The sequence below is a fragment of the Thiothrix subterranea genome (assembly GCF_016772315.1).
Lineage (GTDB): Bacteria > Pseudomonadota > Gammaproteobacteria > Thiotrichales > Thiotrichaceae > Thiothrix > Thiothrix subterranea.
In genome coordinates this window covers 3,539,558-3,597,228 of record NZ_CP053482.1, presented here as the reverse complement: position 1 = coordinate 3,597,228, position 57,671 = coordinate 3,539,558, and the positions used below count along the sequence as shown (strand labels likewise).

At 52.5% G+C, this 57,671-nt stretch carries 53 protein-coding genes, 1 tRNA gene and 1 pseudogene (2 of these 55 running past the window's edge); 24 read left to right on the top strand and 31 right to left on the bottom strand.

Annotated elements, in window-relative coordinates; all coding sequences use genetic code 11:
* A protein-coding gene (locus HMY34_RS17760) for a hypothetical protein (RefSeq protein WP_202716757.1) crosses the window boundary here: on the top strand, nucleotides 1–880 show its 3' portion. Its footprint begins 611 nt before the window's first position; only the last 880 of its 1,491 coding nucleotides appear in the window; the start codon falls outside the window, past its left edge; it ends in the stop codon at nucleotides 878–880.
* 60 nt (nucleotides 881–940) lie between these two features.
* The gene (locus tag HMY34_RS17755; RefSeq protein ID WP_202716756.1) at nucleotides 941–3,490 is read left to right on the top strand and encodes a hypothetical protein; all 2,550 of its coding nucleotides are present in this window, start codon (nucleotides 941–943) and stop codon (nucleotides 3,488–3,490) included.
* Here HMY34_RS17755 and HMY34_RS17750 read toward each other — a convergent pair.
* Both HMY34_RS17750 and HMY34_RS17745 read right to left on the bottom strand, forming a co-directional pair.
* Nucleotides 3,459–4,301, bottom strand: a complete 843-nt coding sequence (locus tag HMY34_RS17750) for a methyltransferase domain-containing protein (protein WP_228287906.1) — start codon at nucleotides 4,299–4,301, stop codon at nucleotides 3,459–3,461. The two genes, HMY34_RS17755 and HMY34_RS17750, sit on opposite strands and share 32 nt — an antisense overlap.
* Nucleotides 4,301–5,251, bottom strand: coding sequence for an AEC family transporter (locus tag HMY34_RS17745; RefSeq protein ID WP_202716755.1), 951 nt, complete (start codon nucleotides 5,249–5,251; stop codon nucleotides 4,301–4,303). Before HMY34_RS17745 ends, HMY34_RS17750 begins: the two co-directional genes overlap by 1 nt.
* Before the next feature lie 90 nt (nucleotides 5,252–5,341).
* Between HMY34_RS17745 and HMY34_RS17740 the strand changes: the two genes are divergently transcribed.
* On the top strand, nucleotides 5,342–5,608 hold the full coding sequence (locus tag HMY34_RS17740; protein ID WP_202719240.1) for a Uma2 family endonuclease: 267 nt from the start codon (nucleotides 5,342–5,344) through the stop codon (nucleotides 5,606–5,608).
* A gap of 551 nt (nucleotides 5,609–6,159) precedes the next feature.
* The gene (locus tag HMY34_RS17735; RefSeq protein ID WP_202716754.1) at nucleotides 6,160–6,612 is read left to right on the top strand and encodes a hypothetical protein; all 453 of its coding nucleotides are present in this window, start codon (nucleotides 6,160–6,162) and stop codon (nucleotides 6,610–6,612) included.
* A gap of 108 nt (nucleotides 6,613–6,720) precedes the next feature.
* Here the strand turns inward: HMY34_RS17735 and HMY34_RS17730 are convergent, their stop codons facing one another.
* Together HMY34_RS17730 and HMY34_RS17725 are read right to left on the bottom strand one after the other, a co-directional pair.
* Complete coding sequence (locus HMY34_RS17730; RefSeq protein ID WP_228288064.1) at nucleotides 6,721–7,701, bottom strand: transposase; 981 nt, start codon at nucleotides 7,699–7,701, stop codon at nucleotides 6,721–6,723.
* A 62-nt stretch (nucleotides 7,702–7,763) separates the two neighbouring features.
* On the bottom strand, nucleotides 7,764–8,057 hold the full coding sequence (locus HMY34_RS17725) for a hypothetical protein (protein ID WP_202716752.1): 294 nt from the start codon (nucleotides 8,055–8,057) through the stop codon (nucleotides 7,764–7,766).
* Nucleotides 8,058–8,242: 185 nt separating this feature from the next.
* Between HMY34_RS17725 and HMY34_RS17720 the strand changes: the two genes are divergently transcribed.
* The 4 genes from HMY34_RS17720 (at nucleotide 8,243) to queE (ending at nucleotide 12,298) form a co-directional block, all read left to right on the top strand.
* Entirely contained in the window at nucleotides 8,243–9,766 is a 1,524-nt protein-coding gene (locus tag HMY34_RS17720) for a transposase (protein WP_202716751.1), read from the top strand.
* 317 nt (nucleotides 9,767–10,083) lie between these two features.
* The gene (locus HMY34_RS20295) at nucleotides 10,084–10,359 is read left to right on the top strand and encodes a DUF2283 domain-containing protein (protein WP_228287905.1); all 276 of its coding nucleotides are present in this window, start codon (nucleotides 10,084–10,086) and stop codon (nucleotides 10,357–10,359) included.
* An 87-nt stretch (nucleotides 10,360–10,446) separates the two neighbouring features.
* Complete coding sequence (locus HMY34_RS20410; protein ID WP_202716750.1) at nucleotides 10,447–11,535, top strand: 6-carboxytetrahydropterin synthase; 1,089 nt, start codon at nucleotides 10,447–10,449, stop codon at nucleotides 11,533–11,535.
* Nucleotides 11,536–11,656: 121 nt separating this feature from the next.
* Nucleotides 11,657–12,298 carry a 7-carboxy-7-deazaguanine synthase gene (queE, locus tag HMY34_RS17705; protein WP_202716749.1) on the top strand — a complete coding sequence of 214 codons (642 nt, stop codon included), beginning with the start codon at nucleotides 11,657–11,659 and terminating at the stop codon, nucleotides 12,296–12,298.
* A gap of 106 nt (nucleotides 12,299–12,404) precedes the next feature.
* On the opposite strand, the gene fghA is transcribed toward queE, so the two are convergent.
* Nucleotides 12,405–13,241 (bottom strand): S-formylglutathione hydrolase, encoded by an 837-nt coding sequence (gene fghA / locus HMY34_RS17700; RefSeq protein ID WP_202716748.1) that lies wholly within the window; start codon nucleotides 13,239–13,241, stop codon nucleotides 12,405–12,407.
* Nucleotides 13,242–13,250: 9 nt separating this feature from the next.
* Nucleotides 13,251–14,360 carry an S-(hydroxymethyl)glutathione dehydrogenase/class III alcohol dehydrogenase gene (locus HMY34_RS17695; RefSeq protein WP_202716747.1) on the bottom strand — a complete coding sequence of 370 codons (1,110 nt, stop codon included), beginning with the start codon at nucleotides 14,358–14,360 and terminating at the stop codon, nucleotides 13,251–13,253.
* A gap of 94 nt (nucleotides 14,361–14,454) precedes the next feature.
* Between HMY34_RS17695 and HMY34_RS17690 the strand changes: the two genes are divergently transcribed.
* Nucleotides 14,455–15,051: a TetR/AcrR family transcriptional regulator gene (locus tag HMY34_RS17690; RefSeq protein WP_202716746.1), complete on the top strand. Its 597-nt coding sequence runs from the start codon at nucleotides 14,455–14,457 to the stop codon at nucleotides 15,049–15,051.
* Nucleotides 15,044–17,068: an excinuclease ABC subunit UvrB gene (uvrB, locus tag HMY34_RS17685; RefSeq protein WP_202716745.1), complete on the top strand. Its 2,025-nt coding sequence runs from the start codon at nucleotides 15,044–15,046 to the stop codon at nucleotides 17,066–17,068. The genes HMY34_RS17690 and uvrB overlap by 8 nt, the downstream gene beginning before the upstream one ends.
* 24 nt (nucleotides 17,069–17,092) lie before the next feature.
* On the opposite strand, the gene HMY34_RS17680 is transcribed toward uvrB, so the two are convergent.
* From HMY34_RS17680 to HMY34_RS17645, 8 genes are all read right to left on the bottom strand, one after another.
* Complete coding sequence (locus HMY34_RS17680) at nucleotides 17,093–17,485, bottom strand: hypothetical protein (RefSeq protein ID WP_202716744.1); 393 nt, start codon at nucleotides 17,483–17,485, stop codon at nucleotides 17,093–17,095.
* A 63-nt stretch (nucleotides 17,486–17,548) separates the two neighbouring features.
* Nucleotides 17,549–18,457, bottom strand: coding sequence for a selenium metabolism-associated LysR family transcriptional regulator (locus HMY34_RS17675; RefSeq protein WP_202716743.1), 909 nt, complete (start codon nucleotides 18,455–18,457; stop codon nucleotides 17,549–17,551).
* A gap of 273 nt (nucleotides 18,458–18,730) precedes the next feature.
* Entirely contained in the window at nucleotides 18,731–18,943 is a 213-nt protein-coding gene (gene ccoS / locus HMY34_RS17670) for a cbb3-type cytochrome oxidase assembly protein CcoS (protein WP_202716742.1), read from the bottom strand.
* Between the two features lie 40 nt (nucleotides 18,944–18,983).
* Complete coding sequence (locus HMY34_RS17665; RefSeq protein WP_202716741.1) at nucleotides 18,984–21,416, bottom strand: heavy metal translocating P-type ATPase; 2,433 nt, start codon at nucleotides 21,414–21,416, stop codon at nucleotides 18,984–18,986.
* 6 nt (nucleotides 21,417–21,422) lie between these two features.
* A complete protein-coding gene (locus HMY34_RS17660; RefSeq protein ID WP_202716740.1) occupies nucleotides 21,423–22,244 on the bottom strand; it encodes a FixH family protein in 822 nt (273 codons plus the stop codon).
* Nucleotides 22,245–22,250: 6 nt separating this feature from the next.
* Nucleotides 22,251–23,651: a cytochrome c oxidase accessory protein CcoG gene (gene ccoG / locus HMY34_RS17655; protein ID WP_202716739.1), complete on the bottom strand. Its 1,401-nt coding sequence runs from the start codon at nucleotides 23,649–23,651 to the stop codon at nucleotides 22,251–22,253.
* Between the two features lie 114 nt (nucleotides 23,652–23,765).
* Entirely contained in the window at nucleotides 23,766–25,037 is a 1,272-nt protein-coding gene (gene serS / locus HMY34_RS17650) for a serine--tRNA ligase (RefSeq protein WP_202716738.1), read from the bottom strand.
* 100 nt (nucleotides 25,038–25,137) lie between these two features.
* Nucleotides 25,138–25,225: transfer RNA gene (locus tag HMY34_RS17645), tRNA-Ser, on the bottom strand.
* 138 nt (nucleotides 25,226–25,363) lie between these two features.
* Here HMY34_RS17645 and purM point away from each other — a divergent pair.
* Both purM and purN read left to right on the top strand, forming a co-directional pair.
* Complete coding sequence (gene purM, locus HMY34_RS17640; RefSeq protein WP_202719238.1) at nucleotides 25,364–26,407, top strand: phosphoribosylformylglycinamidine cyclo-ligase; 1,044 nt, start codon at nucleotides 25,364–25,366, stop codon at nucleotides 26,405–26,407.
* On the top strand, nucleotides 26,397–27,062 hold the full coding sequence (purN, locus tag HMY34_RS17635) for a phosphoribosylglycinamide formyltransferase (protein ID WP_202719239.1): 666 nt from the start codon (nucleotides 26,397–26,399) through the stop codon (nucleotides 27,060–27,062). Before purM ends, purN begins: the two co-directional genes overlap by 11 nt.
* Here purN and ppnP read toward each other — a convergent pair whose 3' ends face one another.
* The 14 genes and pseudogenes from ppnP to HMY34_RS17560 all read right to left on the bottom strand — a co-directional run bounded on the left by ppnP (nucleotide 27,063) and on the right by HMY34_RS17560 (nucleotide 42,560).
* The gene (gene ppnP, locus HMY34_RS17630; protein ID WP_202716737.1) at nucleotides 27,063–27,374 is read right to left on the bottom strand and encodes a pyrimidine/purine nucleoside phosphorylase; all 312 of its coding nucleotides are present in this window, start codon (nucleotides 27,372–27,374) and stop codon (nucleotides 27,063–27,065) included.
* A 14-nt stretch (nucleotides 27,375–27,388) separates the two neighbouring features.
* Nucleotides 27,389–28,732, bottom strand: coding sequence for a metalloprotease PmbA (gene pmbA, locus HMY34_RS17625; protein WP_202716736.1), 1,344 nt, complete (start codon nucleotides 28,730–28,732; stop codon nucleotides 27,389–27,391).
* Between the two features lie 11 nt (nucleotides 28,733–28,743).
* On the bottom strand, nucleotides 28,744–30,192 hold the full coding sequence (gene tldD, locus HMY34_RS17620) for a metalloprotease TldD (RefSeq protein WP_202716735.1): 1,449 nt from the start codon (nucleotides 30,190–30,192) through the stop codon (nucleotides 28,744–28,746).
* Nucleotides 30,189–31,025: a carbon-nitrogen hydrolase family protein gene (locus HMY34_RS17615; RefSeq protein WP_202716734.1), complete on the bottom strand. Its 837-nt coding sequence runs from the start codon at nucleotides 31,023–31,025 to the stop codon at nucleotides 30,189–30,191. The genes tldD and HMY34_RS17615 overlap by 4 nt, the downstream gene beginning before the upstream one ends.
* A 40-nt stretch (nucleotides 31,026–31,065) precedes the next feature.
* Nucleotides 31,066–34,593 carry a YhdP family phospholipid transporter gene (locus tag HMY34_RS17610; RefSeq protein ID WP_202716733.1) on the bottom strand — a complete coding sequence of 1,176 codons (3,528 nt, stop codon included), beginning with the start codon at nucleotides 34,591–34,593 and terminating at the stop codon, nucleotides 31,066–31,068.
* Nucleotides 34,580–36,058 carry a ribonuclease G gene (gene rng, locus HMY34_RS17605; protein WP_202716732.1) on the bottom strand — a complete coding sequence of 493 codons (1,479 nt, stop codon included), beginning with the start codon at nucleotides 36,056–36,058 and terminating at the stop codon, nucleotides 34,580–34,582. Before rng ends, HMY34_RS17610 begins: the two co-directional genes overlap by 14 nt.
* Nucleotides 36,059–36,084: 26 nt before the next feature.
* Nucleotides 36,085–36,726 (bottom strand): Maf family protein, encoded by a 642-nt coding sequence (locus HMY34_RS17600; RefSeq protein WP_202716731.1) that lies wholly within the window; start codon nucleotides 36,724–36,726, stop codon nucleotides 36,085–36,087.
* Entirely contained in the window at nucleotides 36,727–37,200 is a 474-nt protein-coding gene (rlmH, locus tag HMY34_RS17595) for a 23S rRNA (pseudouridine(1915)-N(3))-methyltransferase RlmH (protein WP_202716730.1), read from the bottom strand. It lies immediately after the preceding gene.
* Entirely contained in the window at nucleotides 37,201–37,569 is a 369-nt protein-coding gene (gene rsfS / locus HMY34_RS17590; protein ID WP_202716729.1) for a ribosome silencing factor, read from the bottom strand.
* 3 nt (nucleotides 37,570–37,572) lie between these two features.
* Nucleotides 37,573–38,193, bottom strand: a complete 621-nt coding sequence (gene nadD, locus HMY34_RS17585; RefSeq protein ID WP_202716728.1) for a nicotinate-nucleotide adenylyltransferase — start codon at nucleotides 38,191–38,193, stop codon at nucleotides 37,573–37,575.
* A complete protein-coding gene (locus HMY34_RS17580; protein WP_202716727.1) occupies nucleotides 38,193–38,651 on the bottom strand; it encodes a hypothetical protein in 459 nt (152 codons plus the stop codon). Before HMY34_RS17580 ends, nadD begins: the two co-directional genes overlap by 1 nt.
* Before the next feature lie 32 nt (nucleotides 38,652–38,683).
* Nucleotides 38,684–39,732, bottom strand: a pseudogene (locus HMY34_RS17575) (IS630 family transposase).
* A gap of 106 nt (nucleotides 39,733–39,838) precedes the next feature.
* The gene (locus HMY34_RS17570) at nucleotides 39,839–41,305 is read right to left on the bottom strand and encodes an AAA family ATPase (protein WP_228287903.1); all 1,467 of its coding nucleotides are present in this window, start codon (nucleotides 41,303–41,305) and stop codon (nucleotides 39,839–39,841) included.
* A 16-nt stretch (nucleotides 41,306–41,321) separates the two neighbouring features.
* On the bottom strand, nucleotides 41,322–42,560 hold the full coding sequence (locus tag HMY34_RS17560) for a glutamate-5-semialdehyde dehydrogenase (protein ID WP_202719236.1): 1,239 nt from the start codon (nucleotides 42,558–42,560) through the stop codon (nucleotides 41,322–41,324).
* Nucleotides 42,561–42,757: 197 nt separating this feature from the next.
* Between HMY34_RS17560 and rsxA the strand changes: the two genes are divergently transcribed.
* The 9 genes from rsxA to HMY34_RS17515 are packed head-to-tail and all read left to right on the top strand — an operon-like array spanning nucleotide 42,758 to nucleotide 49,381.
* The gene (rsxA, locus tag HMY34_RS17555) at nucleotides 42,758–43,339 is read left to right on the top strand and encodes an electron transport complex subunit RsxA (RefSeq protein ID WP_093067792.1); all 582 of its coding nucleotides are present in this window, start codon (nucleotides 42,758–42,760) and stop codon (nucleotides 43,337–43,339) included.
* On the top strand, nucleotides 43,339–43,938 hold the full coding sequence (gene rsxB / locus HMY34_RS17550; protein ID WP_202716726.1) for an electron transport complex subunit RsxB: 600 nt from the start codon (nucleotides 43,339–43,341) through the stop codon (nucleotides 43,936–43,938). Before rsxA ends, rsxB begins: the two co-directional genes overlap by 1 nt.
* Entirely contained in the window at nucleotides 43,935–45,503 is a 1,569-nt protein-coding gene (rsxC, locus tag HMY34_RS17545; RefSeq protein WP_202716725.1) for an electron transport complex subunit RsxC, read from the top strand. The genes rsxB and rsxC overlap by 4 nt, the downstream gene beginning before the upstream one ends.
* Entirely contained in the window at nucleotides 45,500–46,534 is a 1,035-nt protein-coding gene (gene rsxD, locus HMY34_RS17540) for an electron transport complex subunit RsxD (RefSeq protein WP_202716724.1), read from the top strand. The genes rsxC and rsxD overlap by 4 nt, the downstream gene beginning before the upstream one ends.
* The gene (gene rsxG, locus HMY34_RS17535) at nucleotides 46,531–47,178 is read left to right on the top strand and encodes an electron transport complex subunit RsxG (protein ID WP_202716723.1); all 648 of its coding nucleotides are present in this window, start codon (nucleotides 46,531–46,533) and stop codon (nucleotides 47,176–47,178) included. The genes rsxD and rsxG overlap by 4 nt, the downstream gene beginning before the upstream one ends.
* On the top strand, nucleotides 47,175–47,867 hold the full coding sequence (locus tag HMY34_RS17530; protein ID WP_202716722.1) for an electron transport complex subunit E: 693 nt from the start codon (nucleotides 47,175–47,177) through the stop codon (nucleotides 47,865–47,867). The genes rsxG and HMY34_RS17530 overlap by 4 nt, the downstream gene beginning before the upstream one ends.
* Nucleotides 47,864–48,496, top strand: a complete 633-nt coding sequence (gene nth / locus HMY34_RS17525; RefSeq protein ID WP_202716721.1) for an endonuclease III — start codon at nucleotides 47,864–47,866, stop codon at nucleotides 48,494–48,496. Before HMY34_RS17530 ends, nth begins: the two co-directional genes overlap by 4 nt.
* Nucleotides 48,496–48,915 carry a DUF1841 family protein gene (locus HMY34_RS17520; RefSeq protein ID WP_202716720.1) on the top strand — a complete coding sequence of 140 codons (420 nt, stop codon included), beginning with the start codon at nucleotides 48,496–48,498 and terminating at the stop codon, nucleotides 48,913–48,915. The genes nth and HMY34_RS17520 overlap by 1 nt, the downstream gene beginning before the upstream one ends.
* A gap of 10 nt (nucleotides 48,916–48,925) precedes the next feature.
* Nucleotides 48,926–49,381 (top strand): outer membrane lipoprotein, encoded by a 456-nt coding sequence (locus HMY34_RS17515; protein WP_202716719.1) that lies wholly within the window; start codon nucleotides 48,926–48,928, stop codon nucleotides 49,379–49,381.
* A 63-nt stretch (nucleotides 49,382–49,444) separates the two neighbouring features.
* On the opposite strand, the gene HMY34_RS17510 is transcribed toward HMY34_RS17515, so the two are convergent.
* Nucleotides 49,445–49,813, bottom strand: coding sequence for a hypothetical protein (locus tag HMY34_RS17510; RefSeq protein WP_202716718.1), 369 nt, complete (start codon nucleotides 49,811–49,813; stop codon nucleotides 49,445–49,447).
* Nucleotides 49,814–50,027: 214 nt separating this feature from the next.
* Between HMY34_RS17510 and HMY34_RS17505 the strand changes: the two genes are divergently transcribed.
* The 3 genes from HMY34_RS17505 to HMY34_RS17495 are packed head-to-tail and all read left to right on the top strand — an operon-like array spanning nucleotide 50,028 to nucleotide 52,383.
* On the top strand, nucleotides 50,028–50,816 hold the full coding sequence (locus HMY34_RS17505) for an inositol monophosphatase family protein (protein WP_202716717.1): 789 nt from the start codon (nucleotides 50,028–50,030) through the stop codon (nucleotides 50,814–50,816).
* Between the two features lie 14 nt (nucleotides 50,817–50,830).
* Nucleotides 50,831–51,595: a hypothetical protein gene (locus HMY34_RS17500; RefSeq protein WP_202716716.1), complete on the top strand. Its 765-nt coding sequence runs from the start codon at nucleotides 50,831–50,833 to the stop codon at nucleotides 51,593–51,595.
* A 23-nt stretch (nucleotides 51,596–51,618) separates the two neighbouring features.
* Entirely contained in the window at nucleotides 51,619–52,383 is a 765-nt protein-coding gene (locus HMY34_RS17495; protein ID WP_202716715.1) for a sulfite exporter TauE/SafE family protein, read from the top strand.
* Here HMY34_RS17495 and recB read toward each other — a convergent pair.
* Together recB and HMY34_RS17485 are read right to left on the bottom strand one after the other, a co-directional pair.
* Nucleotides 52,368–55,970 (bottom strand): exodeoxyribonuclease V subunit beta, encoded by a 3,603-nt coding sequence (gene recB / locus HMY34_RS17490; RefSeq protein ID WP_202716714.1) that lies wholly within the window; start codon nucleotides 55,968–55,970, stop codon nucleotides 52,368–52,370. The two genes, HMY34_RS17495 and recB, sit on opposite strands and share 16 nt — an antisense overlap.
* Nucleotides 55,971–55,973: 3 nt before the next feature.
* Nucleotides 55,974–57,671: the 3' portion of a BPTD_3080 family restriction endonuclease gene (locus tag HMY34_RS17485; RefSeq protein ID WP_202716713.1), read on the bottom strand. 1,116 nt of this gene lie beyond the right edge of the window; only the last 1,698 of its 2,814 coding nucleotides appear in the window; the start codon falls outside the window, past its right edge; its stop codon occupies nucleotides 55,974–55,976.

The following is a 57,671-nucleotide window of genomic DNA, read 5'->3' as shown; positions in this document are numbered from 1 at the left end:
GTTGCAGAAAGTGACTAAATTCCCGCCCGACTACAACGGCAATGACAACTTGATGACCAATAGCTACGCCAAGGTGATGGAATTTGGCAGCAATGTGCTGAATGCTGTGCTGGGCAGCCGCAGCGCACTGGCTACCTTGCACAGCCAAGCCGAACAAGTGTATTGCTCGGAGGCGGGGATGCACCTCGCCCTGAATCTCGGCTTAAATGCCCCGCTCAACCAAGCCAGCGTCAGCGCCCTGTTTGGGGCAGATAAATGGGCAAACGTCAGCACCCTGCTCAATGAAGGCGAAGCCTTTTGGCGCAATGGCAAATATTTAGACTACTACGGCAATGGCACGGATGGCTTTATGCAAAATGCCGAACAAAACCGTTTGGTGGATATGGAACCCGCCCCCGCGTGGCTGGCAGCGCTCAAAGACCGTCTCCCCGGCAGACCCTTGGCTGGTGGTGGGCTAGTTTTCCGCCCGTGGGATGTGGCAGACATGATCGAACATTTCATCAAAACAGCTATCCCGCGTAATGGGCGTGAAACTTGGGAAGTGTCCAACGCGCAAGCCGAATTGCTGTTGTGGTTGAAACCGGGCATTTTCCATTCGATGGGCTTTAGCCGCAGTAATCCGCCGCCACCGCCGCTGGTGATGCTGTTTGATACGCTGGTAGCCAAAGTGCGGCGCAATTATGAATCGTATGCAGCCTTACGAGCCGCCATCGCGCCAGAGTTGCAAGCGGCGCAACAAATCGTCGCCCCCAAAGCACTGGGTGCGGGTGCATTCGTGCCGCCGCACATGGTCACGAGCATCACCGGCGATGCCGACGAACTGATTGCGTTGGAGGCCGTGGGGCAGTTATTCCATGAAGATGTGCTCAAAGCGAAGTAATCCTCTATAATCGCCGCATTTCTGGAATAACCGGCGGTGATTCGCGGGAGCTTTTGCATTATGCCATTTTCAAACCAACCCTCTGTGGATGCCAACACCACGCAATCTTTGCCCATCCTTCAGGAGCGTTATGCCCTGCGGCGCTGCATGGCAGAGACTGCGCTGGGCAAACTGTATTGGGCACAAGACCTCAAACAACAGCAAAGCAATGGCGAACAAGCCAACGTTTTAGCCTTTACCCTGCTGCCCGCCTTGGCACAAGACCCGGTGTTTGAACAAGTCTTGGGGCATGTGTTACCCGCGTATCAAAAACCCACCCTCGGTATGCCGCATATCACCGACGATGGTAAAAGTGCGGATGGCACGCGCTGGCTGGTGATGCGCAATAATGGCGGCATGTTGTTATCCGAACGTTTAACCGAACTCGATGACCGGGGAATGCCACTGCCCGAAGCGCTGGAATTACTGGATGGCATCAGTCATTTATTTGCCAACCAGCGCCCCGATGGGGTGTTTGGGTATTTAGAACCGAATGCCATTCTACTCAATGACAAATCCCCCTGCTTACTGACCGCCCCCGTCGCTGCCGCCTTGCGGATGAGCTATAACAATAATTCCAGCGAACGTACCCGCCAAACCCTGCGTTCGGGTTACATTAGCCCGGAAGTTTTGCTCGGCGACACCCCAACGCCGGAAGATGACACGTTTTCAATCGCGTGCTTGGCTTACCACCTCCTGCAAGGCAGCGCACCCTTCGGTAAACACAGCACCCTCGAAGCCACGGTACGTAACGCCGCCCCCAGCAGCATCCGCAAACTACGCCCCGATACTTGGGCGGCACTGCAACAAGGGTTAAACCTGAAACGGACTGCTCGGCAAAAAACCCCGACCGCACTGTTGAATACCTTGCAACGCAAGCAACAAAAAAAGCTGCTGTTGCCACTCGCGGGCTTGGTCGCTGCCGGTGCGGTGGCGCTCACCACTTACCAGCTACTTTCCAGTTGGAGCAATGCGCCGGAAGAACCCGCCGCTACACGCACAACTGAGCTAGAACTGACCCCGCCTGACACCGGCACAGCGCCTCGCAGTACCACCGAAAGCGCTGCACTGATCAACGAAGAAGCTATTCCCCCCGCACTCGATCAAGAAAGCGTAGCGGCAGCAACCGAACGCCGCCGTGAAGAAGCTACAAAGGAAGAAGCGGCGAATGAGGTAGCCGCTGCTGAGGCTGCGAATCAAATCAACGAAGAAGCTATTCCCCCCGCACTCGATCAAGAAAGCGTAGCGGCAGCAACCGAACGCCGCCGTGAAGAAGCTACAAAGGAAGAAGCGGCGAATGAGGTAGCCGCTGCTGAGGCTGCGAATCAAAGCAAACTCGCCGCATCCAAGAATCTGCGCAACTTACAAGCCCAAGCCGCCGATGCCATCCTGCAAGGCAAGCTGCTTAGCAACAACCCCGATAATCCCGCCGCATTGGACTATTTGCGCCAAGCCATTGCGCTCGAACCCGACAATACCCAAACGCAAACCCTGTTAGCGCAACTCATCAATCAGCAACACGCTGAAGCCGAAACCCTGTTAAACACCGGCAAACTCGATGAAGCCAGCACACTGCTGCACAGCGCTGACCGTTTGATTACCGAATTCACCCTGGCTGACAGCTTAAAACGTCAAGTCAGCCTGGAATCTGCTCTCGGTCAAGCGCAACGCAAACAAGCGTTAGCACCGGAGCCAGAGCCAGAAACTCCTGAAATCCCTGCCACCACTGCCGCGACTATCACCGCTCCAGAACCCACACCCACGCCAGACACCAACGCGCCCACCGCTGACACCGACAATTTAGCCCGCGCCCGCGAAGCCATTGATTACGGCAACTTAAGTCGGGGCGATGACCGCAGTGACAGCGCCATTGCCTATTTAAGCTTGTTATTGGAAAAAACCCCGGATCACCCCGAAGCGCTGGCACTGCTGGAAAAAGTCGTGGATGCCCAACAAGAAGCCGCCAGTACCCACTTACGCAAACGTGATACCGAAAAAGCCCGCACCGCCCTGAATGACAGCCAAGCACTCATCGGCAAATACCAACTCGATAAGCGCGTCGAAGCGCAAATTGCCTTGGAAAAACGTTACCGTGAAACCTTAGCCATGGGCATTTTCACCCCCGGCACCGAACCCGAAGCGCCGCCTGCGGTTGCGGTCAAGCCAGAAAAACCCGCTAAACCAGAACCTGTTGCGCCGACACCTGTGACCAATAACCTTAGCGCAACGCCGCCTGTCGCCGCCCCCGTCATTGCGCCCGATCAGGAACGTGAAAACCCTGAAGCCGCTGAAGCGGCGGCTGCCGCAGCCGCTGCCGCCGCGAATAATGCCCCCGTCGAAGTGCGCGTTTCCCCCGACGTTCCAGTACGCAGTGCCGCCACCGAATTGCCGCCGGTACAGCTTGATAACCCGGCGGTTGCACCACAACCCGTACCAACGCCTAGCGTTACCTTTGAAGTACCCGCTACCGATGCGGACAATAATGGCAACACCTTCACGCTGGATGTGCCAAATTTGATCGAAGTGCCATTGGACACGATTAGAGACAGTCTGCCACCTGCCGACAGATAAACGCCGACACCGGGCGACCATCGTCCAGTGTTTCCACCGTATCCAACAGAATGTCGGTATGCGCAAACACCTGCGCCAGCTCCCCCGGTTTCAGCAAGAAATTGGGGTTGCGCGGGCTGCCGAATTTTTCTGAACCTTGCATAAAGGTTTGGTAAATCAGAATGCCACCGGGTTTAAGCAGGCGCTTCAGCCAAGGGAACAGCGGGCGGTGTAAGTAACGTGCCAAGGTGATCAACGCAAACTGCCCATCGGCAAACGCACCGAACGGGTCTTGCCCGGTTTCCAAATCCAATTGCAGCGTCGTTACCGCGACGTGTTGGCTGCTTGCCAATTGCTGTGCGCGTTGCAATGCGCCGGGAATGTAGTCGATGCCGATCATCTGCCAGCCGTGCATCGCGAGATACACCATATCGCGCCCTGCCCCGCAGCCAATATCCAAACCCTGCCCCGGCTGAATCTGGTGAGTGGGCATGAATTCGCTGACGAAACGCGCAATCAAGGGTGCGGGTTGCCACAAGCGTTGTGAGTGCGCACCGCTTTGCCATAAGCCAGCGGCTTGTAAGCTTACCGCTAATGGCAGCGTCCATTCGATTGCTTGCGCCACTTGATAGCCTTTGCTGGTGAGGAATGCGGTTGCCTGTGGTAGCGCAGCGCCATTGGCGTACACGATCAAGGGTTCGCTGGTTTTGGGGAGTTCGTGCATTCGGGCCGGTAATTCCTCCACGGGAATGGAGCAGGCGTGAGCATGATGCCCCTGACAAAATTCTACAAAAGTACGGCAATCCACTCGCGCCATTGATACTTCACCCATCACATTAATCCTCTGCTTTGTAATAGCACAATCCCCACACTCGTGGTTAGCAAGGAACCCAAGGTCGTCAACGCCACCGTATTCGCCGCGAGTGTGGCATTGCCACCCATAGCACGAGCCATCACGTAACTCGCTGCCGCTGTGGGTGCGGACGACATCAGCAACAGAATGCCCAAATCCATGCCGCGAAACCCCCACCACCAGCCGCCCAGCGTAAACAGCAACGGAATCGCCACCAACTTGCTCAGACTCGCCAGCATGGTGTTGCTGAATTCCTGTTTCAGGGTATGAAAATCCAAGGATGCGCCGGTACACAGCAACGCCAACGGCAAGGTCATATCCGCCAAAGTTTCACCGGCTTTCATCACGAGCGCAGGCGGGCGCACATCCCACCATGCAAACGGCAATGCCAATACAATGCCGATAATCAGGGGATTGGTGACAATATTGCGCAACATCCGCCCCACGCCTTGGTGCTTATGCAGGGAACGGCTCAAGGTAATCACCCCCAGAATATTGAACAAAATGCTCAAAATCCCCACGTATAACGACGCTGCCGCCAACGCCACCTCACCGTAAGCATTCACGCAATACGCCAGCCCAATAATCGCCATATTGGAACGAAAAATACCCTGCACCACCACACCGCGATCTTCTGGCGGCTGCACCAAGGCTGTTACCGCCCATTCCGTCAACACAAACAATACCAGCATTGCCACCAAACCGTAGGCAATCAGTTCCAGATTCGTGGTGGCGCTGATCGAGGTTTTCGCGATACTCACAAACAACAAGGCAGGCAACGCCCAGGTAAACACCAAGCGCGAACCGACTTCGACGAAATTGTCATTCACCGCCCGCAGACGCACCAGCCACGCGCCCAAGCCCAGCAATAAAAAGATCGGCCCCGTCACCGCGAAGGAAAACAGGACAGTGTTCCAAAATTCCAGCATGGCATCCCCGTGCGTGTGTCATTTATAGAGCAAAATAATCGCACGATACGCGGTTTAAGGTGCGATTAATTTGCTTACGCTCCAAAGCCTATTACTACCAAATCCACGGAGTGGAAGGATTTCACCGAAAAGCTGATCGCTTACCAAAAGCTGGCATCGTTGCAGGTTTACCTGATCGTGGCGCAAGATCAACCGCAAGTGACGCTATTTTACCGCGATGCAGAAGGCGCTTGGGATGTGGCACGGTTTGACTCATTGGAACAGACGATTACGCTGCCTTGCCCGGAAACCACCCTGACCCTTGCGGACATTTACGAAGGCGTTGATTTCACCCAACCCGCTGAGGCGAATGCGTAACGCCTGTTAGAATGCGCCAAGGGCTTTCTTGAGGCGGATGTCGCGTGATTGAATTGGCGCATTATAAGTGGGTATTTTTCGTCAGCTTATGGTAGAGTTTCGGGCAATTCGTCAAATACTGACGATAACTTAACTTATGCCATACCAATCATAAAAACACGCAACCGACCCTATGCTGGTTTTAACGTGGCAGGGCGGTAGCGTGTCAGCGATGCGTATGGTGTTTTGCAAGACAGCGACGACAATCCCAAACTAGGCGGAAGACTTTACGAACAGGATAGGCTGCTCGTGCGCAGCGATTGAATTCAGGCAGTCTATTCTGATATTCCAGAACGCTGCCTAACTAATACATTGGCATAGGGCAAAAACAAAAAGCATCGCGGATTTGAGAAGCTGATGAAAAGTAGGTTCATTATTGTATACCATAGACAAATGAGAATTCGGTTTCTTGATAATTAAGTGATTATGAAAATATCGAAACCGAGAAATAAATTGTCGATGGCATACTTAAAATTAGCGGATAGATATAGTAATATTTGGAGTATAAGCATATGTTTAATAAACTTAAAGTAGCAACAGTATTTATGACAATATTTATTTTTACGCCATTGTTTGGCTGTGGTGAAAAACAAGATAAAGAAAATAAAAATGTACAAGTAAAAGAAAAATTAGATTGCTCCGATCGTTTTATTGGAACATGGGATTTGATTATTATTCATGATGGAAAAGGTTATCAGAAGAAAGTTGAAGAAACTCCACTAAAGGGACAGATGTATGTTTCCCCTAATGGATCTGCATCTTTCATATTAGGATCTAATGATGATTCCAAATTAGGATCTAATGATGATCCCAAAACTGAACGATTCACTGGAAAAATAGAAGGAACATATTTCATCCCTTCTGACAATCGTTCTCCCGTAGAACTCAAATTAGATACTAATACTTTAGATTTCCCTATAAGAAAATCTGAAATATTCAGATTTCAAAGGAAAAGTTGTAATTAGTTTTATCAAATAATACGCCAACAAGTCATTCGATGACGGACGCGGTGACAGCCCACGAGTCTCAACAACTTACTCCATACGCGCCAACTTAAGCCCCTATCCCCTTGATTAAACACGGCTCAACGCCATTTCTCGGCATTGGTTCAACAGAGCAAGAATGGGGCTGGGCAAACATTGTAGCGTCCGCTTTCTGGGGCGTTCGCTCAAACTCTTGATGTTGTCATCCCCAAAGCGGGCATCGACAGGGAAACAGGCTTTGATGCCTGCTTTTAGGTCATCCGCGACGGTGCGCCAAAGTCGCCAATCAGTGAGTTGTCGGGGATTGTCGAGTTTGCGTTTGGCATCGGCAAAGCGACTTTGCGTCATCTTTTCCAGCACGGCTGCGTACAATAATTTGCCGTGTAGATACAGTTCAGCCAGTTTTGAGCCTTTGTGCGCTCGTAGTTCATCGACATTCAGCAAGCTTTTGAGGCGTTTGATCACCAATTCAACCTGCCAGCGGACACGATAGAGTGCAGATGCGGTGGTGGTACACAGCACTTCAGGCGGTAATGACGTGAAAATCAGTACCCATTCGCTCAGGCAAAGGGCTTCCGTGCTGGGGTTACGTCCTTTGTCTTTGGCGCGTTGTCTGGCTTTGCGCCGGGCTTCAGCAGCCTTTTCTTCGGGTAAGGGGATGGCATGAAGGTAGCCCTGAATGCGTTTGTTGCCATGACATAACCAAACCGGCACACAACTGGGGCGTTTACCGAGCTTACGTAAGCGCGTGTACCAGTCGATTTTGACTAGGTGTCCGGTATCATCCCCTTTGCCATCTTCATACAGGTTCATGCTGTGGGCGTTGTAGCGTAATACCACGTCACCGCCCCGGTCGATGAAAGGGACAAGCGTTTTGGGTTGGTTATAACCCCGGTCAATCAGCACCACATCGCCTGCTGCCAGCGTGTAATGATCGAGGTTTTCACCTTCTTTATCGGTGGTGACTTCCACTTGATGCAGGCTGAGGTTGATCAAATCAATCGCGATGTGCAGGCGATAGGTCGTGGCAGTAGCTCCCGGTTCTTGCACGGTCGAGCCATCAATGACGATGAAACGCAGTTTGCCGCTATCGACAACCTCGCTTAGCCCAAATACGCCTGCCAGCAGGGATTTTACCCACGGAACACAGGCTTCCAGTCTTTTTTTACCGCTGTGTCACTGAGGTAGCCCTGCCTCTGGGCGACCTCCCCGGCGCAACTGCGTAGCGACAAGTCCAAACCGCAGTAAGCCAGCACTAACTGGAGCAATTGCAGCGGGCTTTTGATCTTGCGGGGACGGGCGAAGGCTTTGAAGGCATACGCTTGTTCATGATAATCGGCAGGCAACACTTGCAGGAATTGGGCAAAACGGGTATCTAATAACGGTGGCAACTTCATGTGGACTTTCACTTTGGTCGATAAAAGCATCTGTGTGGGGTTGCCACATCTTGTTTGCAAGAGGAAACAAGGGGTTAGGGGCTTAAGTTGGCGCGTATGACAACTTACTCCCCGCCGAGCCCGTCACACATGACGTTGAGGCTGTAGAAAAACCCTCTTTTTCGCCATTTTGTGGGATAATCAGGCATCACAAGCACCCGAACGAGTAAGCAGGCATGGCACGCTACAAACCGATTCATCAAGGCGTAAAACTGTTGGCAGTGGACTTTGACCGCCAAATTCTCCCCGGCACGTTTGAACATGCGCTGCGCCATTTGGTTGACCACGAACTCGACCTTGAAGGTTTCCACCAGCGTTATAAGAATGATGTGCAGGGAGCGGCAGCATTTAACCCAGCGGTGTTACTCAAAATCATCCTGTTAGCTTACAGCCGTGGCATTATCAGTAGCCGCAAAATCGAAGCGGCGTGCCGCGAGAATATGCTGTTCATAGCGATTTCCGGTGACAGCCAGCCGCATTTCACCACGCTGGCGGCTTTCATCGCCAATGCCGGGGAGTTGATCGCCAAACTGTTTACCCAAGTGCTGCTAATTTGTGACCGCCAAGGCTTGATCGGGAAGGAGATGTTTGCCATTGACGGGGTGAAGTTGCCCTCCAATGCCAGCAAAGAAAGGTCTGGCACTCGCGCTGACTTCTTGCGCCAAGCCGAACGCATGGAAAAAGCCGCCGCCAAGATCATCGACAAACACCAACAAGCCGATGCCAGTAAAACGGATGCGGCGGCAGCCCAGCGCGAAGCCAAACAACTGAAACGCCTGCAACACGAAGCCAAACAGTTACGCTATTGGTTGGCGGACAACCCCGAAGACCGCAAGGGGGTTAAGGATGGCATCCGCCTGTCCAACCGCACCGACAACGAATCCGCTAAAATGGCAACCAGCAAAGGCGTGGTGCAAGGTTATACCGGCGTAGCAGCCGTGGATTGCCACTACCAAATCATTATCGAAGCCCAAGCCCACGGCACAGGGTCGGAACAAGAACTGCTGATGCCCGTGGTCAATGCCACCGCTTCAATGCGCACTCCCGAAACGGTGATCACCGCCGACAACGGCTACCACAGTGAAGCCAACCTCAAAGCCTTGGCGGATGCTGGAATTGATGCCTACATCCCTGACAAGGATTACCGCAAACGCGATGAACGCTATGCCGATCAGACGGTGCATCAGCAAAAACCTGACCCCTTATCGAACAAATGCCCCAAGCCCAGCAAAACCAAAACCTATAAACCTGCCGACTTCCAATTAGCCGCTGACCTTAGCCATTGTCTTTGCCCGGCGGGAAAACGCCTTTACCGTACCGGCAGAAATTGTACCCTGAATGGCTATGCTTCGGTACGTTTCCAAGGGGCGTTGCGTGACTGTGAACCCTGTACACAGCGTCCCCAATGCCTGAAAGACCCGGCAAAAACCCGCGCACGGCAAGTCACTTTCCTGCAAGGCAAGCGCGATGACACCCCCAGCCACACCGATTTGATGAAACCCAAAATCGACTCCGACCTCGGCAAGCGCATGATCACCCAACGCTTCGCCACCGTCGAACCGGTGTTTGGGAACTTGCGCGGCAACAAACGCCTGCACCGCTTCACCTTGCGCAGCAAAGCCAAAGTGGACGGGCAATGGAAACTGTTTTGCCTGATGCACAACCTCGAAAAGCTGGCACATCACGGGTATGCCGCATGAAGGGGGAAATGATGCTGCCAAACACGCAAAAACACACCGTATTGCCCGTCTCAGATGGCATTCAGGGCGTTATGGGAAGGTTGGAAACTGGCAACAGTGAAAAAAACGCCCAGCCGGTTGGGGTGTTCAAAAAAATGACTGACCGGTCTGGATGGGATGATCAGATTCGGGTTTTTCTACACCCTCGTTGGCTTTTCAAATGACAATAAATATCCGCAAATTCAAAGACCGAATAAAGATGATTCCGTCATGCGCTAACACGGGAAAGTTTGTCTGATGCGAGGGAAAGACGGTTATGATCAACAGGGAGTTAAGCGATGAACATTAAATACTACGAAGATGATGACATCCTAGTTCAACGGTTCAACAATAACCCGATTGTCCGTGAAGTCTCGCAAGGCTGGAACATCAACATCAGCTACGATAAAGACGGCAATATCGTCCAGATTGTCATACTCGAAGCCAAAGAAAAGGAACTTTATCCAGCAAAATCATTGCGTGGTTTCTTGCAGCACACAGGCACGCCCGTGCCGATAGATCAGCTTTGCAAGCCTGTCGAATATACCGATGATCGCGCCAATCAAAAAAACTAACAAGGCTAATGCCCTCCGAAAACATAGCGCAACGCCCCCGCCTACGCCATAATTCCCGCTTGATTCCCAGCAAGCCCCCTCCATCCCATGAACGAAACCCTGTTTTACGTCGCCGCCGCCCCCTTTGAAGCCGCCTGCCGCGTCGAAAATGCCCTAGGGCAATCTCCCCTTTCCGCCGCACACCCCGCCCGTCGCCTGCACGGACACAGCTTCCTCGCCAAAGTCCGCGCCATCGGTGCAAGCTCCGTCGAAGCCCTACGCCAACAACTCGCCCACAGCGTTGCGCCACTCGACTACAACGACCTCAACCAATTCCTGCCGATGCCCACGGATGAAAACCTCGCCCGCTGGATACGCGCCCGCCTCGCCCTGCCCAGCGTCGCCTCAGTCGGCGTACAAAGCACCTTGCACCAAGGCGCAGACCTCGACCTTGCCGACAACGCCCACATCTGGCGACGCTTCCGCTTTGAAGCCGCGCACCGCCTCCCTAACGTCGCCCCCGGACACCAATGCGGACGGATGCACGGCCACGGTTTCGAGGTCATCCTCCACGCCAACCAAAACCTGCAAGCGCAAGACATGGGCGTAGACTTCGACCGCCTTGCCGCCGTCTGGCAACCGCTGCACGACCAATTGCACCACCACTGCCTCAACGACATCCCCGGTTTAGACAACCCCACCAGCGAAACCCTCGCCGCATGGCTGTGGGAACGCCTCAAGCCCGAACTCGACGCGCTCTCATGGGTCAGCGTCTACGAAACCGTCACCGCAGGCTGCCACTACGACGGGCAACATTACCGCATCTGGAAAGACCAACGCTTTGAAAGCGCCCTAACCCTCAACCGCGCCGACCCCGCTGACAGCGTGCGCCGCCTACACGGACACAGCTACTTACTACGCCTGCACCTCACCGCCCCACTCGACACCGTGATGGGCTGGACAGTCGATTACGGCGACGTAAAAACGCAATTCAACCCCATCTACAAACAGCTCGACCACCACAACCTCAACGACCTAACCGGGCTAGACGAACCCGACCCCGCCAGCGTGGCGCGTTGGATACGCACCCAAGCCACCGCAGGCTTGCCGCAACTCGACCGCATCGACCTCTACGAAACACCCGGCTGCGGCGTAGTGCTATCATGGGGTGAACACGAACCGGGATTGCCTGTATGACTTACAAAGAACCCCTCACCCCCCAGCCCCCTCTCCCTCAAGGGGCGAGGGGGAGCAAGAAAAATAAGCTCTTAGCCCCTCGCCCCTTGAGGGAGAGGGGTTGGGGTGAGGGGTATTCTTCATGACCTATTCCGTCAAAGAAATTTTCTACACCCTGCAAGGCGAAGGCTTCCACGCCGGTCGCCCCGCCATCTTTTGCCGCTTTGCCGGATGCAATCTCTGGTCAGGGCTAGAAGCCGACCGCGCCAAAGCCGTGTGCAACTTCTGCGACACCGACTTTGTAGGCGTGAATGGGATCAACGGCGGCAAATTCCGCGATGCCAAAGCCTTGGTGGCTGCCATCATCCAGCAATGGTGGATTGGTGTAAAAAAAGACATGAACCGCTTCATCGTCTTCACCGGCGGCGAACCGCTGTTGCAATTGGACAAAGCCCTGATCGACGCTTTACACCAAGAAAACTTCGAGATTGCGGTAGAAACCAACGGCACGAAACCCGCCCCCGCAGGCATCGACTGGCTCTGCGTCAGCCCCAAAGCCGACAGCGAGATCGTGCTAACGCATGGCAATGAACTGAAATTGGTGTACCCGCAACCGCTCGCCATGCCGGAACGCTTTGCAGGGCTGGACTTCCAACATTTCTACCTGCAAGCAATGGATGGAACGGCACAAGCGCAAAACACCAAGGCGGCGATTGCGTATTGTATGCAACACCCGCAATGGAAACTGAGCGTGCAAACCCACAAGTGGTTGGGAATCCCGTAGGGTGGGTGGAGCCAAAGGCGATACCCACCATCTTCAGGGATTAGGCATCATCGCCGTGACCGTGGGCAGTGGCGGTGGGTATCGCATACGCTCCACCCACCCTACGTCATGCCAACGCCCTAGCGTGCCAAGCAATATGTTCGCCGATAAACGTAGCAATGAAATGGTAGCTATGGTCATACCCCGCCTGCATCCGCAATGACAACGGCTGCTCGGCTTGCAAACACGCCGCTTGAAAAACCTCCGGCAACAATTGCCCCTCGCTAAGAAACTCATCCGCCGTGCCTTGATCAATCAAGATCTCCGACACATGCGCCCCCGCCTGCACCAAGCACGTCGCATCATACGCTTCCCACAATGCAGTATTCTCACCCAAATACGCCGCGAAACAGCCTTTACCCCACGCCCCATTCAGCGGATGGCAAATCGGCGCAAATGCCGACACCGCACGGTAAGCACCCGGATTTTTCAGCGCAGCAATCAACGCACCATGCCCACCCATTGAATGCCCGCTGATGGATTTCAGCCCCGGAATCAGCGGCAAGTTTGCCTCCACCAAATGCGGCAATTCCTCCACCACATAATCATACATGCGGAAATGCTTATCCCACGGCGGCTGAATCGCGTTGACGTAGAATCCCGCCCCTTGCCCCAGATCGTAACGTTCCGGCACATCCGGCACGTCATCACCACGCGGGCTGGTGTCGGGAATGATCAGCGCAATGCCCTGCTCGGCGGCATAACGTTGCGCCCCCGCCTTCACCCGAAAATTATCATCGGTACAGGTCAACCCCGACAGCCAATACAGCGCAGGCACATTGCCGTGCGCAGCCTGTGGCGGTAAGTACACCGAAAACGTCATCTCACAATGGCACGCCACCGAATAATGGGTGTAACGGTTGAGGTAGCCGCCAAATTCTTTAACACTTTCAATCAGCTTCATAGGCATTCCTTAGAAAATAATCACGGAACGGATACTTTCGCCGCTGTGCATCAAATCAAACGCGCGGTTGATGTCGTCCAGCGGCATGGTGTGCGTGACCATACTATCCAGCTCGATTTCGCCGCTCAGGTAACGCTCCACGTAACCCGGCAATTCAGTGCGCCCTTTCACGCCGCCGAAGGCTGAGCCTTTCCAAGTACGCCCGACCACGAGGTTGAACGGACGGGTAGCAATTTCCTGCCCAGCCCCCGCCACCCCAATCACCGTAGAAACACCCCAACCCATGTGGGTACATTCCAGCGCATCACGCATCACGTGGACATTGCCGATGCACTCGAAGGAATAATCCACGCCACCGTTGGTGATTTCCTTGATGTATTCGCTGATCGAACCGTTCACGTCTTTGGGATTAACGAAATCGGTAGCACCCAATGCTTGCGCCATTGCCCACTTGCTGGGGTTGATGTCGATGGCAATAATGCGCCCTGCTTTCGCCATGACCGCGCCTTGGATGCACGACAAACCGATGCCGCCCAAACCAAACACCGCCACGGTAGAACCCGGCTCAACCCTCGCCGTATTCAGTACCGCACCAATCCCGGTGGTCACACCACAACCCAGCAAGCAAACCTTATCCAGCGGCGCGGCAGGGTTGATTTTCGCCAGCGCAATTTCCGGCACAACGGTGTATTCCGAGAAGGTGGAACAGCCCATGTAGTGGTAAATCGACTGCCCTTTACAGGTAAATCGGCGCGTATGGTCTGGCATGTAACCCGTCCACACTGTCGAAGCGATGGATTGGCACAAATTCGATTTGGTGGAATGGCAATATTCGCATTCGCCGCACTCAGGAATGTATAGCGGGATAACGTGATCACCCGGCTTGAGGTTTTTCACCCCAGGGCCACATTCTTCGACAATACAACCACCTTCGTGACCGAGGATACACGGAAACGCGCCTTCAGGATCATCGCCGGACAACGTGAACGCATCGGTATGACACACGCCCGAAGCTACCACCCGCAGCAATACTTCACCTTCATGCGGCTTTTCAACTTCAATCTCTTCAATCACCAGTGGTTTTTTAGCTTCCCACGCCACGGCTGCACGGCATTTCATACGTTCTACTCCTAAATCATGATTCTTCAAAAATAGAATGAATGTTCATTTCTGTCAATTGCTATTTGTCAGGGGATTGGCTAGGCTTGTCGGTATGCCGTACTTAACGAAGTGTCCTACCCTACCCGAACCGATTGACTGCCGTATCCTGACCGCAGCGTTAGACTTGTTTGTCGAAAATGGCTACCACAACGTCTCCATCCACGAAGTACAAAAACGCGCACAAGTCAGCATCGGCTCAATTTACAACCACTTCGGCGGCAAAGAAGGCGTAGCGCAAGCGCTCTACAAACACATTCTCAATGAAATCGACGAATTGGTGGATGCGGTCATGGCAGAACACACCTCGCCGTGGCAGCAATGCGCCGCCATCATCCAGCAATTATTTGAACACACCGAAACCCACCGCAATATCATCGCGTTTGCGTTCCACGCCAAGCACACCGAATTCATTTCCGAAGAACCGTTGGCGTGCCGTTCCGCTCCGTTTACCAAAATGCGCCAGATCGTGCGTCAAGGCATCGACAGCGGTGATTTCGTCGCGCTCGATCCGTGGGTGGTAACATCCAGTATCTTTGGCGGGGCAATTCGCATGATCCAGTTGCGCGTGGATGGGGTAATCGAACGTCCCTTGCCTGAATACACCGCACAATTGTTGCAAACCATCCGTGCAGGCATTCACCATGACTGAAGCGCAAACCTTCCAGCTCCACACCACCTACCAGCCCGCTGGCGACCAACCGGAAGCCATCCGCTCGCTAGTCAACGGCTTAAACGACGGCTTGCTGCACCAAACCTTGCTGGGGGTAACGGGTTCAGGCAAAACCTTCACGATGGCGAACATCATCCAACAAACCCAACGCCCTGCGATTATTCTGGTACACAATAAAACGCTGGCAGCCCAGCTTTACGGCGAAATGAAGGAATTCTTCCCCAACAATGCGGTGGAATACTTCGTTTCGTACTTCGACTACTACCAGCCCGAAGCCTATGTGCCGTCCAAAGACGTGTACATCGAAAAAGATTCCGCCATCAATGACCACATCGAACAAATGCGCCTTTCCGCCACGCGCAACCTGTTCGAGCGCAAAGATGTCATTATTATCGCCACGGTTTCGTCGATTTACGGCTTGGGCGACCCCGAATCGTATTTGAAAATGTTGCTGATATTGGTGCGCGGCGACCGCATCGACCAACGCACCCTGCTGCGCCGCCTCGCGGAAATGCAATACACCCGCAACGACATTGACCTGCAACGCGGCACGTTTCGGGTACGCGGCGAAGTCATCGACATTCACCCTGCCGAATCCGATAAAGAAGCGATTCGCATCGAACTATTCGACGACGAAATCGAGAATCTCAGCTATTTCGATCCGCTAACCGGCGAAGTTCTACGCCGCGTGCCACGCCTCACGGTTTACCCAAAAACGCACTACGTCACCCCGCGTGAAGTGTTGCTGGCAGCCATCGACTACATCAAAGCCGAACTCAAAGAGCGCCTCAAAGTCTTGCGCGAAAACGACCGCCTAGTCGAAGCGCAACGTCTCGAACAACGCACCCAATACGACATCGAAATGATCGTCGAAACCGGCTACTGTTCCGGCATCGAAAACTATTCGCGCTACCTGTCGAAACGCCCTGCGGGTGAACCGCCGCCGTGCCTGTTCGATTACCTGCCGCGCAATGCCATCGTGTTCATCGACGAAGCCCACGTCACCATCCCGCAATTCGGCGGCATGTACAAAGGTGACTATTCGCGCAAAAGCACGTTGGTCGATTACGGCTTTCGCCTGCCCTCAGCACTCGACAACCGCCCACTGCGCTTTGACGAATTCGAGAAACTGATTCCGCAAGCCATCCACGTTTCCGCGACCCCCGGCACGTATGAGCTGGAACATTCCGACAATATCGCCGAACAAGTCGTGCGTCCCACCGGACTCGTCGACCCCGAAGTCGAAGTTCGCCCGATCCTCTCGCAAGTCGACAATGTGATGTCTGAAATCAGCGAACGCGCTCTACGCAACGAGCGCACGCTGGTCACAACCCTGACCAAGCGCATGGCGGAAGACCTCACCGATTACCTGATGGAACACAATATCAAGGTGCGTTACCTGCACTCCGACATCGACACCGTGGAGCGCGTCGAAATCATCCGCGACTTACGCAAAGGCGAATTCGATGCATTAATTGGCATTAACTTGCTGCGGGAAGGTCTTGATATACCAGAAGTTTCACTGGTAGCGATTTTGGATGCGGATAAGGAAGGTTTCCTGCGTTCCGAACGCTCCCTGATCCAAACCATCGGACGCGCCGCCCGCAATTCCGAAGGCAAAGCCATTCTGTACGCCGACAAAATCACCGAGTCGATGCGCAAGGCGATGGGCGAAACCAGCCGCCGCCGCGCCAAACAGCTTGTCCACAATGAAGCGCAGGGCATTACCCCGCAAACCATTCGCAAGCGCATTGCCGATGTGATGGAAGGCGCTTACGCCAATGCCACCAAGGGCAAAGGCAAAACACGCGGGGAAAAGAAGGTTGCCGAAGAGGCGGAAGAATACCGCAGCCTAACGCCCGATCAGGCGCTCAAGCAGATCAAAAAGTTGGAAGAAAAAATGTTCCAGCACGCCAAAAATTTGGAATTTGAGCAAGCGGCATCAGTGCGTGATCAGATTGGACACATCCGAGCGCGAGTGTTCGGGCTAGAGTAGGTCGGACTTCAGTTCGACAATTGGCTACGCTTTTTGCTCGAATTCAGTCTTCAACGTGGTGTAATGCTGTGCAAACATCACTTCCAACTCGTCAATCACCACCGTCGCAGTCTTGCCATGAATCACATGCGCGGTCATTAGGCTAGAGGTTTCATTCAATAAACGTTCACGCGGAATCATCGGGTAAGTAGCCGTCAAACGCTTAATCGCTTTAACAACACTTTCCTGTTCGGCGCGGGGGATAGCTTCGGGGGTGGGGAATTCGGTCATGGGTTCAGCGTCAAGCGTGGGTGAGCCTGCGAGAAATTCGGCAAACCGCATCAGGGTTGCCTGATCGTGTGAACTCATGTCGCGGTATAGCTTGCGAAGACGCTTTTCGTCGGCAGAGCCGGTTGATTGTGGCATACCGGGTAACATGGGATTTCCTATTAAATACCGAGAATCCGGGGTACAGCGAGATAAGCTGTACCCAACACGGATTTACTTTTGCTTTTTGAGATTTTCGCAGTAACCGCGTGCAAACTCCAGCAACTCTTCCATCGCACGGACTTTGAACTTTTGACGCTGGCGCACAAACGAGAAGTCACGGGTCAATGGCGGATCAAGCGGAATAGCAACCAGTGAACCAAGGCGCAATTCCTTGCCTATGCTGGCGCTAGACACGATGGAAACACCCATACCGGCTTCCACAGCACCTTTCACGGCTTCTGGGCTACCCAGTTCTAAACAGGCGTTCATTGCGTGCTTGTCCATGCCTAAGGCATACAAGTAGTCAAGAACCACTTCACGTGTGCCTGAACCTTCTTCACGGCAGATGAACGGGTATTCCAACACGTCTTTCAGCTTCACGGCAGTTTTGCTTGCCAATGCGTGCGTCGGCGGAACGATCAACACCAAATCATCTTGACGGCAGACTTCTACCAGCAAGTTTTTGTTGTTGACCATGCCTTCGACAACGCCAAGATCAATCACGTTGTTTTCCACCATCGACACAATGCCTTCGGTGTTGGAAACACGCAAACGCAATCTGACATCGGGATTCTTGGAGTTGAACTCACCCAGCAATGACGGCAGCATGTATTCGGAAATGGTCGTGCTCGCACCAATGGTTAACGAACCACTAATGTCATTCGTCATTTCACGAATGGCATTTTCCATTTCGCTGTATTGCTCGAAAATACGCTCGGAGTACTCGAATGTGATTTTCCCGGCTTCTGTGAGGGAGACGCGGTTATGCGTCCGGTCAAACAGACGGGTGTCAAACTGATCTTCCAACTGACGAATCTGGAATGTGACCGCCGGTTGCGTCATGTGCAGCACTTCTGCTGCCTTGGTGAAGCTCAACAGCCGAGCCACCGCATGAAAGACTTGTAATCTTCTATCAGCCATATGATTACCTATTCTCCTATTACCAGTCCTAGCAAACCCCACAGAGAATCCATCCTTGCCATCCCTGTTCCGGTTATCCATTCCCGGATATTTACTACTGATCAATGTTTAAAAAAATCTATCAAAAATCCCAGCGGTTATTACCAAAGGAATTTGTTATAGATAGCATAGAACAATTTTCACATTATGGTTAATGATATGTTCAGCTTTATGAATAAAATGATATAGAGATGATAAGTGGCGACGAGCGGCACATTTATGCACCCTGTCACGCTAAGCGCTTTTATCCTTTGCCTCATCCGCAACTTTCGCAGCAGGCGCTGCTTGATTGCCGGGAATACGCGGGTCATCATCATCCATCAAAATACGGTGCGCTGGCCCTTCTAAATCATCGTACTGCCCGCTTTTGACGGTGTAGATAAAGGCCACCACTACGACAATCATCACGCCGAGTGCTATTGGAATAAGCAAATACAAGGCATCCATCGCATTACACCTTAACCAAACGTATCATTGTAGACTAAGATTAATCATTTTTCAGGCGTAATGAATTAAGTACCACAACTAAAGAACTAGCAGACATCCCAATCGCCGCCATCCACGGCGCAATCATGCCGGTTGCCGCCAAAGGAATCGCCACCAGATTATAGGCAATCGTCCATAAAAAGTTCTGTTTTATAATGGTTTGCATCCGCCGCGAAGTACGCACCGCAAACGGTAGCTGCCGCAAATTTTCTGACAATAACACCATATCAGCACTGGCTTGCGCCAATTGTGAGCCACTGCCCATCGCAATCGACACGGGTGCACCTGCCAACACTGGCGCATCGTTCACCCCATCGCCGACCATTGCCACGGTAGCACCCTGCGCTTGCAAATCACGCAAATACGCCAACTTAGCATCGGGCAATTGACCGCCGTGAGCATGAGCAATCCCCAACTGCTGCGCAACCACTGCCACAACGTTCGGGGAATCACCGCTGAGCAAGGTCACTGTAACCCCCATGGCTTGCAATTCTGCCACCATTTGTGCCGCTTCAGCGCGTAACTGATCCGCGAGACTAAACACCGCTAACCAGCCAGCGTCTGAGCCGAGAAAAATTTGTGAGCGCTCACCAGCGGCGGATACGTTCGCAGGCAACGGGCAGCCTGTCAATTCTTCAACAAACGCGCGCGTACCAATGCGGTAATGCTTGCCTGCGCACACGCCTTTCACGCCGCGCCCAGATTCTGCCGTCAGATCAACGACACTGGCAGGGCTATCACTCAGACGTACAATCGCGTGAGCAACCGGGTGTTCTGAAGCCATTTCCAGCCCAGCGGCTAGTTGCTGGCATACGGCGATTGAATCAGCGCCCAAGGTTTGCACGTCAACCACTTCCAAATGCCCGTGCGTAAGCGTGCCGGTTTTATCAAAAATAATGTGATTGATTCGCGCCAAAGTTTCCAAAGCATGACCACGGGTCGTTAACACACCTTTAGACGTGAGCAAACCTGTGGCAGCAGTCAAAGCGGCTGGCGTCGCCAAAGAGAAAGCACACGGGCAAGTAATCACCAATACAGACAACGCAATCCAAAACGCTTCCGTGGGTTGGTGTTGATACCACCAAGCAAACACCGCCAGAGCTGTCACTAAAATCAGCGGCACAAAGCGCGAAGCCACTTTTTCCGCCAAGCGTGCCAATTCCGGTTTTTCGGCTTGCGCCCGCTCCAGCAAGCGGATGATAGCGGCCAGCACGGTGCTGTCGCCGACTTTATCGACGCGCATCGTCAACGGGCTTTCCATATTCACCGTGCCGCCGACCAACGCATCGCCGCATTGTTTGTGGCAAGGCAAACTTTCACCCGTCAATAGCGATTCATTGGTGCTGCTTGTGCCGGTGGTGACAACACCATCCGCAGGCACCACTTCACCCGGCTTGATTAAGACATAATCACCCAGTTCAAGCTGACTCACCGGAATCACTTCCTGCGCACCGTCACGCAAACGTGTCGCCGTGGCGGGCATTAAGCGCACCAACTCCTCCGCCACCTGACCGGATTTGTGCCGTGCCGCCATTTCCAAATAGCGACCGGTCAGCAGGAAAAACGTGAACATCGTCACCGAATCAAAATAAACTTCACCGCCGCCCGTGAACGTTGCCCAAACACTGGCAGTAAACGCAATCGCGATTGCCAACGATACCGGCACATCCATGCCAAAGCGCCCGCGCCGCACATCACGCCAAGCGGAGCTGAAAAATACTTTGGCGGAATAAAACACCACAGGCGTGGTCATTACCAGACTGATCCAGCGCAGGAAATCGCGCATTCCGGTATCCATATCCGACACTGCACCGATGTACATGGCTATCGCAATCATCATCACCTGCATCATGCCCAAGCCCGCAATGGCAATGCGACGCAAGGCCGCCGATTTTTCCTTTTTTTGCAGGGATTCAAGCCGACGCGGGTCAAACGGGTGTGCGTGATAGCCGATTTCGGAAATGGCTTGCAACACCTGACTCAAATGCAGGCGAGCGTTATCCCATTTCAAGGTAGCGCGGTGAGTGGAATAGTTGATGCGGAAATCCAGCACCCCATCAAGTTGCTTGACGTGATGCTCGTTGAGCCAGACGCAAGCGGCACACACAATGCCTTCGAGAATCAGCGAGGCTTCTCGGACGTTTGCGCCCGTTTCGCGTACAAACGATTTTTGCAAATCGGCGGAATCGTAAACCTGTAACTGCCGCAATGCTTCCGGCACTAAATCATCGGGCTTATCACTGATTTCAGTACGGAAACGGTAATAATCGGTGAGGTTATTGTCGACAATTGCCGTCGCTACCGCCTGACAGCCCGTGCAACACATTTCACGTTGCTGCTTATCAATACTGACGATGTAATGCGCACCGGGAGGTACGGGTTGACCGCAGTGAAAACAATTTCCAGCGGCAACCTGTAAAGCAGTTTCACTCATAATGGCTTATTGTTGCTCACCAATCCAGGTTTCGCCTTTCACTTCATGGACTTCATCGCCACGTTTGATGGTCATGACCATGCTCCAAGCGCCTGGTGCAGGCAAAGCAAGCGGTTGACCGTAGAAACCGGGTGCGGCTTCTGGTAAATCCAAGGTAACATCCAGCGCTTTATTGGAAGGGCGTAAAAAAGACACTTGCACCCGCCCGCCTGTAACAGCTTGGCCCGCTTTATCGGTCACGTGGATACGGAACATGCTGGCTTTATTGGGTTGCGGTTTTTCCAACCAACCATCGGCGACTTGCCAGCCACGTTCCTGCTGTGTTTTCAACTGGCCGATATAGTTATTATACAGGTCATATTTTTTCTGGTAGTCATTGGAAACCGTGCCGGGGAAAGCCGACGTGACATTTTGAGCACTTTCACGGCGTGGTTCGGGCAGGAACTTGCGGATAAAATCGGCACTTGCGCCACTGTTTGCCAAGGTAATAATCGTGGAATCCACAATCACGAGGATCATAAAAAAGCCAATGATAACCCCAGGCCCCCAGTGCAACCTACCGCCATCGACATCCGAGCCACGCCGATTGCCCACAATAATACCCGGCAATACCGCCGCCATGGTGAAAAAGGCGAAGTGGATGGCGAACACATCCAAACTTGCCCAATACAACACGGCTAATGGCACGTAAACCGCCAATACCACCAAAAATGTCAGCAATGAAGCCAGCTTACCGGGGCGTTTCAAGACTTTGAAAAACAACACAAACAGGGCAAGCGCCGCCAGTACGCCAACCCCTAGTGTGAATGCTATATTTTGATTTTCCATGCAACCTTACGGAGTCATAAAGTGTGAAGGGATGATGACCGGCTCTTTCACCTTGCCTTCCAACGGCGTGAGCCTGAACTGGAAGTCATGGTTTTTGCCTGCCTCACCGGGCTGCATAGTATAGCGGACTTTCGCCAAGACGCGCAGGGTTGAATCCGGTTTCACGCTCAAATCGTTGATCTGCAACTCCATTTCCGCTTTTGGCAGCCCTTCGATTGCCAAGGTATAACGCGCCGCTTCCATGGTTTTGTTATTGATTTTGACTTCGTAGCTGTTTTGAATACGCCCGTCAGAAAGGGTCACGTACAAGGGGCTACGAATCTGTACAGCGGTCACTTCCAATTGTTTGCTGCTGGCAATGCTCCACACCAGATAAATCGTTGCAAACAATGTCGCTATGCCATAACCAACAGTGCGCAACTTGAGAATTTTGGTTTTCTTGCCTTCCAAACCGTGTTCAGAGGTGTAACGGATCAGGCCACGCTTCCAGCCCTGTTTATCCATAATACCATCGCAAGCATCAATACACAGCGCACAGTGAATACAGCCGATTTGCAAACCGTTACGGATGTCGATCCCTGTGGGGCAAACTTGCACACACAAGCCACAATCCACGCAGTCGCCGTGACCTTTTTCCTGACGGAATGCCTGATCGCGCAACTCTTTCACCGGCTTGACGCGCCCGGTCGTGCCTTCACCGCGATTCATGTCATACGACACAATCATGGTATCTTGGTCAAACATAACGCTTTGGAAACGTGAGTAAGGACACATGTGCAAGCACACATATTCCTTCGCCCAACCCGCCGTCAGGTAAGTCGTGGTCATCAAAATAATGACGGTGCCGTATACCGCAGAGGGCGCAGTGCCGGTAAAAAATCCAGCCGTCAATTCAAACGCATCACCCCAGTAAAGCGCAAAACTCAAGCCTGTCCACATGGCCAATAACAGCCACAAACCATGCGTCAGACCAATCTTGCGGATCTTTTCAACATTCCACGGCTGCTTATCCAAACGCAACCGCGCTACCCGGTCGCCTTGCACCCAGCGCTCAATCCAACGGAAAGCATCCGTCCACAAGGTTTGGAAACAGAAATACCCGCAGAATACCCGCCCAAACAGCGTGGTCACAAAGAACAACAATACTGCTGCAAGGAATAACAACGCCGTCAGCCAGAAAATATCCTGCGCGTGCATCACCAAGTCGAACATGTAATAACGCCGCCCCGGAATATCAAACAAGATCGCCTGATCTGGCCCCACGGCACGTTCCCAGCGAATCCACGGCATTAAGAAAAACACCGCATAGCCCAGCAACAAAATGCCGGTTTTAATGTTGCGAAAACGCCCTTCTACCGAACGCGGTTGAAGAGATGCTTTGGGCTGGATGGCTTGTTCAATACTCATGTTGCAATATCCAATCGTTGGCGATGCCGGACGGGTTGAAAAAACTGCATGATACCTTACCCTGCGCCGTTTACATTGCGCAGAATCAAGTTAATGCAGTATTTCCCTGATATATCACAGATACTCCGCGTTACCCATATACCCACGCAAAGCGTTTGGAATGCGGATACGCCCATCGGCTTCCTGATAATTTTCCAGCACAGCAACCAAGGTGCGCCCCACTGCCAAACCAGAACCGTTCAACGTGTGCAGCAACTCTGGCTTGCCGGTTTCAGGATTGCGATAACGCGCCATCATGCGGCGTGCCTGAAAATCCCCGAAAACAGAACACGATGAAATCTCACGGTATTTTTGCTGACCCGGCAGCCAGACTTCCAGATCATAAGTTTTCATCGAGGAAAAGCCGGTATCGCCTGCACACAACACAATCACCCGGTACGGCAGCCCCAACTTTTGCAGAATCGCTTCAGCATGACCCGTCAGACTTTCCAGCGCTTGCGTGGAATCTTCCGGGCGCACCAATTGCACCATTTCCACTTTTTCAAACTGATGCTGGCGAATCAAGCCACGGGTATCCTTGCCGTAAGAACCCGCTTCGGAACGGAAACACGGCGTGTGGCAAGCGTATTTCACCGGCAATTCGGCAGCATCAATAATGGTATCGCGAGCCAGATTCGTGACCGGCACTTCAGCGGTGGGAATCAGGTAATACCCTTGTTCGCCTTCCAGCTTAAACAAATCTTCGGCAAATTTCGGCAACTGCCCCGTGCCACGCAAACTGTCCGCATTCACCATGTAGGGCACATACGCTTCGGTGTAACCGTGTTCCTGCGTGTGCGTATCGAGCATGAACTGGATCAGCGCCCGGTGCAGCCGCGCCATTGCCCCGCGCATCACCACAAAGCGTGAGCCGGTAAGTTTTGCACCCGCATCAAAATCCATCCACCCATTCGGCAAACCGAGATCAACGTGATCTTTCGGTTCAAAATCGAACGCGGTCGGCTCACCCCAGCGGCGAATTTCCACATTGGCGTTTTCATCTTTGCCGTCGGGTACAGAAACATCCAGCACATTGGGAATGCCCATCACGATGGCATCAAGTTCGGCTTGTAAACTCGCGAGTTGCTGCTCTTTTTCCTTGAGCGTATCGCCCATATCCGCAACTTCGGCAAGTAGGGGCTGAATGTCTATGCCCTTCGCTTTGGCTTGCCCAATGGCTTTGGAACGCGAGTTACGTTCATTTTGTAAGGTTTGGGTATCCACTTGTAAGGCTTTACGGCGCTCTTCGACCGCGCGGATGGTATCCACATCCAGCTTGAAACCGCGTCGCGCCAATTGTGCCGCGATTGCATCCAGATCGGTTCTTAAACTTTTTGGGTCCAACATAACTCTTGTTCCATGCGTGTATTGCAGAAATGATAGACACAAAAAAGCCTGCTGTGTAGCAGGCTTTTTATATTTGTCCGAATAATTTCGGTCAACAATATGGCGGAGAGCGAGGGATTCGAACCCCCGGAGGTATAACCCTCAACGGTTTTCAAGACCGCCGCATTCGACCACTCTGCCAGCTCTCCGAAGGATGCGTATATTACGCAAAACGTTTGACGATTTCCAGTATTTTTTCAAACAAAGGTTGGATTTTCTGTGTGTCAGCCGATGGGTGGCTATGTTAGAATCCGCTCTTTATGACTGCCCTAACCGAGACAGGCTTAATGGATTCAAGCAAACCCTCTCTGACTTACCGTGACGCTGGCGTTGATATTGATGCAGGCAACACGCTGGTAGAACGCATCAAACCCCACGCGCAACGCACCAAACGCCCTGAAATGCTCAGCGGATTGGGGGGCTTCGGCGCACTCATGTCGATCCCGTCGCACTACAAAAATCCAGTGCTGGTATCCGGTACAGATGGCGTAGGCACCAAACTCCGCCTCGCGATCGACACCGGCATTTACGACACGATCGGCATTGACTTAGTGGCAATGTGCGTCAATGACATTATCGTCAGCGGTGCAGAGCCGTTATTTTTCCTCGACTACTTCGCCACCGGCAAACTCGACGTTGACATGGCTGAAAAAGTCATTGCCGGTATCGCCGAAGGTTGCTCTCAAGCCGGTGCCGCACTCGCAGGTGGTGAAACTGCCGAAATGCCGGGCATGTACCACGGTGACGATTTCGACCTCGCAGGCTTCTGCGTCGGTGTGGTGGAACGTGACAATATTCTCGACAATTCGCGCGTACACCGCAATGACGTGCTGATTGGATTGGCTTCCAGTGGCCCGCATTCCAACGGCTATTCACTGATTCGCAAAATCATTGAAGTCAGTGGCGCGTCATTGGATGAAGCCTTCGGTGACAGCACCTTAGGGCGTACTTTACTAGAGCCGACGCGCATTTACGTCAAAGCGATTCTCGGCTTAATGCGCCGTTACGATTTGCACGCCGTCGCACACATCACGGGCGGTGGTTTAACCGAAAATTTACCGCGTGTTTTGCCTGCCCGCACCAAAGCTAAAATCAGTTTGAGTAGCTGGCAACGCCCCGAAATCTTCAACTGGTTGCAGGAAAAAGGCGGCGTGGCAGATAATGAAATGTTACGCACCTTCAACTGCGGTATCGGCATGATTTTGGTCGTCCCCGCCGATAAATCCGAAGAAATCATTAGCACTTGCCGCTTGGAAAATATCAAAGCTTGGCAAATTGGCACGATGGATGCTTCTGACAGCGATACCCCCTTCGTCCAGTATGTCGATTGATCCGCAGACAGCACTGCCTGCCTTGGTAGTGCTGATTTCAGGCAGCGGCAGCAACTTGCAAGCCATTATCAACGCGATTAAAGCCGGTCGCCTGAAAGCACGCATTGCGGCGGTGATCAGCAATCGCGCTGATGTATATGGCTTGCAACGCGCTACCGATGCCGGAATTCCGACCATCATGCTGGATCACACCACCTTTGACAGCCGCCCCGCGTTCGACCAAGCCTTGCAAGCGCAGATTGACGGTTTCGAACCGGATTTGGTGGTACTGGCGGGGTTTATGCGCATCCTCACCCCCGACTTTGTGCGCCATTACGCGGGACGAATGCTTAATATCCACCCTTCTCTATTGCCACTGTACAAAGGTATTCATACCCATCGGCGTGTATTGGAAGACGGTGGGCATGAACACGGTGTGAGCGTGCATTTCGTGACCCCAGAATTGGATGGTGGCCCGGTGATTATTCAGGCCAAAGTGCCGGTGTTACCCAGCGATACGGAACAGAGTCTGGCGCAACGGATACAAGAGCAGGAACACATCATTTACCCACGCGCTATCCAATGGTTTGTGGAAGGCAGATTAACACTGGAAGGCAATCAGGCAATGCTGGACGGGAAAGCCTTAACTCGCCCCGCCCAACACCTCAGCCATTAATCAACCGAAATGGCACACGTAGTGCAAATCTGCCAAAGTTTCAATATCGAAAGATGAATTTGCACCCACCTCAAACGATTGTCCACCGGCATAATCAACCCAAGCATCGCTGCCCGCCAAGCGCACGCGGCAGCGACCTTGTAGCAATTCCATAATCTCCGGCGCACCCGTATTAAACGTTAGGGTAGACGGTAAAATTACCCCCACGCTCTTGCGCGTGCCATCCGCCAGTGTCACGGTGTGACTGACACACTTACCCTCAAAATACACATTCGCCGTTTTAGTAACGCTGACATTCTCAAACTGACTCATACACTTCCTTTACACTATTGACCGGCAATGGTCATTTTATCAATCAAAATCGACCCAGTACGGATACTACCACGCGCATCCACATCATCCCCAATTGCGACGATGCCTTGGAACATAGCCTTCAAATTTCCGGCAATCGTCACCTCTTCCACCGGATGCACAATCATGCCGTTTTCGACCCAGTAACCCACCGCACCCCGCGAATAATCGCCAGTAATGCCATTGACACCGCTGCCAATCAATTCCGTTACCATCAATCCCGTACCCATTTGCGCCAACAAATCAGGGAAACTCACCCCCGTATCCGCCAGCAACAAATTGGTTGCGCCACTCGCACTGCCCGTGCTTTGCATTCCCAACTTGCGAGCGCTGTAACTGCCAAGGAAATAGCCTTGGATAATGCCATCTTTGACAATATCCCGCGCTTGCGTTGCCACGCCTTCGGCATCGTAGGAACGGCTGCCCAAGGCTTGACGAATCAACGGGTCTTCACGTAACTGCACGAAATCAGGAAACGCTTGTTGCCCAATCGAATTCAGCAAAAAGCTGGCTTTGCGGTATTGCGAACCACCACTGATCGCTGACACCAATTGCCCAACCAAACCCCGCGCCATTTGCGGCACAAATAATACCGGCGCTTCGCGGGTAGACAAGGAACGCGCATTCAAGCGCCGCACCGTGCGTTGCGCCGCTTCCGCGCCCACGCTATCTGCCGATTCCAGCAATCCCGGCACGCGCGACACGCTATACCAATAATCGCGTTGCATGGAGTCGCCATCTTGCGCCACCACTGAACAGCTCAAGGAATGGCGCGTGCTGTGACTAACCCCCATGAAACCGTGTGAATTCGCGTACAAACTCATGCCCGCGTAGCTATCCACACCCGCACCTTCGCTATTGGTAATGCGGGCATCGTGTTCACGCGCCACCGCTTCGGTTTGCAGCGCCATGTCAATTGCCATGTCCGCATTCAATTCCCACGGGTGGTACAAATCCAGCTTCGGAAATTCGGTTGCCATGCATTCCGCATCCGCCAAGCCGTTGAAATCATCTTCTGAGGTATAACGCGCAATCCGACACGCTGCCTCCAAGGTATCTGCCAACGCTTGCGGCGAAAAATCACCCGTCGAGGCATAGCCTTTGCGATGCCCAAAATAAACCGCGAGGTTAATGCCCTGATCGCGGTGGTATTGCAGCTTCTCCACCTGCCCCATGCGCACTTCGACCGAAAGCCCCATGCTTTTGTCGATGTCGAGTTCAGCCGCCGTCGCGCCTTTGGCTTTGGCTGCCGCCAGCACCTGCTCCGCCATCGCTTGAAATTCAGTCGAGAGGTCGAAACGGTTGTCGAGTTCAATCATGGTCATTATCCTTATGCTGTCGCTGTGCCGCCAACGGTTAAACCGTCAACCCGAAGTGTTGGTTGACCCACGCCCACGGGTACGCTTTGCCCGTCTTTACCGCACACGCCGATGCCGGTATCCAGTTGCAAATCATTGCCGATCATGCTGACACGGGTTAAAACATCCGGGCCATTACCAATTAGCGTGGCGTTCTTCAAGGGTTTGCCAATTTTACCGTTTTCGATTTGATACGCTTCCGAGGCGGAAAACACGAATTTCCCCGACGTAATGTCGACTTGCCCGCCAGAGAAATTCACTGCGTAAATGCCTTTCTCCACCGACGCAATGATTTCTGCCGGATCATAGTCGCCCGCCCGCATGTACGTATTGGTCATGCGCGGCATCGGCAAATTGGCGTAAGACTGACGCCGACCATTGCCAGTGGATTGTGTCCCCATCAATGCCGCATTCTGACGGTCAAATAAATACCCTTTGAGAATGCCGTCTTCGATCAGCGTGGTGCATTGCGTTTGCGTGCCTTCATCATCCACGCTTAACGAACCACGGCGTTGTTCCAGCGTGCCGTCATCCACCACGGTAATGCCTTTGGCAGCCACTTGTTCGCCAATCCGCCCTGCAAATGCCGATGTGCCTTTGCGGTTGAAATCGCCTTCCAAACCGTGCCCGATCGCTTCGTGCAATAAGACACCGGGCCAACCATTGCCCAATACCACGGTCATATTGCCCGCTGGCGCGGCTTCCGCATCCAGATTGATCAAAGCTTTGCGCACCGCTTCTTCGGCGTACTCTTGCGCCTTATTGCCACTCACGAAATAATCGAGGTTGAAACGCCCGCCACCGCCTGCCGTCGCACTTTCGGTTTGCCCATTGCGTTCCACAATAACGGAAACATTGGCACGTACTAACGGACGCACATCAGCGGTCATGCGTCCGGTTTCATCCACCACCAAAATGATTTCATGCACGGCTACCATGCTCGCCATGACTTGGCGCACGTAAGGGCTGGTTGCCCGCGCAATGCTGTCAATTTGGCGCAGAAAGCTGATTTTATCGTCTTCGGAAAGCGAATTCAGCGGGTCATCTATCCCGTAAAGCGGGCGTTGCGGGGTACGCACTGTCCACGCATTTACCGCGCCCGATTGCCCCGCACGGCTGATCGCACGCGCAGCTTTGGCAGATTCCAGCAACGCAGGCAGCGTGATTTCGCCGCTGTAGGCAAAGCCGGTTTGCTCACCGCAGACCGAGCGCACGCCCACGCCTTGCTCGATGCTGTAACTGCCGCTTTTGATAATGCCCTCTTCCAAGCCCCAAGATTCATGGCGGGCAGACTGAAAATACAAATCCGCCAGCGTGGTATCTTTGGTTAAAAGCTGGCTAAAGACTTGTTCCAAATGCGCTTCACTCAAACCCGTCGGGGCAAAAAATGCCTCACGAGCAAAATCGTATGCCTGTTTCATGCTATTCCTTGATTAATATTTTGTGTCGGGCAACGGTGGGACAGTACCGGAAAGGTCTTGCGGGTTTGTTGCAATGCATCCAAATCAATGTCAGCCAAAACCACGCCAGCGCCTTTTTCACGCACCCCGCGTACCCGCCCCCAATAGTCCACAATCATGCTGTGACCGTAGGTCGTGCGTCCGCTGACGTGATACCCGCCTTGTCCGGGAGCAACCACGTAACACAGGTTTTCAATCGCCCGCGCCCGCAATAACACTTCCCAGTGCGCCTTGCCCGTCAACTCGGTAAAGGCTGCGGGAACTACTAAAATTTGCGCCCCCTGCTCGGATAAGCGCCGGTACAATTCCGGGAAACGCAAGTCGTAACACACCGACATTCCGACCTTGCCAAACGGCGTATCCACCACCACCGGCGTTTTACCCGGCATGGTTGTGTCGCTCTCGGTATACACTTCCTGATTCTCGCTGAGCATGACATCGAAGAGATGAATTTTGTCGTAACGCGCCACCACCTTGCCTTTGGCATCGTACATGAGCGAGGCGGCATAAGAACGCGCCGGATCATCAGAACGAATCGGAATCGTACCCGCAATAATCCACACGCCGTACTTGCGGGCTTGCTGGCTCAAGAATGCTTGGATCGGCCCTTCTCCGAAGGTTTCCGCGACTTTCACTTTATCGGCATCGGCGACACCCATCATGGCAAAGGTTTCGGGAAGCACTACCATGCCTGCGCCGCGTGCTGCTGCTTCCTTAATCAAGCGTCCTGCTTCCAACAAATTTGCCGGAACATTCGGGCCTGCTGCCATTTGTAGTGCTGCGATTAACGCCATGCTGATTTCCCCTTACTGTGTGCGTGGTGTCATTGTCTGTTCAATGCATCAAAACATCAACATCCGTCTTTTTGAATGGTGCTTTTAATTCGATAATGTCCGGTGCTTCCCATGAACCGGTCACGCGATAGCGCAAGCCATTTGCAGTTTGCACTTGGTGCGCAGCGGATTTTTCTGTCAAGGAATTCAACAGCAACATTGCCGCACCACCACCGATGCCGCCCAAAGCCGCGCCCACCACGGGCAAGGTTGAACGCAAATTTGGTATCACTGTCACCGTATGATTCAGGGTTTTGCGGCTCAAATCGAGGCTGCCTTCAATACCTGCCACCATTGCAGCGGCTTCGATGAGGGTATCGTGGGTTGTCAGCACGCCGTTTTTCAAGCGAAAACTGCCGGTGATAGCATCAAATGCCGCGCCTTTCACCGTCATATCGCGGAAATCCAAGGCCAGTCGATTCGGCAAACGTTGCGCATCCAATAAACCCAATAAGCGCCCTAAACCGGGGTCAACATCGGTCAAACTGCCTTTGCCAAGTTTGGCTTGAATCGCGCCATTCAGATTTGCCAAGGCAAAATTAAACGGCGCACCTTGCCACTGCAACTGCGCGTTGGCAGTTAATGCGCCACCTTGCAAAGCGGGAATTTTGCCCGGTTTCGCCAACAACTTGCCCGGTTCAGCCAGGGTTGCGGTGGCGGTCAATTCGGTGTAGGGAATGCCATCCGCCGCCGTATACCAGCGCCCTTTAGAGGCTGATAACACCATCAGCGGATGCCGAATCTCCAACTGCTCAATCAACAACGCATCGCGGGATTTATTCAAATTGAGACTAACCGACTGAAGCGGAAAATCGCCCTTGCTGCAATCGGTGCACGTAAATCGCATGGAGGGAAAATTTACCGGCGATAAACCGTTACCCGCTGTCGACGCGCCCGTCGGTAACTGCTTACCAAGCTGATCAAGATCAAGGTGTTGCGCATCAATATTCACCCGCCCACTTGCCATTGCCTTGACTGGCAAATGCGCGTTAGCTTGTAAATTATCTGCCCGCAGATGCGCTTTGAGAATGTCACCACCGCTCACGCTAAGCGCTGCGTTGCCTAGCGACTGTTGACCCACGGTCAACTTGCCAACCTTCACATCGGCTTGAAACTCGGTCGGTATTGCAGCGGAGGTTGATCCTGCGCCGCCAAACATTCCCAGCGCCTGCCAATCCAGCACATCGAGTTCTGCCAACTCGCCATCGACTTGAATGCCACTCGCAGGCAATTTAACCGGCTTGTCACCCAAACCGATGCCAATGGCAGTTGCTTGTTTACCCTTGTGTGGCAAACGCGCTTGCACTTTCAAGTGTTTACCCAACTCCACCCGTGCTTGCCAAGGTTTCGCCGAATCAAACGGCAAGTCAACGTCCACGTGTAATTCACGCGCCTCCGCTGCCGTTTTGCCAAACGGGGGTGGTAATGTAATGGTCACACCTTGCAACTGGCTACGCGCCTGCACTTTCAAACTCGTGAGTGTTTTTCCCATGCTGGCATTCCCACCAAAGGCAGGCAGTTCCAAATGCGTATTCACCAATGCCTTGCCACTGAGGTATTGGCGCAAACTGGCAAGGCTTTCTGGGAAAAACACTGCGGGTTGTTGTTGCTGCTGCAAATCGACGTTGATAATGCCTTGGGTTTTATCAGTACGTGCTGACAATTTGAGCGGTTGCTCGCGGTATTGCCCACTTGCCTCGTTTGCAGCCACGCCATGCTGATCAAAATGCACCTGCCCGTGCAAGTCGGTAAAGATTTGCGCATACGCCGGAATCGCAAAGCGGTTGCCCTGCAAACTCACCACGCCATCCACCGCTACGCCTTGTTGTTCCAGTGTCGCTTGCCTCAAGGGTACATCCAATTTCAGGTGCAATGCCGACTTACCGGAAAACTCAGCAACTTGCATAAAATCCCGCAAACTGCGCCCAATCGGGGCATCGCGCAAATAATTCATGTGCGCTTGCAAATCCCCTTGTGTCTTCAAATCAAGCAACAAGTGCGTATCGGGGGTATGCATATTGGGAATCGCCACCGTGCCGCCCGTCACCGCCAAATCCATAATCCGAGCGCTGTGCACCGTCGCATTCATATCCGCATTGTGAAAATGCAGCTCACCGTTCACGGCATTAGCGACCGGCCATTCCGGTAAATATGCCAATACACCTTGTTCAATATCGAAACGAATATCGAATAGCCCAGCATTCTGTTGAAATGGAAAATCCGCCGGATTGCCGCGCAATACAAATTCACCCTTCGGTACGTAGCCTTTCACAATCGCCGTTTTTAACCACTTTTCGGTGTTATCGGGAATAATCGCGGGGATGTAATCGCGCACATTATCCACGGTACGGCGCGTCGCGAAGGCCATATTAAGGTCAATAGCCGGGGCTTGATGCGTCGGTAGCGCCAACGTTCCTGTGCCTTGCAGGGTAAGATCGGGGTTTTCCGCTTGTAGGTGAGTGAGTTGCCAATGCCAGCCATCCGCTTTGACTTGCCAGTTCAGATCCGCTGCCAAGCTATCCACCTGCAAGGTTTTTTCAAACCACAGCGGGTAACTTAACGGGCTATCGTTGAGCTTAACCTTGACGCTACCGCCTTCGTTAGCCGCTGCAAATGTCGCATTCACGCCTTGTAGTGCGGGAGTCTGCGCATTACCTGCCCACCCCAAATGCTGAATTTCACCCTCGCCACGGATGTGCAGGGGCTTGCCTGCGGCGGCTGTAATCGTGGCATCGAGCTTCAAACCACCGGCATTCACCCCGTAGTGTTGCAGCTCCGGCGACGGCAAAGCCGCGAGGTTAAAAATCCGAGTACGAGTATGGAGCGTGCCGTCCCATTGCGGTTTGCCTGCCGCGTTCGTGACTTGGTGCAATACCGCGTCGACGCCCAAGGTTTCCCCAATCGCGGGGGGAAATAAGGCATCCGCTTGCAAGGTGATTTCATTCGGCAAAATTTCACCCATGAATTGCAAATCACTCAAAGTCAGGGTGCGGTGGTTGGTGACATCCATCCAATGCACAAAGCCACTGTTGATGCTGATGCGAATCGGTGATTGGCGCTCAATATTCAGCGCGGTATTTTTCTGCCCCGGCAAGGGAAAACGCAAGCCCTGTACTTCTGGCAACGCATTGGCTTCTTGGCGCAGGATAAACTCCACCCCTTCGAGCACAATATCTGCCGGTTGCAAGCGCAAGGTGCGCAAGCTTTCGCGCCAGTCTACCGTCAGGCTCAGTTGGCGGATTTGGATAGGAGATTGCCCGGAAGCATCGTCAGTGAGTTGCAAATTTTCCAACACCCAGCGCAATTCCTCGCTGTCGTGGTCGACACGAATTTGCCCAATGCTGATCGGATTGCCAACAAAGCTCGACAACTCTTGTTCCAGTATGCCTTTGTAGTCATCGACCATTGGCAACCACAAATGCGCCAGCCCCACCAGCGCAACCAGAAAAATCGCCCAATGGAACAAGAAAGTGAGTAGCAGGTAGGTGAGGCGTAATACAAAACCGCCCTGCCTCCTAGAGAAGTACAACGTCGAAGTGCTCCTGCGTGTAAAGTGCTTCCACCTGTAAGCGGATCGGAATCCCCACGAATTGCTGCAATTCGGCCAGACTGTCGGATTCTTCATCCAGCAACAAATCCACGGTTTCCTGCGACGCTAATACCAGTAATTCGCGTGCATCAAATTGACGTACTGCCCGCAAAATTTCGCGGAAGATTTCGTAACACACCGTTTCCGCGCTTTTGATAAAACCGTTGCCATTGCAACAAGGACAAGGCTGGCACAGCACATGTTCCAAGCTTTCGCGGGTACGTTTGCGGGTCATCTCCACCAAACCCAACGGCGACACATCGCAGACGTAAGTTTTGGCGTAATCGCGTTCCAACGATTTTTCCAGCAACTTCAACACCTGTTGGCGGTGGTCGTGTTGCAGCATGTCGATGAAATCAATAATGATAATGCCGCCCAAATTGCGCAGGCGTAGCTGGCGGGCAATGGTTTGCGCCGCTTCCAGATTGGTGCGAAAAATGGTTTCTTCGAGATTGCGGCTGCCAACAAAGCCGCCGGTATTCACGTCAATCGTGGTCATCGCCTCGGTTTGATCAATGATCAAATAACCACCAGATTTGAGCGGCACTTTACGCTGCAAGGCTTTTTGGATTTCTTCTTCCACGCCGTGCAAGTCAAAAATCGGGCGTTCGCCGGGGTAATGCTCAATGACATTGGCTAAATCGGGAATGTATTTCTGGCTAAATTCAATGACTTTGGTAGCAGTTTCGCGGGAATCTATCTGCACTTTGCTAATTTTTTCCCCCACCATGTCGCGCAATACTCGCAGCACCAAAGGTAAATCCGAATACACCAAGGTTGGCGCGGGCGACTCAACCGACGACTTGGAAATACTGCTCCAGAGTTTGCACAAAAACTTCATATCACGGCGCAAATCGTCTTCACTGATCCCTTCGGCAGCAGTACGCACGATGAAACCTTGCTCACTGCCAAATTCAATGCGTAACTGTTCGATCGTTGCCCGCAGGCGTTCGCGTTCTGCGCCCTCTTCAATCTTGCCCGAAACACCGACATTGTTGTTATCCGGCATCAGCACCAAAAAGCGCGAGGGAATGGTGACGTGTGTGGTCAAACGCGCCCCCTTAGTGCCGAGCGGATCTTTAATGACTTGCACCAACAGCTTTTTGCCCTCGTAAAGCAATTCGCTAATTTGCAGGGTCGGGCGTGGAATAGCATTGCCTTGAAATTCTTCCAGCGAAGGGTGCGTGAGGTCAGAAGCGTGCAAAAATGCCGATTTTTCCAAACCAATGTCGATAAAAGCCGCTTCCATCCCCGGTAGTACGCGGCTGACTTTGCCTTTGTAAATATTGCCGACAATGCCTTTGCGGGTGGTGCGTTCAATCAGCACCTCTTGCAAACAGCCATTTTCGAGCAAGGCAACCCGTGATTCTTGCGGGGTAACATTGATTAGGAGTTCTGCGCTCATGAGTCTGCCTGTGGTAGTAATGATTTTTATAAGGTATTAATGCCTGCCGTTGCCAGCAGTTGCGCCGTTTCAAACAGCGGCAAACCCATGACCCCAGAGTAAGAACCTTCGAGCTTTTCGATAAAAACTGCGCCAATCCCTTGAATCGCATACGCCCCGGCTTTGTCGTGTGGTTCACCACTTGCCCAGTATGCCAGAATTTCGGAATCTGTGATGGTACGGAACTTAACCAAGTTGTGGCTTAGCGCTACTTGTGTGCCGGTCGCAGTGGTTAACGCCACCGCCGTGAGAATTTCGTGCGTTTGCCCCGACATTTGCCGCAGCATGTGTTGCGCGTGGGCGAAATCGCGGGGCTTTACCAGCAATTCACCATTGAGAATGCCTAGCGTGTCTGCACCCAAAACAGGGGAAGAGGGCGACCGCCGGTCGCCCCTACGCAAATCATCGGTAGGGGCGACCGGCGGTCGCCCTCTTCCTTCCTGCTTAGCATTCCAAACCGTTTCTGCTTTGAGGATAGCTAAACGTTTTACCAACGCTGCTGCTGATTCCCCCAACAATGGCGTTTCATCCACATCCGCTGTTTGCACCACAAAGTGAATGCCAATTTGCGCCAGCAATTCGCAACGACGGGGTGAGGCAGACGCTAGAATAAGCTGTGGTGCGTGCATTTAATCCCCGCGATGGTAAGGGTGGTTAGTCAAAATACTCCAAGCACGAAACAATTGTTCCGCCACCACAATCCGCACCAGCGGATGCGGAAACGTTAGCGGCGACAGCGACCAGCTTTGCTCCGCGCGTTGCAAGCACGCGGGCGACAACCCTTCAGGGCCGCCGACCAGTAAGCTGACATCGCGACCGGACATCATCCAGCTATCGAGTTGCTGGGCAAGCTGTTCGGTTGACCAAGGCTTGCCTTTTACATCGAGCGTGATCACGAGATTGCCGTCGGGAATCGCTGCCAGCAACTTTTCACCTTCACTCTGCCGAATGCGGTTCAAATCGCTGTTTTTGGTGCGTTTCTCAGCGGCAATTTCGCGGATCAACAATTGACATTGCGGCGGCATTCGCCCCGCGTATTCTTCCGTGCCAGTATTGACCCAGCCCGGCATTTTCGTGCCAATGGCTAATAAATGAATGCGCACTTAGTCCGGCGTCCCCAGCATACTAGGACGCGATTGTGGAAGACCTTCACCGACTTCCCAGAGCTTTTCCAGATTGTAGTAGTCGCGGGTGCTGGCCAGCATGACGTGTAGGATAATGTCATTTAGGTCAAGCAATACCCAGTCGGATTGCGCGTCGCCTTCAATACCCAATGGCTGCACACCGGCTTCTTTCACCGCCAGTTCAACCGCATCCGCAAGGGATTTGACGTGACGGTTGGAGTTGCCTGTCACGATTACCATCATATCGGTGATGGACGATTTGCCACGCACATCAATCGTCTTGATGTCTTGACCTTTCATATCGTCCAGTGTGGTCACTACTAATTGCTTAAGTGTTTCGAGTTCCATTAATTATTCACAGTAAAGTTGATGTCGTTGAATATAATCCAGAACGCTGTCTGGTAGTAAATATCGGGGGCTTTTACCCTGTTTCAATAGCATACGCAGATGGGTGGCAGAAATATCGAGAGCGGTAACGCTTAAGAGGTAAATCCTGCCTGCGGGTGTGGCGCGTAAATCATCGGGGTTTGTGCTGAGGAAAGGTTCATACCAACCGTTAGGGGGCAGACTATACCTTGGACGGTGCACCACGACCAGATGCGCGAGTGCTAAAATTTCATCCCAACGGTGCCAACGCTCAAAATGCAGGAAGGCATCGAAGCCCAACGTGAACAGCAGCGGGCGTTCGTTACCGACTTCAGCGCGGAAGGTTTGCAGCGTGTCGAAGCTGTAGGAATGCCCCTCGCGGCGAAGTTCACGGTCATCGGCGTGTAAACGCGGTTCGGTGGCAATCGCGGCTTGCAGCATTGCCAATCGTTGCTCTGGCCTGGCAATGGGTTGCGGGCGGTGCGGTGGTTGCTTGCCCGGAATTAAGCGCATGTCGCTAATGCCGAAGTGTTCCGCAACTTCAAGCGCCGTGCGTAAGTGCGCGTGGTGGATGGGGTCGAAGGTGCCGCCGAGGATGCCGATCACTAAGCAGCACCTTGCTTACTGTCCAAATAAGGACGATAGTGGCATCGCTGTAAATCGCTATCAAGTGACCATACAAAAATTTCGCTCATCGAGAAACGACCGCAACATTTATCGAACTCTTTGATGATGGTTAAATCACCCAGGCTTGTACCCTCATTAGGTTTATCTGATGATTTATTCTCTCCAGCTCTCTGAGGAAAATCCTCTAACCATAATAAAATCTCTTGTTCTGTCGGTATTTCAGCAGGCGACCATGGAGCAGAACCGTCAAAAGCAGCTTTCACTTCAGTAATAAAACGCTGAGCTGTTGCACGACGTATCCGACCATCACCATTTTGAGAAATATGATTACCTGTTTCAAAAATTGTTGCTATCGGTAGAATAAATTTACATCCAAGTTCTGCGTACTCTCGATAGGCTTGGATAACCTTAGCTTTATCCTGATTACGCCCCGGCACATTAAGTAAATTCGTAAATACACTAGTATACCTCACAGCGCCAAGACTTGAACATTTTTAAAGGTTTGAAAGTTTGTTGTCATCAACTGTGCCAGTTCTTTCTTGTGATCAGTATCCAGCTTGTCGAGACAGTTGGTGATGGCCGACTTGAAAGCGGGAAACTTATCATAGTACTTCGAGTACAAGCATTTTTTCTTGACGAACTTCCACAACCGTTCAATCAGATTGAGGTTGGGTGAATAGGTCGGTAAAAACAATAGTTCAATATTGAGCCTTTTCGCACAGGCAAACACGGCTTCACAGCGTTGATACTTGGCATTATCCAAGACCAACGTGATCGGTATTTTGAGTGCTAACGCTGCAATTTTTTCCAATAATTCACACACGCTGCCAGCGTTGATATAGGTATCGTTAGTGAGGGTGATCAGTTGCAGTGTTATCACATTGAGTGCGCCCAATACGTTGTAACGTTGTCGACCACAGGGCGCTTTGATGAATACGCGGGAAAATGACCACAAAAATCCCAGAAACGGTGCTAAAACGAAGTGGGCGGCATCGACAAAAAAAGGGCGCGTTTACCTTCTTGAGCCTCTTGAATGCGCGGTTTAAGTTCATTTTCCAAGAACTTTTCTTGTGCTTCCACATCAGCTTTGGCGGGTATCATCCCCACTTTACGGATGTCCATCCCTATTTTCTTCATAAAGATACGTACCCTGTCCTCGCTGCGTTTGATGCCTGTCAGCTCCTCAATCTTGGCGGCTGCTGCCTTGCTGGTCGCGGGTGGATATTCACGAAAATAGGTCTCAATCTTGTCTTTATATGCCATCAAATCACTCTTTGGTTTATTGAAGCGTATTTCTTTAAGAGCTTCTAAACCGTTAGGTTGTTGGTAGGCGTTTAGGTAGGCAAGCAGCGTGGCTTCTGTAATCCTTTCCAATCGTTTGATTTCCTTATGCGTCAACTGTTGGGATTTCAGGTACAGCACGGACATTTTCTTACGGACTCTGGGATGAGGGTGGCGCTCCTTCCAGTAGAACAGCTCCGCTACCTCATCATCAGTGAAGGTGATTTTTAATGTCATACATTACTCATAGTTGCCTTTATTGACCGTCAGTTAACCATATTTACTTGATTACTAGAAAGCCATTTTATGGCACTGATTGGTATATCAATTAAGCAGATACTGCTCATAGCACATCATCTCCTTGCAAATGTGCCAACCAATCAAGTGCTTTTTGTTTCTTTGCTTCTGGCGTTGTTGGACATTTTACAAAGCGATCAACAATACCATGTGTTACCAAATCACCTAAAGTGCCCCTTACTACTAATTCAACGTAGTCTGGCAAGTCACTTAGTCGAACTAAACGGCTATCCCCTTCCTGTGGATCACGATAACAAAACACCACATCGCCTAAGGCATCGTCAGGCAAAGCATCCATCAATGCGGGATTATGCGTGGTGAGTAATAAACGGATATTGCGGCGTTTAGCCTCATTTTGCATGGTTTCCAGCAAATGATGAGCACGGGAAGGATGCACACCGTTATCAACCTCCTCCAACACCACTGTAGAACCCTTAGGCGCAGATAACACAGCCGCCGCAATAGCTAACACTCGCAACGTACCATCGGACAACAATTCGACAGGGCACGCCCTCTCTTTTCCACCAAAATTTTCAATCAACTCCAAAGCGACTCGCCCACGCCGATCTTCAAAGAACTGTATATTTTTGACATCTTGTTCCGGTAAGCTTTTGATAAACTCGATTATACCTTCACGTAGCGGCTCTTGCTGCCAAAGATGATAAAGAACACCTGAAAGATTGGAACAATTGACGCGCAAATTCTTTTCTGGGTAACTATCACACCGCATTAGACTAGGAACAGGATCAAGAAAAAGTGTATTTTCCAAGAAATGTTGAAAACGTTTAATGGTTAAAGGAATTTCCCGTTTTGACCTATCATGCTCATGCGCAAATGTTGCTGGACTTTCTAATTGACACATAATTGCTATCTGATCTATACAAGCCACATGGGGCTTATGTTCTCCATGCTTAAAGTTATTATAGGCAACACGAATGTCATCGCTTAAACCTTCGGATGGTTTTTCTATCCAATAGAGGGGAAATTTTTCTGCACCATCTGAGCGTGGCAATATTTGCTCTTGGACAATATGTAAATCATCATCACGAGCTTCTAATGTAATTTCAAATTTCTCCCATATCAACGGCAACCCATCCAAGAACTCAGGATTTTCATTTTTCGACTTGAATTCGTTAAGCTTACCAAAAATACCTAGAGCAGGACCGGCAACAGCAGCACCGACACCGACAACAACAGCACCCGCAACAGCACCCGCAAGAGCACCCACCAATCCCATATGATTAGCTTGCAAAGTGCATCCCAAACTAAATTTCTTAGAATCTAAATATCCCAAATCCTTGATTTGACCCCGTAGAATTTGGTCTGAATCATCTAAGTGCTGCTGAATAACAGATAGCTTCTGCCCACCACTAAGCCAACTCAAGAAACGGAAAGCTTCAATCGCATTACTTTTGCCAGAAGCATTCGCGCCGATCATCAGCGTGAGCGACGCGAGCGGCAATGCTTGATCACGGTAGCTTTTGAAATTTTTCAATACAATCTGTTTCAGCATTGCCTAATCCTCCTCATCAAACCCGAATATGCCCATCCCCCAACACCACATACTTCTGCGACGTCAACCCTTCCAACCCCACCGGCCCACGCGCATGAATCTTATCGGTACTAATCCCAATCTCCGCCCCCAACCCGTATTCAAAACCATCGGCAAAGCGCGTCGACACATTCACCATCACCGAACTCGAATCCACTTGCCGCAAGAATGCCCGCGCCCGCGTGTAATTCTCGGTAATAATTGCATCGGTATGTTGCGACCCATAAGTATTAATGTGCGTAATCGCCTCCGCCATATCAGCCACCACTTTAATGGACAAAATCGGTGCCAGGTATTCCGTCCCCCAATCTTCTTCGGTCGCCGCCACACACGCAGGCAACAGCGCTCGCGTCTGCTCACAACCGCGCAATTCCACACCCTTAGCCGCGTATTCTTCCGCCAACACCGGCAACACTTGCGCCGCCACACCTTCCGCTACCAGCAAGGTTTCCATCGCATTGCACACGCCGTAACGGTGCGTCTTGGCATTCACCGCGACTTTAACCGCTTTCTCAAGATCGGCTTGATCATCAATGTACACATGACAAATCCCATCCAAGTGCTTGATTACCGGAATGCGCGATTCAGCACTCACCCGCTCAATCAAACCCTTACCACCACGCGGCACAATCACATCGACGTATTGCGCCATACGCAGCAATTCGCCCACCGCAGCCCGATCCGTGGTTTCCACCACTTGCACACACGCCGCTGGCAAACCGACCGCTTCCAAGCCTGCCCGTACACACGCCGCAATCGCCTGATTGGAATGAATCGCCTCCGACCCACCGCGCAAAATCGTGGCATTGCCAGACTTCAAACACAACGCTGCCGCATCCACCGTCACATTCGGGCGCGATTCGTAAATAATACCCACCACGCCCAACGGTACACGCATTTTGCCCACCTGAATCCCCGACGGACGGTAGCTCAAATCGGTAATCGTGCCAATCGGGTCAGCCAGCGTCGCCACTTGGCGCACGCCTTCCGCCATGCCTGCAATCGTTTTATCGGTCAGCGTTAAGCGATCCAGCATCGCCGCATCCAGCCCTTTATCGCGCCCTGCCGCCAAATCTTTGGCATTTTCAGCCTTCAGCCAGTCCGCACGTTCCAACATCACTTCTGCAATACGCAGCAATGCATTGTTTTTAGTGCTAGTCTCAGTGTTCGCAAGGATCTGAGCAGCCTGCTTTGCTTGCTGACCAACGCCTTGCATGTAAGTGGTAATCGTCGTATTAGTGTCCAAATCAAAGTCCTCACGGTATGCAATGTGTCGATATTATCACGAAAATAGCGCTACGATCTTTCTGACAATTATCATAGGCAGCCGCTTTGCTGTAGGTTATAACTCGCTAATATGGCAAAATGCGCCGCTCAGTTATTCACTGGAAACCATTCCCAAAGCCTGAATTTATGACAGATTACTTACTTATTATTGTTGGTACGGTGTGGGTCAATAACTTTGTCCTGTCACACTTCTTGGGATTATGCCCATTCATGGGGGTTTCCAGAAAGCTGGAAACCGCGATGGGCATGGGTTTGGCAACTACGTTTGTGCTGACGCTCTCGTCGATTGCCAGTTATCTGGTGAACAATTACCTGCTAGAACCGTTCCACTTGGAATATTTGCGCACCATCAGCTTTATTCTGGTGATTGCCGCGATTGTGGGCTTTACCGAAATGGTGATTCGCAAAAGCAGCCCGGTGTTGTACAACGTATTGGGGATTTATCTGCCTTTGATTACCACCAATTGCGCCGTGTTGGGGGTGGCATTATTGAATGTGCAGGAAACTCACGATTTCATTGAATCCGCGCTGTACGGCATGGGCGCGGCACTGGGTTTCACCTTGGTCTTGGTGCTGTTTGCGGGTATTCGTGAACGCCTTGCCGTTGCGGATGTGCCGGAAACCTTCCAAGGCAACGCGATTGGTTTGATTACCGCTGGGCTAATGGCGCTGGCATTCATGGGCTTTTCTGGATTGGTGAAACACTGATGTTGGCAGCCATTCTTATCATTAGCGGGCTGGCAGCCGTTTTCGGTTTGCTGCTGGGTTACGCCGCGATTCGTTACAAAGTCGAAGGCGACCCGATTGCGGACAAAGTGGATGCGATTCTGCCGCAAACCCAATGCGGGCAATGCGGTTTCCCCGGTTGCCGCCCTTACGCCGAAGCCATCGCCAAAGGTGAAGCCGACATCAACCATTGCCCACCCGGTGGTGAAGCCACGATTAAAGCCCTCGCCGAATTGCTGGGTGTGGAAGCCAAACCGCTCAACGATGAAAACGGCGAACATTCCAGCGTGCCATTGGTCGCCGTCATCGACGAAAATACCTGCATCGGCTGCACCTTGTGCATTCAAGCCTGCCCGGTGGATGCGATTGTCGGCGCGGCAAAACACATGCACACCATTATTGAAAGCGAATGCACCGGCTGCAAACTGTGCCTGCCGCCGTGTCCGGTGGATTGCATCGCGATGGTTCCCGTCAAGGTCGAACCTGCCTCTTGGAAATGGCCGTATCCGGTTTACACGCTCACCCAACAATCATCCCCTTCCAATGATGCCAACGCGCAAGCGCCAAAGGTGGCTTCATGATACAAATCTTACACAAACTCTGGCGTAATCACGGCGGGCTGCATCTGGATTACCACAAGGAAGATTCCAACGCTGCCCCAGTGCGGCATCTGCCAATGGCTGAGGAGTTAATCATTCCCCTCCAGCAACACAGCGGTTACAAGCCCACGCTCACGGTCAAAGCAGGTGATTATGTTTACAAAGGGCAAGAAATTGCCTCGCACACCGGTTTTATGAAAGTGCCGGTACACGCCAGCACTTCCGGCACGATTACCGCGATTGCAGAACGCCCGATTGCCCACCCTTCCGGCTTGAGTGATGTGTGCATCATCCTCAAGCCCGACGGCAAAGACGACTGGGGCAATGCGCGAATGCCCACTTACTCCAACCCCAGCCAAGTCGACGGTGAAATCTTACGCCAGCGCATTTGCGCTGCGGGAATTGTTGGCATGGGCGGCGCGGTATTCCCTGCCGCCATCAAACTCAATGTGCATGACAATATTCCCATCGAAGCCTTGGTCATCAACGGCGCGGAATGCGAACCGTACATTACCTGCGACGACCGGCTGATGCGTGAAAAGCCCGTAGAAATCTTACGCGGCGTGCAAATCATGATGCACATTATCGCCACCCAACGCTGCCTGATCGGGATTGAAGACAATAAACCGGAAGCGATTGCTGCCATGCAAGCCGCGCGTGAGGAACTCGGTGAGCAACGCATTGCGATTATCCCCATCCCCACGCTTTACCCCAGCGGCAGCGAAAAGCAGCTCATCAAAATTCTCACCGGTAAAGAAGTCCCCAGCGGCGGCAGACCATCCACGATTGGCATTGTTTGCCACAACCCCGCCACCGCCCGTGCCATTTACCGCGCTGTGGTCTTGGGTGAACCGCTGATTGACCGTTACCTCACCATCACCGGCAAAGGTGTGGCGCAACCTTGCAATGTCGAAGTCCCGTTAGGTACACCGATTCAACACCTGATTGCGCACAGCGGTGGTTACACGCCAGCGGCAAAGCGTTTGGCAATGGGCGGCCCGATGATGGGTATTTCCTTGCACAGCGACCAAATCCCTGTCGTCAAAGCCACCAACTGCATCTTGGTCAGCGACATTCCTGAGAGCGAACAACAACCTGCCCTGCCCTGTATCCGCTGCGGACGCTGCGCCGAAGCCTGCCCCGCCAATTTACTGCCACAACAGCTTTACTGGCACAGCCGCGCCCGCGATTTCGACAAAGCCGAGCAATACCACTTGTTTGATTGCATCGAATGCGGTTGCTGTGCCTACGTTTGCCCCAGCCACATTCGCTTGGTGGATTATTACCGCTTTGCCAAAGCCGAAATTCGCACCCAACGCGACGCTAAAACCAAGGCAAACATTGCCCGCGAACGCCACGATTTCCATCAGGAACGCCTCGAACGCGCCAAACGTGAAAAAGCCGAAAAGTTGGCAAAGCACAAAGAACAAGCGCAAACCAACACCGATGACGGCAAAAAAGCCGCTATCCAAGCCGCACTGGAACGCGCTAAAGCCAAAAAAGCGGAAGCCGCAGCCCAAGCCACTACTGGGGAAACCACGGAATGATTTTCAGCAAACGCACGTCCCCTTACGTGAGCGGTAAACAAGATGTCAGCAGCATAATGCGCCAAGTGCTGTACGCCCTGATTCCCGGTACAGCCGTACTGATCTGGTATTTTGGCTGGGGAATGCTCAGTAATATCGTGCTGGCTATTGTCTTGGCGGAGTTGCTGGAATGGGGCATGTTGAAATTGCGCCAACGCCCGGTACGCCCGTTTCTGAGCGATTACAGTGCAGTGGTCACGGCGTGGTTGTTAGCGGTGGCAATGCCTGCGTTTTCGCCTTGGTGGTTGATTGCGATTGCGATGATTTTTGCGATTGTGATTGCTAAGCATTTGTATGGTGGGCTGGGTTACAACCCGTTCAACCCCGCGATGATTGGTTATGCTGCCGTGTTGGTCTCCTACCCGGTGCAAATGACGATTTGGCCTGCGCCAGTGGATTTCAGCTTTGCGCAGATTGGTTTAGGGCAAACCTTGCAACACGTGTTTGCCGGTAGCATCCAAGGCTGGGATGCACTGAGTGCGGCTACCCCGCTCGATGCGGTCAAAGTCAGCCTGAGTTTGAATAAACCGCTGAGCGAGATTTACGCCACGGGACAATTTGGTCTATTGGCAGGGCAAGCGTGGGAGTGGGTCAGTTTGGCATGGCTCCTCGGCGGCTTGTGGTTGCTGTGGCAACGCATTATCGGCTGGCAAATTCCGGTAGCATTGCTGGGAACATTGGCGCTGATGGCGAGCGTGTTCTGGCTGATTGACCCGCAAGCGTATGCATCGCCGCTGTTTCATTTGTTTAGCGGGGCAGCGATGTTGGGGGCATTTTTCATTGCTACTGACCCCGTATCCGCCAGCACTACGCCCACCGGCAAACTGTTTTACGCCGGGGGAATTGGGCTATTTACCTACATTATTCGTACTTGGGGCGGATACCCCGATGCTATCGCCTTTTCGGTGATTATTATGAATATGGCAGTGCCGTTGATTGATTACTACACCCAACCACGTGTGTATGGCACTAAACAGGGGCAACGGGGATGAGCGATAACTTGCTGAAAGAAATTATCAAACCAGGCGCACTTCTTGCCGGATTTGCCTTGTTGGGAACCATCGCCCTAGCCTTTATCTACAACTTGACGTTGCCGCAAGTGGAAGCCAACGAACGCGCCGCCACCTTGAAGCAACTGAATGTGCTGGTGGATAGCCAAACCTATGACAACGATTTGCTGGCAAGCAAACAGACATTGCCTGCCGCAGACTTCGGTAGTGCCGAAGACGTAACCGTGTACCGTGCCAGCAAACAAGGTTTGCCCGTGGCGGCGTTATTCATTGTCAGTGCGCCGGATGGTTACAGCGGCAAAATTCGCCTCGCTGTCGGTATCCGTGCAGATCAAACACTGGCTGGGGTGCGTGTCTTGGCGCACAAAGAAACACCGGGGTTGGGCGACAAAATCGACGCTGACAAACACCCGTGGATTTTGAGTTTTGCTGATAAATCCCTGCAAAACCCGACTGCCGCAGGCTGGGCAGTGCGCAAAGACGGCGGCGAATTTGACCAATTTACCGGTGCAACCATTACTCCCCGTGCGGTCGTTAACGCCACCAAACGCACGCTGGATTGGTCAGCGCAACATTTTGCTACGCTGTTCACTGCCATCCCAACTTCAGCAGGAGTTCAACCATGAACGCGACTTACCGCGAATTAACGCTGGCAGGCTTGTGGAAAAACAACCCCGGCTTGGTGCAATTACTGGGCTTATGCCCGCTGATGGCCGTCACTACCAACGTAGTCAACGGCTTGGGGCTTGGGCTGGCAACCTTGCTGGCATTGGTGGCATCAAATTTGGCAATTTCCTTGGTACGCGATTTCATCCGCGAAGAAATTCGTATCCCCGCCTTTGTGTTGATCATTGCGGGCAATGTGACCCTGATTGAAATGCTGATTCGGGCATATTTCCACGACCTTTACAATATTCTCGGCATTTTCATTCCGCTGATTGTGACCAACTGCATTGTGATCGGGCGTTCGGAAGCCTATGCCTCCAAAAATCCGCCGCTACACGCGGGCTATGACAGCCTGATGATGGGCATCGGCTTCATGCTGGTACTGATGGTATTGGGCGGAATGCGTGAACTGGTCGGCAATGGAACATTATTTGCACAAGCCCACCTCATGTTTGGCGAAGCCGCACGTGGCTTGACCCTGACCCTAGGGGATGATTTCAAAGGTTTATTACTGGCTGCCCTGCCCCCCGGTGCATTTATTGGTTTGGGTTTTTTAGTGGCGCTAAAAAATTACATCGACAAACGCATGGCGCAAACGGCTAAATCCGCTAAAACCATGCCCATTAATAATCTCGGTGAAACCGCATGAATAAAGCCAAGCGGGAGGAAATCTTCCGCCGCCTGCGCGATGCGAATCCCAACCCTACCACTGAATTGATTTATAACAGCACATTTGAATTATTGATTGCGGTAATTCTTTCGGCGCAAGCCACCGATAAAGGCGTGAATAAAGCCACCGCGCATTTATTCCCCGTTGCGAATACCCCAGAAACGCTATATGCGCTCGGTGTAGACGGTTTAAAAGATTACATTAAAACCATTGGCTTATTTAACAGCAAAGCCAACAACATTATTGAAACCTGCCGTTTGCTGATTGAAAAACACGCTTCAACCGTGCCGCAAGATCGCGCCGCCTTAGAAGCCTTACCCGGTGTTGGGCGTAAAACCGCAAATGTGATTTTGAATACCGCGTTTCATCAACCGACGATGGCAGTGGATACGCACATTTTTCGCGTCGCCAATCGCACCGGTATTGCCCCCGGTAAAAACGTACTGGCGGTTGAAAAAGGTTTGCTCAAACACATCCCTAAAGACTACTTGCTGGATGCGCACCATTGGCTAATTTTGCACGGGCGCTACACCTGTGTGGCACGTAGCCCCAAATGCGGGCAATGCCTGATTGCTGACTTGTGTGATTTCAAGGAGAAAACCGTCTAATGTTTGGCAATGACCGCGATGCCATGCGCCGCTATTACGCGCAATGCTGGCAGAAATTTCAACAAAAACAGCCCTTAGATGCGTTAGAAACCCAAATCGCCAGCGTGATTGCAGAACACCCCGAATACCATCATGTTCTTGCCGCGACCGATAGCGCGATACAACGCGACTACCTGCCCGACAATGGCGAAACCAACCCGTTCCTGCACATGGGTTTACACCTTGGGATTCGCGAACAGGTCGCCACTGACCGCCCGACTGGAATTCGCGAACTTTACCGGCAATTGGTGATCAAATACGGCAATAACACGGCGGAACACCGCATGATGGATTGTTTGGCAGAAAGCATCTGGCTGGCACAACGCCACCAAACCATCCCGGATGAAGCCGCCTATCTTGAGTGCTTAAAGAAACAATGAGGTAAAACACATGAAATCGGGCTTTTACGCGGGCATCTTGCTGCTCCCACTGACACTGGGCGCTTGCTCCATTATGCCATCCAGCAACACTTACACCACGGCACAAGCGGGGACGTTGCAAGAGGTTAAATTCGGTACGGTTATTGGTTTGCGCAATGTCATGATTCGCGAAGACAATGCCGAAACCGGCAAAGTGGCGGGCGGCGTGATTGGTGGGGTCGCAGGCAACGATTTGGGGCAAGGCAAAGGTCAAATCATTGGCAGCGTAGCAGGCGCGGTGATTGGCGGGACCGTCGGCATCGCACTGGATCGTAGCATTCAATCCAAACCGGGTATTGAAATTACTGTGCGCTTGGAAGATAACCGCACTGTGGCGATTGCACAATTGGCAGATGAACGTTTTTCAATCGGTGAATCCGTTAAGTTATTAACCAGCCAAGACGGTAAAGCTAGAGTAACGCACTAAACAACCGTGGGCGTATTAATACCATCAATACGCCCACTTAAAACACAAATTGCATGTTAATTTTTAATCCATTGCGACAATAACGTTGCTACTGGTGACGTTACTGAGATCAATAATCCGCGACCGGCTAACATTTGCACCATCGAGTGTAACATCAGCGCGGTAAAAGCCCGGTTCCAATTCAATATTCGCCGAGTGCAGATTAACTGACCGATCGTAAATCGCTTTACCGTTTTGCAGGCGATAAACTGTCCAAGTCACCGGCTGCATTGCTGGCCCATTATTCAGCGTAGCCATTAACAATACTTTTGATTTAGGCACATCCGCACCTGCCACCATGGAAAGTGGAGCGCCATTAACCTGCATTGCCATTAATGACAAAAAAACTAACGATGTCGATATTAACCCTTTGCAAACTTTTGTAACTGCCATTTTATACACCTGCTTACTCTATTTATGATTAGATAATGCTATATGTCAACACCAATAAGATTAGTTTAGTTGGATAAAAATACAATTCGATTTTTTTTCTGACTTAAATAAAAAAACTGTTGGAACTTTTTTTCTAATGCGTAACACCGTGCAGAAACCCGCCTGCTTGTGCTATCCTGACGCCCCGTAATATCCCCAGTCCAGGAGTTCGCTGATGCACCCAATGCTCAGAAAAGCAATAGAAGCCGCACGCGAAGCTGGCGAAGGCATTCGCCACTACGCCAACAAAGTGCATAAGCTGGATGTCGAAAACAAAGCACACAATGATTTTGTCAGCGAGGTTGACCGCCAAGCCGAACAAGGCATCGTGCGCTTGCTGCAACGTGCCTACCCTGATCACGCTTTTTTCGGCGAAGAAAGCGGTAAGCAAGGCGTTGACAGCGATTATGAATGGATCATTGACCCACTGGATGGCACCACCAACTTCCTTTACGGTATCCCCCATTATTCGGTTTCCATCGGCATGAAACACAAGGGGCGCTTAATGGTCGGCGTGGTGTATGACCCCTTGCGTGATGAAACCTTTGCCGCTGCGCGTGGTGAAGGCGCTACCTTGAACGGACGACGTATCCGTGTATCCGAACGTAGCACCATGCAGGGTGCTTTGCTCGGCACTGGCGTTCCCTTCCGTGCCAATCAGAATCTCGATCTGTACCTGCAAACCATGAAAGCCTTGCTGCCGGATACCGCTGGCGTGCGCCGCCCCGGATCCGCCGCGCTGGATCTGGCCTATGTTGCCAGTGGGCGCTTTGATGGTTTCTGGGAATTTGGCCTGAATGAATGGGACATCGCGGCGGGTGTATTGCTAGTGCAAGAAGCCGGTGGCCTGATCGGTGACATGAAAGGCGACAATACTTTCCTGAAAACCGGCGATGTGGTCGCGGCTAACCCCAAAGTCTTCAAAGAAATGATCAAACGCCTGCACCCGGTCATGGCGAGATGAACTAAAATCAGGGGATGAAACAAGCTAACTTCATCCCCTCTGCTTACTGCCTGCTTTTGCTAACGTTGCTACCGTTGAATGGTTGCGAAAAACGTGATGCCGCCCCACCGCCAACGCCCCCTGTCGAATCAATCGTAGAACCTGTCATCATTCCCGACGCTGACAAGTTGCAACCCGATCATTCCACCACGGTGAATACACAACCACTCTCCAATAATCCCACCACCGTAGAGACGCAAAATCTTGCGTCTCTACCACCGCCAGAACCAACGCCGGAGCTGGAAACCATGCCTACGCCTCCCGAAAAACCCAATACCCTAAAAATTCCCAACCTCGCCCAGCAAACCCTACCGAGCAGTGACTTTTCGCTGCGTTTCCGCGCCACCGGTGAAAGCTTCTACACCGAAATCACACTGACAAACGGCATCCTCAGCTACACCTATTTTGAAGATACTGATGGACGTTGCGCCCAATGGGTACAAAGCACCCCTTGCTGGCAAGCCGAGGATCTTAAAACCATCAGCCTCGCCTTGCGCCCTGAAGATCTCGACAATCTGTATGCCGTGATCAAAGAAAGTGGCGCACTTACCCTCAAACGCGATACCTTTGGTGGTGCAAAAGCTGGTCAACGCCATTACCCCCAAACCCTAGACATCATGCTCGATGGCAAGGAAAAGCAACTGGTCTACCAAAGTTTTCCGGGGTCTAGCCCCAAACCCGAAGCGTTTGCCCGTTTAGAAACGGTCTTGCTCGAATACGCCCGCGACTTACCGCACTAAACCTCACCGACCGGAACCCTTTTATGCTTGATGGGATGGATTATTTATTAGCAGCCCTCGCAGCGCTGGCAGCCGGTGCGATTAATGCGTTGGCAGGTGGTGGCACGTTGATCACCTTTCCAACGCTGATTGCGCTGGGTATTCCGCCAATCGCGGCGAATATCACCAGCACCGTCGCGCTTTGCCCCGGCTATTTCGGCGCAACCTTGGCACAGCTCAAGGACATTCGCACGCAAACACAACGCTTGTGGCTGGTATTACCGGCAGCGTTGCTGGGCGGTGTGTTGGGTGGCGTGTTATTGCTGAATACGGAGGAAAAGGTGTTTCAGGCGCTGGTGCCGTTTCTGATTTTGCTGGCATCGCTGTTGCTGGCCATCCAAACACCGTTACGGGCTTGGCTCACCCGCCGCTTGCAGACCCATAGCGCCCAAGGGATTCCGCAAACCTGGGCGATTCCGTTAATTCTGTTAGCCGCAGTATACGGCGGTTATTTCGGAGCGGGCTTGAGTGTGATTGTGCTGGCAGCGTTGGCGCTGATTTTGGACGATTCTCTAACCCGCCTGAATGCGCTCAAACAAGCGGTGGCGTTTGGGGTCAATATTGCCGCCGCCGTCTTCTTCCTGTTTTCCGGCAAAGTGATCTGGATGTTGGCACTCGTCATGGCGGGCGGCGCACTGCTAGGCGGAGTGCTAGGCGGCAAACTCGCCAGCAGCATCAACCCCAATGCCTTGCGCTGGCTAGTGGTCAGCATCGGGGTGATGATTGCGGTGATTTACTGGATTAAGTGATCCAACGCCTCAATCAAGGCAAGCGTTGGTTTGTGGAAGAATACGCCGGAGCCAGCCTGTTCCGGTGTCATGCCCCGCAAAAACAAATACAACGCCCCACCAACATGCTGTTGCCAGTCATACCCCGGCAACCGCTGTTGCAAATAGCGGTGTAACGCCAAACAGTAGATGAGATATTGCAGGTAATAATGGTGTTCCGCCATCGCCTCTTGCATCACCTCGAAACGGTAATCGGCAGGCATTGCGCCCAGATCATTCGACTTGTAATCCACCACAAAATACTGCCCGTCGGCGGCAAATACCAAGTCGATGTAGCCCTTCATATAACCCGTTAAATCATTGAACTTCAGCTTGTCGATAGCGCTGTGAATGGCGTCCCATTCGGCGGGAAGGTGATGGTGCAACAAGGTTTGCAGCGGTTTCAGACGCAAGCGTTCTACCGGAAAATAGAATTCGAGTTCATCAAGGCGTTGCGCTTTGGGCAAATCGCACAAACGCAGATTAACGGCTGGCAACGGTGTATTGAGGGTATTTTCCAGCAGTTGCACACCGGCGGGTAGCCAGCGTTCGGGCAAGCCGTGGCGTTTCAACGCGGGTAGCAATACGCTGTCCTGCTGGGGGGCAAGCGCTTGGGTGAAATCGAGTTCTTCCAGCATTTTGTGCAAACAGCTTCCGGCTTTTGCGCCGCGTGGGAATGCTTCGCTTCGACTGCGCTCAGCGACCACGCTACCCCGTTCAGCGACCGGAGAGTTTCGTTCGCTGAGCGAAGTCGAAGCGAACACCAGCGTATCGTAGTCTGGGCGTTCATCATCCTTGCCAGATGTCAAACCACTGAAACTGCCGACTTTGGGAACCGGCACGTAACGTGGCTGGTAGCGGCGAATGCTGGGTTGCCATTCACCGCTGTCGGCTTGATAACACACCCGCGTTTCCTCAACGGGCAAGACTTCATGGCTGATGCCGCCTGCTGATTGTTCCACCAACTGCGCTAATTGCGTGTGCATCAAACGTTGGCGTTCATCGGGTTGCATCCCGTCTTTGCGCAATTTGCCGAGAATTGCCTTGCCCTGCGGTAACTTGCCGAATAACAGCCAACCGAGTGCCGAATAGTAGTCGAATTGGTTAATGCGCCCGCTGACCAGCGCAATGGTGCAATGGTATTTAGCACGAGTGAGCGCGACGTACAGCAAACGTAAACTTTCGGCTTGTTCGGCTTCGCGGAAACACTTAAGCGCCGCGTCACTGGCAAAGGCTTCGGCTTGCAGGCGCGAAATGCCCGCTTCGGTGTCACGGTCGTACCAACTGAACCAAGTGCTGGTTTTCGCGTCACGTTCTGCCCACAAATACGGGCAATACACAATGCCGTATTCCAGCCCCTTGCTTTTGTGGATGGTGGTAATTTGCACCAAGTTTTCATCGCTTTCTAGGCGGAGTTCGTGCGCTTCGTCTTGTTCACCCGCTTCGGCTTTTTGTTGTAACCAACGAATCAGCGCGTGCATCCCATGCCCTTGCAAGCGGCTTTCGGTGTGGATGAGTTCCGCCAAATGCAACAAATTGGTGAGACGACGTTCGCCATCTGCCAAGGCTAACAAATGCGCGTAGCGTTGGCGTTGCAACATCCACTGGCGAAACATCGGCATGAAACCTTGCGAATGCCAGGTTTTATGCCAACGGTGGAAGGCTTCGAGTTCGGCTTCCAAGAGCGCTGGGGTTTCATCCAGCGCGAATAAATCTTCGGCGGTGAAACCAAACAGTTCGGTCACGAGCGCTTGCTTGAGGGCGGTTTCATTGCCCGGTTCGGCAATCGCCCGCAATACGGCGCGAAAATCGCTGGCTTCGCGGGTACAGAAAATGCTGTCGCGTGATTTTTGTACGCTGGCAATGCCGCGAGCCAGCAAAGCGCGTTTGATTTGTTCGCCCTGTTGGTTTTCGCGCACGAGTACCGCAATGTCGCGGCTTTCTACGGGGCGTTCACCGATTCGGGCAATACCTTCGCGACCCGCGTTTAAGAGGCGGGCAATGTCGTTGGCGACGGCTTCGGCAATGCGTTCTTGTACGGCGGGGCTGTTGTAGCCTTCATCGAGTGTGTTCCAATCCCAGAAACGAAGCGGGGAAATACCCCTCACCCCCAGCCCCTCTCCCTCAAGGGGCGAGGGGAGGAAGATGTCGTGTTGTGGTTTACCGGCGCTGACGGCTTCGTAGCGGATGTCGCTGCGGAACGGTTGGTCGGATTGCGCGAACAGGTGGTTGAGCGCTTGCAGCAAATCGGGGTGCGACCGGAAATTGTGTTGCAACGTGTAGTGCGCCGACGTGCTGTGCGCGGCTTTGAGGTAGGTGTAAATATCCGCCCCCCGAAACCCGTAAATCGCCTGTTTAGGGTCGCCCACGTAAAACACCGGCTGTTCGGGTTTATCGCGGTAAATGCGCTCGAAAATCTCGTACTGAATCGGGTCAGTATCCTGAAACTCATCAATCAACGCCGCCTGATATTTCAGCGCCAAACGCGGCGGAAAATCGGGGTGTTGTTCCAACGCCTCGCGCAAATGCAATAGCAAATCATCGAAGGTGAGAATGCCGAGTTGCTGTTTGCGCACGGGCAATTCGGCGCGTAAATGGTGCAGCAATTGCAGGCGCAAGTATTCCAGCGCGGCTTGTTCGCCTTCCGACAGCGCGTCATGGGCGGCGAGTAAGGCATCCACTTGTGTGAAAAAAGCGTGTTGGGGCGTGGCTTTGCCGGACTTGGTTTTTTCGGTCAGCGCGGTGGTGGCAAAGCGTTCAAAGGTTTCATACGGCAATTCCAGCGGATTAGTAAAATACGCATCGAGTTTACTCGCCCAATTCGGCACATAGCGCTTGCTGTAGGTGCTGCCGTTGAGTGCGCCACCCAGCAATAAGCCAATGATCGCCTCACGTTCACTCGCCCAATGTTGCTGGCAGGCTTGCAAGGCAGACTCGAAAATGCTTTGCCGTTGCGCAAATGCCTCGGTAGTGACGGGCTGAATATCGGTGTGCAAATACGGTTTGCCAATGAAATTGCGCACGTTTGCCAGCAAACCGTCCGGGGTCAGCCCGCGTTTTTGCAACAGCCGTAAATGCAGCGCATCGGGTTTGAGGAAATGCTGATACCAGAATTTGTCGGTTAATTCGGTGAGCAGATTGTCTTCATTCGTTACCAATTCAGTTTCAAATGGCATCCGCGCTTCAAAGGCGTTTTCGGATAACACGCGCTTGCAGAAACCGTGAATGGTGAATACCGCCGCTTCGTCGAAACTCACCAAGGCCAGTTGCAGGCGTTGGATGCAGTCGTGGAGCGGCGCTTCTAAGGGCAACGATTCGTAGGTTTCGGCGTGTGGGCGTTGTTCCAGATAGGCTAAAGCATCGGCGAGGCGTTTGCGGATGCGGGCGCGTAACTCGGCGGTGGCCGCTTCGGTGTAGGTGACGACCAGAATTTTGTCGACTTTGAGACCGTATACCGCAATCAGGCGCAGGTAGAGCCATGAAATCGTCCAGGTTTTACCCGTACCCGCGCTGGCTTCGATGAGGTTTGTCCCAACGAGGGGGACGCTTTGGGCGTGGAGGGTTTGCATGATTTAGGCTTCCCCGTGCTGTGCCAGCGTGTCGTAAATCTTAGCAGGCTCAAAAATCACAGCCGCACCCCATTCGCCAAAACCACCACGGCTGTTAACGGCAGCGACCCACGTATCCAATGCCGCACGTTTCGCATCCGCCTGTTCGGAGTTTTTACCCTTGATTTCCAATACCAAGGTTTTGCCATTGCTCAACCGAATCAGAAAGTCCGGTACATAACGCCGTTTTGAACCGCGCCATAAATACAGCACTTGAAACCCCAAATGATCATTTTTAGCGTAGCTATGCACAAATTCTGAACTTTCCAACACACCCGCGACATAATGCTCCCAAGTGCTGTCATCAACGACATGAGAAATTTGCGATTTAGTGGTTTCAAAACAAGGCTTGGTGCTGTACCAGATGGGCATATCGGCAGTGGAGGATTGTGGTTTGTCGGTGTCAAAAATCGGCTCTAAGTGTTCGCTGTTCTGTTCGGTGACAAAGCGCAACAAGTGTTGCACGATAATGTCGATATTCAGCCCAATCAAGATACGCTTGCGTAACGGTTCTTGGTGGTAGTCGGACGGAATATTCAACACTTCCGAATCAATAAACTGTTCCACTAGGCGAATCAGTTGCAGCAACAAATATTCCCGATGGCCTTTGAAAGCCGCTTGCAATTGATCGAAGGCTTTTTGAGCAGCACGGAATACCAAGCGTTGCAGGCGGAAACCTTCTGGCAACAACGCAAGATCAATGCCATGCACCTGATCCAACGCCGTTGCACCACCCAAGGCTGGGGCAAGATCAGCAGAAACGGGAGTCAGTGCCGGGTCAAGCGTGAGTGTTTCCACCTGTGACCAGTCGATGTGCAATTCCGGGCGAACCACGGTGTCAATGCGCAGCACATTAGGCCAGCGGATTTCCAACGCATGGCGTTCTGGCAGTGACTTGATTTGGGTGCTGGGCTTGGGCGGTGGCGGCGGTACACCGTCATCCCCCACATCCTGAAAAATCGACAGCGGCACGCCAAACACGTTCACGTATTCGGGAATAAACAAACCGTTTTCGTCACGGTCATAAGACACGCGCCGCAACCCACGCCCGATTACCTGTTCGCATAACAATTGGCTGGAAAAGGCGCGTAAGCCCATGATGTGGGTGACGTTCCTGGCATCCCAGCCTTCCGACAACATCGCGACGGAAATAACATTCTGCAAATCTTGCCCAGCCATGCCGCGTTTGCCGACGTTATCAATGATCTCGCGTAACAACTCCTCTTTTTTCAGGGCTTGCAGTTCTTGCTTGCGGGTAAGGGGAATATTGGCAGCGTGAATAATGGCTTGAAGCTGAGCTTCGTAACCTTTATCAGCGGTAGATGCTTCCCCGACTTCGGCTTTTTCCAGCACTCTGGAATCCACCCGCAAAGTGCGTTCGGGAGCTTGCAACTCCGCCCAATGCGCATCGCCTGCCCGAAAATAATGTTCCACCCGTGCGGCGGTTTCGGTACGGTTGCAGACCGTCAACATCACAGGCGGTGAAGTGTGACCTGCGGCTTGCCAACTGTGTAATGCAGCCCGCCAATCTGCCCCCAACAGGGTGTAGGCGGTTTGCACCAATTCCGGCAAGGGTTCGGTGGCTTGTGCGCCTTTACGGTTCAAATCTTCGGCTACATCGGCTTCGGCGTACAGGTGGTAGAGTTTGGAGCGGTAGGTTTT

What these genes read in the sequence shown, in the direction of transcription:
- rsxG (WP_202716723.1), top strand. Translation starts at nt 46,531, where the DNA reads ATGAGCGATAACTTGCTGAAAGAAATTATCAAACCAGGCGCACTTCTT.
- rsxC (WP_202716725.1), top strand. Translation starts at nt 43,935, where the DNA reads ATGATACAAATCTTACACAAACTCTGGCGTAATCACGGCGGGCTGCAT.
- HMY34_RS17675 (WP_202716743.1), bottom strand. Translation starts at nt 18,457, where the DNA reads ATGGCTGATAGAAGATTACAAGTCTTTCATGCGGTGGCTCGGCTGTTG.
- HMY34_RS17660 (WP_202716740.1), bottom strand. Translation starts at nt 22,244, where the DNA reads ATGGAAAATCAAAATATAGCATTCACACTAGGGGTTGGCGTACTGGCG.
- rsxB (WP_202716726.1), top strand. Translation starts at nt 43,339, where the DNA reads ATGTTGGCAGCCATTCTTATCATTAGCGGGCTGGCAGCCGTTTTCGGT.
- HMY34_RS17720 (WP_202716751.1), top strand. Translation starts at nt 8,243, where the DNA reads ATGGCACGCTACAAACCGATTCATCAAGGCGTAAAACTGTTGGCAGTG.
- HMY34_RS17560 (WP_202719236.1), bottom strand. Translation starts at nt 42,560, where the DNA reads ATGCAAGGCGTTGGTCAGCAAGCAAAGCAGGCTGCTCAGATCCTTGCG.
- purN (WP_202719239.1), top strand. Translation starts at nt 26,397, where the DNA reads ATGTCGATTGATCCGCAGACAGCACTGCCTGCCTTGGTAGTGCTGATT.
- pmbA (WP_202716736.1), bottom strand. Translation starts at nt 28,732, where the DNA reads ATGATTGAACTCGACAACCGTTTCGACCTCTCGACTGAATTTCAAGCG.
- HMY34_RS17755 (WP_202716756.1), top strand. Translation starts at nt 941, where the DNA reads ATGCCATTTTCAAACCAACCCTCTGTGGATGCCAACACCACGCAATCT.
- HMY34_RS17735 (WP_202716754.1), top strand. Translation starts at nt 6,160, where the DNA reads ATGTTTAATAAACTTAAAGTAGCAACAGTATTTATGACAATATTTATT.
- HMY34_RS17690 (WP_202716746.1), top strand. Translation starts at nt 14,455, where the DNA reads ATGCCGTACTTAACGAAGTGTCCTACCCTACCCGAACCGATTGACTGC.
- HMY34_RS17495 (WP_202716715.1), top strand. Translation starts at nt 51,619, where the DNA reads ATGCTTGATGGGATGGATTATTTATTAGCAGCCCTCGCAGCGCTGGCA.
- nth (WP_202716721.1), top strand. Translation starts at nt 47,864, where the DNA reads ATGAATAAAGCCAAGCGGGAGGAAATCTTCCGCCGCCTGCGCGATGCG.
- HMY34_RS17615 (WP_202716734.1), bottom strand. Translation starts at nt 31,025, where the DNA reads ATGGCGTTAATCGCAGCACTACAAATGGCAGCAGGCCCGAATGTTCCG.
- HMY34_RS17750 (WP_228287906.1), bottom strand. Translation starts at nt 4,301, where the DNA reads ATGGGTGAAGTATCAATGGCGCGAGTGGATTGCCGTACTTTTGTAGAA.
- queE (WP_202716749.1), top strand. Translation starts at nt 11,657, where the DNA reads ATGACCTATTCCGTCAAAGAAATTTTCTACACCCTGCAAGGCGAAGGC.
- purM (WP_202719238.1), top strand. Translation starts at nt 25,364, where the DNA reads ATGGATTCAAGCAAACCCTCTCTGACTTACCGTGACGCTGGCGTTGAT.
- ppnP (WP_202716737.1), bottom strand. Translation starts at nt 27,374, where the DNA reads ATGAGTCAGTTTGAGAATGTCAGCGTTACTAAAACGGCGAATGTGTAT.
- rng (WP_202716732.1), bottom strand. Translation starts at nt 36,058, where the DNA reads ATGAGCGCAGAACTCCTAATCAATGTTACCCCGCAAGAATCACGGGTT.
- recB (WP_202716714.1), bottom strand. Translation starts at nt 55,970, where the DNA reads ATGCAAACCCTCCACGCCCAAAGCGTCCCCCTCGTTGGGACAAACCTC.
- HMY34_RS17600 (WP_202716731.1), bottom strand. Translation starts at nt 36,726, where the DNA reads ATGCACGCACCACAGCTTATTCTAGCGTCTGCCTCACCCCGTCGTTGC.
- rsxA (WP_093067792.1), top strand. Translation starts at nt 42,758, where the DNA reads ATGACAGATTACTTACTTATTATTGTTGGTACGGTGTGGGTCAATAAC.
- HMY34_RS17515 (WP_202716719.1), top strand. Translation starts at nt 48,926, where the DNA reads ATGAAATCGGGCTTTTACGCGGGCATCTTGCTGCTCCCACTGACACTG.
- rsxD (WP_202716724.1), top strand. Translation starts at nt 45,500, where the DNA reads ATGATTTTCAGCAAACGCACGTCCCCTTACGTGAGCGGTAAACAAGAT.
- HMY34_RS17510 (WP_202716718.1), bottom strand. Translation starts at nt 49,813, where the DNA reads ATGGCAGTTACAAAAGTTTGCAAAGGGTTAATATCGACATCGTTAGTT.
- tldD (WP_202716735.1), bottom strand. Translation starts at nt 30,192, where the DNA reads ATGAAACAGGCATACGATTTTGCTCGTGAGGCATTTTTTGCCCCGACG.
- rsfS (WP_202716729.1), bottom strand. Translation starts at nt 37,569, where the DNA reads ATGGAACTCGAAACACTTAAGCAATTAGTAGTGACCACACTGGACGAT.
- HMY34_RS20295 (WP_228287905.1), top strand. Translation starts at nt 10,084, where the DNA reads ATGAACATTAAATACTACGAAGATGATGACATCCTAGTTCAACGGTTC.
- HMY34_RS17665 (WP_202716741.1), bottom strand. Translation starts at nt 21,416, where the DNA reads ATGAGTGAAACTGCTTTACAGGTTGCCGCTGGAAATTGTTTTCACTGC.
- HMY34_RS20410 (WP_202716750.1), top strand. Translation starts at nt 10,447, where the DNA reads ATGAACGAAACCCTGTTTTACGTCGCCGCCGCCCCCTTTGAAGCCGCC.
- HMY34_RS17530 (WP_202716722.1), top strand. Translation starts at nt 47,175, where the DNA reads ATGAACGCGACTTACCGCGAATTAACGCTGGCAGGCTTGTGGAAAAAC.
- HMY34_RS17695 (WP_202716747.1), bottom strand. Translation starts at nt 14,360, where the DNA reads ATGAAATGCCGTGCAGCCGTGGCGTGGGAAGCTAAAAAACCACTGGTG.
- HMY34_RS17680 (WP_202716744.1), bottom strand. Translation starts at nt 17,485, where the DNA reads ATGTTACCCGGTATGCCACAATCAACCGGCTCTGCCGACGAAAAGCGT.
- HMY34_RS17570 (WP_228287903.1), bottom strand. Translation starts at nt 41,305, where the DNA reads ATGCTGAAACAGATTGTATTGAAAAATTTCAAAAGCTACCGTGATCAA.
- uvrB (WP_202716745.1), top strand. Translation starts at nt 15,044, where the DNA reads ATGACTGAAGCGCAAACCTTCCAGCTCCACACCACCTACCAGCCCGCT.
- HMY34_RS17500 (WP_202716716.1), top strand. Translation starts at nt 50,831, where the DNA reads ATGAAACAAGCTAACTTCATCCCCTCTGCTTACTGCCTGCTTTTGCTA.
- fghA (WP_202716748.1), bottom strand. Translation starts at nt 13,241, where the DNA reads ATGAAGCTGATTGAAAGTGTTAAAGAATTTGGCGGCTACCTCAACCGT.
- HMY34_RS17745 (WP_202716755.1), bottom strand. Translation starts at nt 5,251, where the DNA reads ATGCTGGAATTTTGGAACACTGTCCTGTTTTCCTTCGCGGTGACGGGG.
- ccoG (WP_202716739.1), bottom strand. Translation starts at nt 23,651, where the DNA reads ATGAGTATTGAACAAGCCATCCAGCCCAAAGCATCTCTTCAACCGCGT.
- HMY34_RS17505 (WP_202716717.1), top strand. Translation starts at nt 50,028, where the DNA reads ATGCACCCAATGCTCAGAAAAGCAATAGAAGCCGCACGCGAAGCTGGC.
- serS (WP_202716738.1), bottom strand. Translation starts at nt 25,037, where the DNA reads ATGTTGGACCCAAAAAGTTTAAGAACCGATCTGGATGCAATCGCGGCA.
- HMY34_RS17725 (WP_202716752.1), bottom strand. Translation starts at nt 8,057, where the DNA reads ATGCTTTTATCGACCAAAGTGAAAGTCCACATGAAGTTGCCACCGTTA.
- ccoS (WP_202716742.1), bottom strand. Translation starts at nt 18,943, where the DNA reads ATGGATGCCTTGTATTTGCTTATTCCAATAGCACTCGGCGTGATGATT.
- HMY34_RS17520 (WP_202716720.1), top strand. Translation starts at nt 48,496, where the DNA reads ATGTTTGGCAATGACCGCGATGCCATGCGCCGCTATTACGCGCAATGC.